General features: G+C 55.8%; 47 protein-coding genes, 1 tRNA gene, 4 pseudogenes and 1 other annotated feature (2 of these 53 cut by a window edge). Of the genes and pseudogenes, 14 read left to right on the top strand and 38 right to left on the bottom strand.

Annotation, left to right across the window (positions count from 1 at the left end; all coding sequences use genetic code 11):
• The 3 genes from R8G34_20300 to R8G34_20310 all read right to left on the bottom strand — a co-directional run.
• Positions 1-497, bottom strand: partial view of an SDR family NAD(P)-dependent oxidoreductase gene (locus tag R8G34_20300; GenBank protein ID MDW3225200.1) — the 5' portion only. It extends 244 nt beyond the left edge of the window; the window shows 497 of its 741 coding nt (coding positions 1-497); the start codon lies at positions 495-497; its stop codon lies beyond the left edge, outside the window.
• A 200-nt stretch (positions 498-697) separates the two neighbouring features.
• Complete coding sequence (locus R8G34_20305; GenBank protein MDW3225201.1) at positions 698-1,933, bottom strand: cation:proton antiporter; 1,236 nt, start codon at positions 1,931-1,933, stop codon at positions 698-700.
• 272 nt (positions 1,934-2,205) lie between these two features.
• Positions 2,206-3,138 (bottom strand): LysR family transcriptional regulator, encoded by a 933-nt coding sequence (locus R8G34_20310; protein ID MDW3225202.1) that lies wholly within the window; start codon positions 3,136-3,138, stop codon positions 2,206-2,208.
• 124 nt (positions 3,139-3,262) lie between these two features.
• Here R8G34_20310 and R8G34_20315 point away from each other — a divergent pair, with 124 nt between their 5' ends.
• Positions 3,263-4,942, top strand: a complete 1,680-nt coding sequence (locus tag R8G34_20315) for a BCCT family transporter (GenBank protein ID MDW3225203.1) — start codon at positions 3,263-3,265, stop codon at positions 4,940-4,942.
• A gap of 403 nt (positions 4,943-5,345) precedes the next feature.
• Complete coding sequence (locus tag R8G34_20320; GenBank protein MDW3225204.1) at positions 5,346-6,158, top strand: phytanoyl-CoA dioxygenase family protein; 813 nt, start codon at positions 5,346-5,348, stop codon at positions 6,156-6,158.
• A gap of 8 nt (positions 6,159-6,166) precedes the next feature.
• Here the strand turns inward: R8G34_20320 and R8G34_20325 are convergent, their stop codons facing one another.
• Entirely contained in the window at positions 6,167-7,060 is an 894-nt protein-coding gene (locus R8G34_20325; protein MDW3225205.1) for a LysR family transcriptional regulator, read from the bottom strand.
• Between the two features lie 123 nt (positions 7,061-7,183).
• Here R8G34_20325 and R8G34_20330 point away from each other — a divergent pair, with 123 nt between their 5' ends.
• The 3 genes from R8G34_20330 to R8G34_20340 all read left to right on the top strand — a co-directional run bounded on the left by R8G34_20330 (position 7,184) and on the right by R8G34_20340 (position 13,730).
• Complete coding sequence (locus R8G34_20330) at positions 7,184-7,804, top strand: glutathione S-transferase (GenBank protein ID MDW3225206.1); 621 nt, start codon at positions 7,184-7,186, stop codon at positions 7,802-7,804.
• A gap of 63 nt (positions 7,805-7,867) precedes the next feature.
• Positions 7,868-9,937 (top strand): pyridoxamine 5'-phosphate oxidase family protein, encoded by a 2,070-nt coding sequence (locus tag R8G34_20335; GenBank protein MDW3225207.1) that lies wholly within the window; start codon positions 7,868-7,870, stop codon positions 9,935-9,937.
• 571 nt (positions 9,938-10,508) lie between these two features.
• Positions 10,509-13,730, top strand: coding sequence for a reductive dehalogenase (locus R8G34_20340; protein ID MDW3225208.1), 3,222 nt, complete (start codon positions 10,509-10,511; stop codon positions 13,728-13,730).
• A gap of 11 nt (positions 13,731-13,741) precedes the next feature.
• Here R8G34_20340 and R8G34_20345 read toward each other — a convergent pair whose 3' ends face one another.
• From R8G34_20345 to R8G34_20360, 4 genes are all read right to left on the bottom strand, one after another.
• A complete protein-coding gene (locus tag R8G34_20345; GenBank protein ID MDW3225209.1) occupies positions 13,742-14,809 on the bottom strand; it encodes an FAD-dependent oxidoreductase in 1,068 nt (355 codons plus the stop codon).
• Positions 14,806-15,447 carry a cupin domain-containing protein gene (locus R8G34_20350; GenBank protein MDW3225210.1) on the bottom strand — a complete coding sequence of 214 codons (642 nt, stop codon included), beginning with the start codon at positions 15,445-15,447 and terminating at the stop codon, positions 14,806-14,808. Before R8G34_20350 ends, R8G34_20345 begins: the two co-directional genes overlap by 4 nt.
• Before the next feature lie 117 nt (positions 15,448-15,564).
• Positions 15,565-16,050 carry a copper chaperone PCu(A)C gene (locus R8G34_20355; GenBank protein MDW3225211.1) on the bottom strand — a complete coding sequence of 162 codons (486 nt, stop codon included), beginning with the start codon at positions 16,048-16,050 and terminating at the stop codon, positions 15,565-15,567.
• A 48-nt stretch (positions 16,051-16,098) separates the two neighbouring features.
• Positions 16,099-16,467, bottom strand: a complete 369-nt coding sequence (locus R8G34_20360) for a hypothetical protein (GenBank protein ID MDW3225212.1) — start codon at positions 16,465-16,467, stop codon at positions 16,099-16,101.
• Positions 16,468-16,623: 156 nt separating this feature from the next.
• Between R8G34_20360 and R8G34_20365 the strand changes: the two genes are divergently transcribed.
• A complete protein-coding gene (locus R8G34_20365; GenBank protein ID MDW3225213.1) occupies positions 16,624-18,078 on the top strand; it encodes an aldehyde dehydrogenase family protein in 1,455 nt (484 codons plus the stop codon).
• Here R8G34_20365 and R8G34_20370 read toward each other — a convergent pair whose 3' ends face one another.
• The 7 genes from R8G34_20370 to R8G34_20400 form a co-directional block, all read right to left on the bottom strand.
• Complete coding sequence (locus R8G34_20370; GenBank protein MDW3225214.1) at positions 18,079-19,014, bottom strand: AEC family transporter; 936 nt, start codon at positions 19,012-19,014, stop codon at positions 18,079-18,081.
• A 68-nt stretch (positions 19,015-19,082) separates the two neighbouring features.
• Complete coding sequence (locus tag R8G34_20375; protein MDW3225215.1) at positions 19,083-19,883, bottom strand: MBL fold metallo-hydrolase; 801 nt, start codon at positions 19,881-19,883, stop codon at positions 19,083-19,085.
• A complete protein-coding gene (locus tag R8G34_20380) occupies positions 19,883-20,689 on the bottom strand; it encodes a TatD family hydrolase (protein MDW3225216.1) in 807 nt (268 codons plus the stop codon). Before R8G34_20380 ends, R8G34_20375 begins: the two co-directional genes overlap by 1 nt.
• 32 nt (positions 20,690-20,721) lie before the next feature.
• Positions 20,722-21,828, bottom strand: coding sequence for a DNA polymerase III subunit delta' (locus tag R8G34_20385; GenBank protein MDW3225217.1), 1,107 nt, complete (start codon positions 21,826-21,828; stop codon positions 20,722-20,724).
• The gene (gene tmk / locus R8G34_20390) at positions 21,825-22,463 is read right to left on the bottom strand and encodes a dTMP kinase (GenBank protein ID MDW3225218.1); all 639 of its coding nucleotides are present in this window, start codon (positions 22,461-22,463) and stop codon (positions 21,825-21,827) included. Before tmk ends, R8G34_20385 begins: the two co-directional genes overlap by 4 nt.
• Positions 22,460-23,629 carry a D-alanyl-D-alanine carboxypeptidase family protein gene (locus tag R8G34_20395; GenBank protein ID MDW3225219.1) on the bottom strand — a complete coding sequence of 390 codons (1,170 nt, stop codon included), beginning with the start codon at positions 23,627-23,629 and terminating at the stop codon, positions 22,460-22,462. Before R8G34_20395 ends, tmk begins: the two co-directional genes overlap by 4 nt.
• Before the next feature lie 21 nt (positions 23,630-23,650).
• On the bottom strand, positions 23,651-24,544 hold the full coding sequence (locus R8G34_20400) for an SPOR domain-containing protein (protein MDW3225220.1): 894 nt from the start codon (positions 24,542-24,544) through the stop codon (positions 23,651-23,653).
• Between the two features lie 195 nt (positions 24,545-24,739).
• Here R8G34_20400 and R8G34_20405 point away from each other — a divergent pair.
• A tRNA-Ser gene (locus R8G34_20405) sits at positions 24,740-24,829 on the top strand.
• 371 nt (positions 24,830-25,200) lie between these two features.
• Here R8G34_20405 and R8G34_20410 read toward each other — a convergent pair.
• The 8 genes and pseudogenes from R8G34_20410 to R8G34_20445 form a co-directional block, all read right to left on the bottom strand.
• Entirely contained in the window at positions 25,201-25,422 is a 222-nt protein-coding gene (locus R8G34_20410; GenBank protein ID MDW3225221.1) for a hypothetical protein, read from the bottom strand.
• 41 nt (positions 25,423-25,463) lie between these two features.
• On the bottom strand, positions 25,464-25,976 hold the full coding sequence (locus tag R8G34_20415; protein MDW3225222.1) for a hypothetical protein: 513 nt from the start codon (positions 25,974-25,976) through the stop codon (positions 25,464-25,466).
• Between the two features lie 135 nt (positions 25,977-26,111).
• Positions 26,112-26,364 (bottom strand): annotated as a pseudogene (locus tag R8G34_20420) (IS3 family transposase).
• Positions 26,365-26,403: 39 nt separating this feature from the next.
• Positions 26,404-26,868, bottom strand: coding sequence for a HEAT repeat domain-containing protein (locus R8G34_20425; GenBank protein ID MDW3225223.1), 465 nt, complete (start codon positions 26,866-26,868; stop codon positions 26,404-26,406).
• 10 nt (positions 26,869-26,878) lie between these two features.
• Positions 26,879-27,550 (bottom strand): hypothetical protein, encoded by a 672-nt coding sequence (locus R8G34_20430; protein ID MDW3225224.1) that lies wholly within the window; start codon positions 27,548-27,550, stop codon positions 26,879-26,881.
• 11 nt (positions 27,551-27,561) lie between these two features.
• On the bottom strand, positions 27,562-28,635 hold the full coding sequence (locus R8G34_20435; GenBank protein ID MDW3225225.1) for a hypothetical protein: 1,074 nt from the start codon (positions 28,633-28,635) through the stop codon (positions 27,562-27,564).
• Positions 28,636-29,124: 489 nt separating this feature from the next.
• On the bottom strand, positions 29,125-30,414 hold the full coding sequence (locus R8G34_20440; GenBank protein MDW3225226.1) for a sorbosone dehydrogenase family protein: 1,290 nt from the start codon (positions 30,412-30,414) through the stop codon (positions 29,125-29,127).
• Positions 30,415-30,697: 283 nt separating this feature from the next.
• The gene (locus R8G34_20445; GenBank protein ID MDW3225227.1) at positions 30,698-31,600 is read right to left on the bottom strand and encodes a fatty acid desaturase; all 903 of its coding nucleotides are present in this window, start codon (positions 31,598-31,600) and stop codon (positions 30,698-30,700) included.
• Positions 31,601-31,994: 394 nt separating this feature from the next.
• Here R8G34_20445 and R8G34_20450 point away from each other — a divergent pair, with 394 nt between their 5' ends.
• Positions 31,995-32,630: a glutathione S-transferase gene (locus tag R8G34_20450; GenBank protein ID MDW3225228.1), complete on the top strand. Its 636-nt coding sequence runs from the start codon at positions 31,995-31,997 to the stop codon at positions 32,628-32,630.
• Positions 32,631-33,200: 570 nt separating this feature from the next.
• On the opposite strand, the pseudogene R8G34_20455 reads toward R8G34_20450, so the two are convergent.
• From R8G34_20455 to R8G34_20525, 15 genes and pseudogenes are all read right to left on the bottom strand, one after another.
• Positions 33,201-33,467, bottom strand: a pseudogene (locus tag R8G34_20455) (transposase).
• Between the two features lie 555 nt (positions 33,468-34,022).
• Complete coding sequence (locus tag R8G34_20460; GenBank protein ID MDW3225229.1) at positions 34,023-36,116, bottom strand: FAD-binding protein; 2,094 nt, start codon at positions 36,114-36,116, stop codon at positions 34,023-34,025.
• Positions 36,113-37,273, bottom strand: coding sequence for a Gfo/Idh/MocA family oxidoreductase (locus tag R8G34_20465; GenBank protein ID MDW3225230.1), 1,161 nt, complete (start codon positions 37,271-37,273; stop codon positions 36,113-36,115). Before R8G34_20465 ends, R8G34_20460 begins: the two co-directional genes overlap by 4 nt.
• An 81-nt stretch (positions 37,274-37,354) precedes the next feature.
• Positions 37,355-38,359, bottom strand: a complete 1,005-nt coding sequence (locus R8G34_20470) for a LacI family DNA-binding transcriptional regulator (GenBank protein ID MDW3225231.1) — start codon at positions 38,357-38,359, stop codon at positions 37,355-37,357.
• A gap of 50 nt (positions 38,360-38,409) precedes the next feature.
• Positions 38,410-38,718: a Dabb family protein gene (locus R8G34_20475; protein MDW3225232.1), complete on the bottom strand. Its 309-nt coding sequence runs from the start codon at positions 38,716-38,718 to the stop codon at positions 38,410-38,412.
• On the bottom strand, positions 38,718-40,310 hold the full coding sequence (locus tag R8G34_20480) for an FAD-dependent oxidoreductase (protein ID MDW3225233.1): 1,593 nt from the start codon (positions 40,308-40,310) through the stop codon (positions 38,718-38,720). Before R8G34_20480 ends, R8G34_20475 begins: the two co-directional genes overlap by 1 nt.
• Positions 40,307-41,797, bottom strand: coding sequence for a GMC family oxidoreductase (locus tag R8G34_20485; protein MDW3225234.1), 1,491 nt, complete (start codon positions 41,795-41,797; stop codon positions 40,307-40,309). The genes R8G34_20480 and R8G34_20485 overlap by 4 nt, the downstream gene beginning before the upstream one ends.
• Positions 41,797-42,909 carry an ABC transporter ATP-binding protein gene (locus tag R8G34_20490; GenBank protein ID MDW3225235.1) on the bottom strand — a complete coding sequence of 371 codons (1,113 nt, stop codon included), beginning with the start codon at positions 42,907-42,909 and terminating at the stop codon, positions 41,797-41,799. The genes R8G34_20485 and R8G34_20490 overlap by 1 nt, the downstream gene beginning before the upstream one ends.
• 55 nt (positions 42,910-42,964) lie before the next feature.
• Positions 42,965-44,215, bottom strand: coding sequence for an ABC transporter substrate-binding protein (locus R8G34_20495; protein MDW3225236.1), 1,251 nt, complete (start codon positions 44,213-44,215; stop codon positions 42,965-42,967).
• Between the two features lie 104 nt (positions 44,216-44,319).
• Positions 44,320-45,201: a carbohydrate ABC transporter permease gene (locus R8G34_20500; protein MDW3225237.1), complete on the bottom strand. Its 882-nt coding sequence runs from the start codon at positions 45,199-45,201 to the stop codon at positions 44,320-44,322.
• Positions 45,201-46,094: a sugar ABC transporter permease gene (locus R8G34_20505; protein MDW3225238.1), complete on the bottom strand. Its 894-nt coding sequence runs from the start codon at positions 46,092-46,094 to the stop codon at positions 45,201-45,203. The genes R8G34_20500 and R8G34_20505 overlap by 1 nt, the downstream gene beginning before the upstream one ends.
• 66 nt (positions 46,095-46,160) lie before the next feature.
• Positions 46,161-47,426, bottom strand: coding sequence for an ABC transporter substrate-binding protein (locus R8G34_20510; GenBank protein MDW3225239.1), 1,266 nt, complete (start codon positions 47,424-47,426; stop codon positions 46,161-46,163).
• A gap of 40 nt (positions 47,427-47,466) precedes the next feature.
• On the bottom strand, positions 47,467-48,987 hold the full coding sequence (locus R8G34_20515; protein ID MDW3225240.1) for an aldehyde dehydrogenase family protein: 1,521 nt from the start codon (positions 48,985-48,987) through the stop codon (positions 47,467-47,469).
• A 3-nt stretch (positions 48,988-48,990) separates the two neighbouring features.
• Positions 48,991-49,758, bottom strand: a complete 768-nt coding sequence (locus R8G34_20520) for an enoyl-CoA hydratase/isomerase family protein (protein ID MDW3225241.1) — start codon at positions 49,756-49,758, stop codon at positions 48,991-48,993.
• Positions 49,755-51,326, bottom strand: a complete 1,572-nt coding sequence (locus R8G34_20525; GenBank protein MDW3225242.1) for a CoA-transferase — start codon at positions 51,324-51,326, stop codon at positions 49,755-49,757. Before R8G34_20525 ends, R8G34_20520 begins: the two co-directional genes overlap by 4 nt.
• Positions 51,327-52,279: 953 nt before the next feature.
• Here R8G34_20525 and R8G34_20530 point away from each other — a divergent pair.
• From R8G34_20530 to R8G34_20555, 6 genes and pseudogenes are all read left to right on the top strand, one after another.
• A complete protein-coding gene (locus R8G34_20530; GenBank protein MDW3225243.1) occupies positions 52,280-52,645 on the top strand; it encodes a hypothetical protein in 366 nt (121 codons plus the stop codon).
• A gap of 1,025 nt (positions 52,646-53,670) precedes the next feature.
• A complete protein-coding gene (locus tag R8G34_20535) occupies positions 53,671-54,021 on the top strand; it encodes a hypothetical protein (protein MDW3225244.1) in 351 nt (116 codons plus the stop codon).
• Between the two features lie 814 nt (positions 54,022-54,835).
• Positions 54,836-56,767 (top strand): EAL domain-containing protein, encoded by a 1,932-nt coding sequence (locus tag R8G34_20540; GenBank protein MDW3225245.1) that lies wholly within the window; start codon positions 54,836-54,838, stop codon positions 56,765-56,767.
• 94 nt (positions 56,768-56,861) lie between these two features.
• Positions 56,862-57,008 (top strand): annotated as a pseudogene (locus R8G34_20545) (IS3 family transposase).
• 136 nt (positions 57,009-57,144) lie between these two features.
• A pseudogene (locus R8G34_20550) lies at positions 57,145-57,390 on the top strand (transposase).
• Positions 57,391-57,405: 15 nt separating this feature from the next.
• Positions 57,406-57,527: a sequence feature (AL1L pseudoknot), on the top strand.
• A protein-coding gene (locus R8G34_20555) for an IS3 family transposase (protein ID MDW3225246.1) crosses the window boundary here: on the top strand, positions 57,452-57,671 show its 5' end (the start). The gene runs 305 nt beyond the window's last position; 220 of the gene's 525 nt are visible here — the first part of the coding sequence; it begins with the start codon at positions 57,452-57,454; its stop codon lies off the right edge, out of view. Its footprint overlaps the feature before it by 76 nt.

Below are 57,671 nucleotides of genomic sequence, written 5' to 3' on the forward strand. Positions count from 1 at the left end.
GATTTCGTCAATCCAATAACGCCGGCTTTGGATGCAGAATAGGCGCTTGCGTTCGGATTACCTTCTTTTCCGGCAACCGAGGCGATGTTTACGATGCGTCCGTAGTTTTGTGCGATCATGGTCGGTGCAACGGCCCGGTTGACGTGAAACGTGCCGAGAAGATTTATCTCTGTAATCTGTCGAAATTCTTCAACCGGGTAGTCGACCAGTGGCGCATTCGACCCGGCAATCCCTGCAGAATTCACACAAATGTCTACGCGACCGGCACTGTCATTGGTCGCTTCCATGGCCGCCGCAACACTGTTCCAGTCGGCCACATCCACGCTGCATGCAAATGCGCCTCGCCCAATATTCTTAGCAGCTTCCTGTGCAAGATCTGCGTCAAGATCCCAGATCGCAAGACGGGCGCCACCATCGGCCAGGCGCTCTGCAACAGCGCGCCCAATGCCCTGCGCGCCCCCCGTGACAATCGCGACTTGATCAGCGAATTCAACCAATGTGTTCGTATCCTTTTTCTTGCGAAACCCATTTGGATTAATCGCAGTGATAGCTGGTCCCGACCCGCATCTTACTATGCCATGGCCGATGTTTTAATGAGAGACACTGTCGTTGGTTCCGGAGTGCGGTGCAATATCATGGCGTCGCTTTCTTGACCCTTGACCATCTCCCGGTTGCGGGTGTGGTCGCGCTCACACCATTAGTTGCCTGTCTGGAACGGGGGCGGGTCGTCCTCTTCCGCCTCGGCGGAACCGGCTGTTTTGGCACCATACCACTTGGCGGCAGGGGCGGCGCTGAGACCGTGCAACAAAGCGCTGATCCAGACCGCATTGATCGCCACATGCAGGATCTGTTCGCCAAATTGAAGCGGAATGTCTTCGGCGATCATCAGAGCGAACAGAGCGGTCGCAAGACCTCTGGGGCCAAACCACCCGAAGAAAATGCGCGTCAATGGGCGGGCGTCCGTGCGCATCAGGGAAATCCATACCGCGAGGGGGCGTATGACAAAAAGGCTGAGCAGAATGAACCCCAGCATGGGCCATGTCAGGTGGTTTATCGCTTCGGGCACCATGGCAGCACCCAGCAGTAAGAATGCCGACCATGCCAGTAATTGTCCTTCACTTTCAGTGAATTCATAGACAAATTTGCAAGCCCCCATGACAATGCCGCCGAAGGCAAGCCCCGCAACGAAAGCCGAGACAAACCCGTTCCCGCCGATTAAGATGGCCGCGAGGTAAGCCGCCCCAGCCAGTGCGATCGCGCCAACGCCTTCATAGATGTCGGAGGTGGTGGCAAAAGCCTTTGCGCGCAACAATGCCCATCCCCCCAAGGCACCGACAACGGCTCCGGTCAGAGTACCCAGAAGGACCTGCTTTGCACCAAACAGCAGCCAAACACCGCCACCGATGTCGGTGGTCTCAGCTGCTGTCACGCTGGCAAAAAACAGGATGATCGGAAGCGCCAGACCATCATTCAAGCCACTTTCGACGGTCAATGCGCGGCGTTGGCGCATCGGCACATTCGGGTTAGTGATTACCGCCTGACCAAGGGCGGCATCGGTTGGCGCCAGAATGGCCGCTAGCAAGGCAAGACCCGCCAAAGGCCATGTGGGGAAAAGGAAGAAACCGACAAGACCACCAAGTACAATAGACAAAGGCAAGCCGATCAACAGCATACGCAACGGCCAGACATGCCGTTTGCGTAAGGCAATCAGATCGGTTTGAGCCGCATCCAGAAAAAGAAGGATAACCAGGGCTATTTCGGCAACCGGGTGCAGAAGTGCGTGCGATGCTTCTGTCGACAACAATCCGGTCAGCGATAATACAAACCCCAGCGTCAGGAAAACCATTGGCGCTGTAATCATCGTGGAGGACAGGCGATGGGCAATCATCGTAAAACCTGCTGTTATCAGGCAAATGATCAGAAATCCCGTCACGTCTTGCTGTCCCTGCGATGGTTTTAGGTTTTGGGCCAGTTACTGAAAACTCAGATAGTGCTTTTATGCAAATGGTAAGATCACGCATCGACCCTTTGATAACAGTTCTGTTTGCCAGTCTAGCGCAAGATTGGCCAGTGATGGGACGGGTGTATTGGTTCACCACCCCAGCGCTTTCTGACGCCCGTTGGTTTTTGGTCTGCATGGTCCTACGTGTTACGGTGTTGTTGCGTACCCAAAGCGACGGGGCACATTGAACGCCGCGTTGTCGCTCATAACTCTTGTGTTTCGTGAAATGCGATCAAGCAGGAAATGAACTCCAGCGTCTTGCGATCCGCTTCCGGTTTTTTCCGCGTGATTGCTGCAAAAGTACTGGTGTAGCTGGTTTCGCCGGGTGCAATCGGACGTACAATTCCCTTGCGAATGAATGTTTCGGCGACGTGGTCGGCCAAAAATCCAATATAGCGCCCGGATTGAATGAGCAGCGATAAGGCCTCTTCCTCCTGTACGCGTGCGGCGCGGGTAATCCCAAGATTTTGGCCGGCCATCATATTGGGTGAGTTGAAGGCGTATCCGGCATATTTGTGATCGGCGAGGTTCAGATCTGCCAAGGGCAAATTGCTCGCCACATCAAAAAGGCTGTGCCCTTCACCGCAATAAAGAGTCATCCGTTCGCAATAAAGCGGGATGTAATTCAGCAGGGTGGAATGGCGATGAATCGGGACGATCGCTGCATGTAACGATCCATCAATGACACGGGCTTCCAACGTACTGGGAGGATCAAGTGCAACTTCCAGATCAACTTCAGGCGCAATTTGGTCATATTTTTGAATGGCTTTATGGATATTTGCATTTGGGTTGGTGCTGGATTGATCAAAGAGACCCAAGCGCAAGGTGCCTGTCAGTGTCGTGTGAATGTTATCGATCTCGGATTGAAAACCATCAATGGAAGAGAGTAACTTTCGCGCTGCCACGAGAACCTGTTCACCCTCCGGCGTCAGCGAAAACCCGGAAGGACCTCGATTGCAGAGTTTTAATCCGATCCGCAGTTCCAGATCCGAAATATGTTTGGAGATTGTGGAACGGCCAATGTTCAACTCGAACTCTGACGCGGCGAACCCGCGGCACTCCGTAACGATTATGAAGATCCGCACGAGGCGAATATCGACGTCACTGAGGCTTCGAATGAGTGCGCGTTTGGCCATCTAAAGTTTCCTGTACATGAAACTATACACAGTAATGTTGCAGCTTATCAAACACTGTGCGAGGCTTATGCTCATAAACACGAAGGTCGGGCGGTGCGCCCGGTCTCAAACAGGGAGACAGATAATGTCATTAAAGCCACCACTATCGGATCTACCGATAAAAACCGCCGACAGCGGTTTTTATCGTGGATTCAGTGTCAACGTGACCGTGATCAGTAAGATCATCATCAGCATGCTGGTGGTCTGGTGTATCGTCTGGCCGACGCAGGCGGGTACCGTTCTTGGCAATTGGAACACGGCAATTCTTGCGCAGTTTGCAGCTTGGTACATCTGGGTTGTGACCGCTTTTGTCATTGTTTGCATTGGCTTGGCGATTTGGCCGACGGCCGGGCGCCTGAACCTCGGCACGGATGGTGAAAAGCCCGAATTCTCCAATTTCTCATGGTTCTCCATGATGTTCGGCGCCGGAATTGGTGTCGGCATGTTGACCTGGGCTGTGGCGGAACCTGTTGCGCACTTCCAGAATAATCCGTCGGTCATTCAGGGTGTGACGACAGCCCTTGATGCGGACAATGTGCGCACAGCTTATGTCTGGTCCTACCTCCACTGGGGGCTTGGGGCCTGGGCCTGTTATGCGGTCGCCGGACTTGCATTGGCGTTTTTCAGCTACCGTCGCGGGCTTCCCTTAACCATTCGCTCCTCCCTCACGCCGCTTTTTGGCAAATCCCTGTCCGGTAATCTGGGCCACTTTATCGACATCGTGGCAGTCGTAGCGACCATTCTCGGCGTGGCGCAAACGCTGGGATTTGGCGTTGAGCAATTCGTTGCAGGCTTGACCCGCATTGGGATTGGCGGGCTCGCGCTGGAAGATGGATCAGCCACAACGCTCGGAATTATTATCGCGCTGGCCGTCATCATGGGAGCCTCCACGCTTTCTGCCCTTTCCGGTGTCGGCAAAGGCATCAAATGGCTGTCCAATATCAACATGGTCTTGTCGATCTTCCTGTTGGGTTTCTTCATCATCTTTGGGGCAACATGGTTCGGCGCTTTGGCGTTCTTTGTCGGCATCTGGGATTATCTGGTCGCGCTGCCCTGGCTGAGCTTCAACGTCTACAGCTCAGACGGTGTCGAAGGGTCGGAATCCTTCCTGCTGACGCAATGGCAGGGCTGGTGGCCAGTATTCTATTGGGCCTGGTGGATCGCATTCGCGCCTTTCGTGGGACTGTTCCTGGCGCGTATTTCGCGCGGCCGGACCATCCGTGAATTCGTTCTTGGCGCGATGATCGTGCCGTCGCTGATGTGCTTTGTCTGGTTCGCCTGGGCTGGCGGTACAGCGATTGATCTGGAACTCAACGGGGGTGCGGATGGTACCATTCTGGGAGCGGCCAATGGTGACAAGATCTTTGCCATGACCGAATTCATGCTCGCGCCGATTGCACAGGCTCTGGCCTGGGGCATGGCGGTCCTGATTGTTGTCTTGCTGATGACCTTTCTGGTCACGTCCGCTGACTCCGCGGTACTGATCGTGAACACCATCAATGCGGCAGGTGACGAAGGCCCCAAAGCCCGTCCCCACATCCTGTTCTGGGGGGCTGCCCTTGCCTGCGTGGTGGGGGGCTTGCTGATCTCGGGCGGGACCGGTGCCATCCAAACCGCAATGGTGATCGGCGCTTTGCCTTTCTCCATCGTGATGGCGCTGATGTGCATCGCTTTGATTAAGGCAATTTGGAACGATGGTCGCCGCGAAGCTGCCGGCGTTGCAACAACGATCGATCCGGACACCTCGGTCATGCCTGCTGAATAAGCACGGCAGGTCATCCTGCGACGGCCCCGGCAATAAGCCGGGGCCGTTTGTTTTTGTGGAATGGGCCGGCATTTTTTGTAGAGTTCTAGGTAGGCAGGACCGCCGTCGCAGGATCTTGTTGCAGCCTTTTAAGAGACCCAAACGGCGACTTGGTACCGCGCACAGACTTGGGGAAATGCGTCGTGGTCGTGAGCCGGTCGCCGTAACGCCTCACAACACCGCAAGTACCAGCCTAAATGGAAAGATGGCGCATGCTTTCGTTTAATTGTGTAATCGGGCTGACTCTTCTTTCGAAAACTCAATCAAAGCGATAGGATTTTGGCAAAATCCGTTTTGCATACCCGGCCTTGATCTTTTGAAACTGACTGGCTGGGCACCGAAGTCGAGTACTGGGATATCATAAATGACACACGCGCTCCTGACTGAAGATCACGTGGAAACCTTCCAGCGTGACGGTGTCGTGCTGATCAAAGGCCTGTTTCGTGACCATGTAGAGACGCTGCGTGCCGGTGTTGCGCGCAACATGGCGGAACCCGGACCTTTTGCTGCCGAGAACCTCAAGGCGGGGGAGGGTGGACGCTTTTTCGATGATTATTGTAACTGGACGCGCATTCCCGAATTTGAAGATGTGATCCGCAATTCGCCAGCCGCTGAAGTGGCAGCAGATCTGATGCGATCCCGCAAGGTTCAGGTTTTCCATGATCATGTCCTCGTCAAAGAACCCGGGACCTCCAAACCGACCCCGTGGCATCAGGATGGGCCGTATTACTTTGTTGAGGGCAAGCAGAATGTGAGTTTCTGGTCGCCGCTTGATCCGGTGCAGGATGCAAGCCTGCGGTGTGTGGCAGGCAGCCATCTGTGGGCAAAACCGGTCTTGCCGACGCGCTGGTTGTCTGAAACCAGTTTCTTTCCCGATGATGATGCCTATATGCCGGTGCCGGATCCCGACAGAGAAGGCATGGAAATCCGCGAATGGGACATGGCGCCGGGAGATGCAGTGGCTTTCAGTTTTGGCATTCTGCACGGGGCGCGTGGAAACGAAACCAAAAGCCGTCGCCGTGCCTTTTCGCTGCGTCTGGTCGGGGATGACGCGCGATTTGTGGCGCGTCCGGGCCCGACATCGCCGCCTTTTCCAGGGCATGACATGCAACCTGGTGACAGGCTGCGAGAAGACTGGTTCCCCGAGATCTATCAGAGCCATGCTGCGGCATCATAAGCGTCTTATCAATAGCTTTGGTGTGAAAAATAATCCGCCAGATGATCAATGACGGCACGAATGCGCGCGGTCAGGTGGCGCCCCGGCGGATAGACCGCATAAAGTCCCAACAGATCGGACTCATGCTTTTCAAGCAACAGCCTGAGCCGTCCCTCTTTGAGAAAAGGTGCCGCAGTGTAATGCGGAATGCGCCCTATCCCCAGACCATCTGCCGCCATATGTGCAACAGCCAGTGGCGAATTCGCACGAAAATTGCCGGCAACGGGAATGCTGCTGTCATCGCCATCTGTCCGTACTTGCCAGTGATCTACGCTCTGCCGTGTCGTCTGCAACAGGCAGTTATGCGTCATGAGCGCATCTGGATCTTTCGGGGTTCCATGTTCTGACAGGTACTGCGGGGCCGCGCAAAAGACGATCCGCATGTCCATCAGTTTTCTGGCCACCAGAGTGCTGTCCTTCAGAACACCGAACCGTATGGCCAGATCGAAACCCTGTTCAATGATTGAAACATGATGGTCAGATAAATGAAGGTCGACCTCAACCTTTGGATGGGCTTCTTGAAAGGGCTTTAATGCATGCACCAATTGCGCGCTGCCAAACCCGGTGGGGGCGGTGATCCGCACCGGGCCTGCCAACTCTGACTGCCGCGACTGTACCAACCCTTCTAACTCATCAAACTGATCCAGAAGGGGCTGGCAGCGTTTGTAGTAGGCCTCGCCTGTTTCCGTCAGCGTTACGGATCGCGTTGTGCGATGGAAAAACTGAGCGCCGAGTTTTTCCTCAAGCTGGCGTACGTATTTGCTCGCCAGTTTGGTACTGATCCCCAGACGCCGCGCCGCTTCGGTGAAGGACCCATGCGCGGCCACGGCGGCGAAGATGCGCATGCCTCGGATGGTATCCAACTTATTATCCCCATTTTGTACATAAATATTCCAGATTTTGGTATATTATCGCCGGAACCTGATCAAGCTATGTCTTCTCCTGTCCGGACCTACCGGAACCCAATTCAATAGAGGACGGCCTCAATGACAAACAACATCCGTATTCATAGTTTTCCGCTCTCCGGACATGCACATCGTGTCGTCCTTTTTGCCAATCTTGCGGGGATAGCCCATGACGTTGTCGATGTGGATTTGCCAAATGGCGCGCATAAGACCCCTGAGTTCCTCGCGATGAACCCTGCCGGGCAAGTGCCGGTTCTGGAGGACACAGACACATTCATAAGCGATAGCAACGCGATTTTAGTATATCTCGCGCGCAAATATGCCCCGGGTTTTCTGCCCAGTGATCCGGTGCTTGAAGCCGAAGTGCAAAAGTTTCTGACGCTTGCTGCAGGCGAGATCGCTTTTGGCCCAGCCGCGGCACGGTTGATCACAGTGTTCAATGCGCCGCTTAATGCAGAGGCTTGCCATGCGACCGCCGCGAAAGGCCTGGGAAAGCTTGAGGCACATCTGGAAGGACGTGATTTTCTCGTCGGCGATACGCCCAGCATCGCAGACGTCGCTATTTACAGTTACACCGCACATGCACCAGAGGGGGGCGTTTCACTCGACCCTTACCCGAATGTGCGCCGCTTTCTATCCAATGTCGAAGCCTTGCCCGGTTTCATTGGCATGCCAAAAACCAAGGCGGGCCTGCAAGCTTGACCTGTTATTGCGGCCGACGTGGGCGGAAGCGAACTCAACTTCGACATTCAAATGAGGTCTACCATGCCTGATCCTGATCCCACTACACCGTCGCCTTTCCACGAGGGCGAAAAAACCCTGCAAGTGCGTGCCGGCAAACGCGAGGCGATTGAGGCTTTTGGTCGTCGTGCAATTCGCCCGTTCATGCCAGACCAGCATCGTTCGTTTTTTGCCACGCTGCCGTTTCTGGTGGTCGGCAGTATGGATGATGGGGGACGGCCCTGGGCATCAATCCTGGCCAGACGTCCGGGCTTTGTGCAGAGCCCCAGCAACACGCGTCTGGATGTGAAAGCGATGCCCGTGAAAGATGATCCTTTGGCCAAGAACCTGAAAACGGGCGCTGCGATTGGGATCCTTGGCATCGATCTCGGGACTCGGCGTCGCAATCGGATGAATGCAAGGGTGGCCAGCGTGAAGAGTGGTTCTTTTTCACTGGAGGTGGATCAATCCTTTGGCAATTGCCCGCAGTATATTCAAACACGTGATATCGATTTTGTAAGAGACACCGCAATGGGCCATGACTCCGCGCCAACGGAGCGGTTCGACACGTTGGACAACACGAAACGCGCGTGGATTGGCCAAGCGGACATGTTCTTTGTCGCCAGCGGTGTACATCCCAGTGATGATCCGGCGCGCCAAGGCGTTGATGTCTCTCATCGCGGTGGGCGTGCGGGCTTTGTCAAGGTCGAGGGTAACACCCTGACCATACCCGATTATTCGGGCAATTATTTGTTCAATACATTGGGTAATTTTCTGATCAATCCCAAGGCGGGTCTGACCTTCATCGACTTCTCAACCGGTGATGTCTTGAGCTTGACCGGTACGGTCGAATTGCTGGGGGAAGATGACCCTGAGATAAGCGCTTTCAGGGGTGCTGAGCGGGGGTGGCGTTTCACGCTGGCTCATGGCGTGCAAATGTTTGATGCTCTGCCTTTGCGCGCGCGCTTCGGGGAATGGTCTCCCGGAAGCTTGTTGGCCGGTGATTGGGCCGAAACGGCAAAACAACTCAAAGCAGAGGCAGAACGCGACATATGGCGGCGTTTTGTGGTTAGCCGCATTGTGGATGAAAGCAGTGTCATTCGCTCGTTTTATCTGGAACCCGAAGATGCCACGCCTGTACCAAACTTTGAGCCGGGCCAGTTTTTGACGGTGCGCGCGACCCCGCGCGGGATGCATGAAGCGATTTTGCGAACATATACGGTTTCATCAGCGCCGAGCGACTCAGGTTACCGGATTTCGATCAAACATGAACTTGATGGTCAGATGTCAAATCACCTGCACACCGGACTCAAAGTAGGAGATACAATTGATGTAAAAGCGCCCAAGGGGAATTTCACGCTTGATCCGGCAGAAACCCGGCCGGCGGTTTTGATTGGCGGCGGCGTAGGCATTACGCCGATGATTTCGATGGCGCGGCAAGTGGTTCACCATGCGACGCGCACACGGCATTTGAGACCCATGACGATCTATCACAGTGCATCCAATACAATGCAACGCGCGTTTCGGGATGAGTTTCTAGTCTTGTCGGCCCAAAGCGACGGCGCGATCCAATACCACTCGCTGATCAGTAACCCGGCACGTGATGAGACCCGGGGTCAGGATTTTGATCATGTGGGACGGGTTAACGCAGACATGATTAGAAATACCTTGCTGTTAGAGGATTGTGATTATTACATTTGCGGCCCAGCAGAATTCATGCAGGCGACGTACTCTGCATTGCGATCCGTGGGTGTTTGTGATCAGCGCATCAAGGCTGAGGCTTTTGGACCTGCCGCTTTGCAGCGTAGACCGGATGACCCAGCCGTTTTGCGCCAGGTTGATGAAGCTGAAACCGCCGTGGTCAGATTTGCGAAGTCGCATGTTGAGCAGCCTTGGCACGCAGGTGATGCATCGCTGCTGGACACAGCGGAGGCCCATGGTTTGAAGCCTGACTTTTCATGCCGAAATGGCGTATGCGGCAGCTGCGCTACCCGAAAGAGCGCAGGAGAGGTCGTGTATCGTACGCCCCCCACTGCAGAGATCGGTGTCGATGAAATCCTGTTGTGCTGTGCCGTGCCGGCCAAGGGAACAGAAGTGTTGGAGTTGGACCTCTGAAACGCGCCCGTCGGCTCATTGGCTAGGCGCACCACACGCCTCGACGTTGGTGAGTTTTTGGGTATCGAAGGGCGCACGTCTGGTGCCTGCGACACCAACGCAGATCATTTACGCTCGTTAATGTCCTCTCAACACACCGCGATTTTGTGTGAATTTGACAACTGAAAGCGGCAGACGATCAAAGTGTGCCGCGCGCAAGTTGAAAAACTGATAGCGCGCTGCCGGTTCAGTTGTGAAAAAAATCATTACAAAGCCGCCCCGAACCCATGATTCCTGGCTTTGCCAGGGGGAGCTCCACTCCTATAGGTGCCCCAACATCGTGACGATGACTAGTTGATTTCAAACGTGACGAAGGTCGGTGCATCGCGATTTTCTTGCGTGCGTTACACCATACTGAACGCCGAAAAACGCGCGATGCGGCAAATCCCTGATCGAGTTTGCGTCGCCCCGTCAAGTTCGGAAAGGCGCCTGTTGATCGCACAATGGCATCTGTATAATTTTGACATCTGATGTTTTGCCGGGCATTGCAGTAACAAAACAATCGGCTGCACACGCGCCAAAGGAAGACAACTTGAACGCCCGAATATTTTCGACGCGAAAACGCCCGTTCCATCTTGGACCGTTTCCGCTGGAACGTCTGGCGCGCGCCGATGGTCAATCTGACTTGTCACATGTACCGGCGATGTCGCCCGTGCGGTTTGAGCATCGCGATACGCCGCGCTCTCTTGTAAGTGCCATGAGCGAATATCAAGCGATGCTCGACGCCATTCGTGACGGATTGATCAATTCCGAAATTTCTCAATGCCCGGATGATCCTGAGGAACGGGCGCGCCATATCAAGTCCTTTGGGTATTTTCAGGACGCACCGATGGTGGGCATCGGACGGCTTGAGGCGGACCATTTGCTCCGCACGCCAATACGAAATCCTGACATTGACCGTCTGGTGGAGGATTTGAAAACCAAGCAAACCAAAACACTATCTGCCGGAATTGATACCATCATGGCGGACCTCAAGGACAGTATGACCGCGCCGCCGCGCAGTCTGGATGCCCATACGCATACGATTGTTTTCCTATACAACTACAACCGCGATCCCGCACGGGAAGAATCCGGTTATGACTGGATTTCGGGTGCCAACCCTTACCGGGCGAGCCTTTTGGGGGCGGAAACCGCGATCATCATCGCAGGCTACCTGCGGGTCCTTGGCTATGACGCCAAAGCGCATACGTCCAGTGCGTCGGATGTCGATCTGAACAAATTGACGATCAGGGCCGGATTGGCGACGTTGGAAGACGGCCGACTGGTCAACCCTTATGTAGGGGATCGGTTTCAGGTGACGGCGATCACGACGAATTTTGCCATGACACCGGATGCGCCGTTGGTGCCATTGTCCCAACAGCCGAAATCGGTGACCCGCGGCTGGGCTTGGAAACTCGGGGCCGGGTCCCAGAAAAATGCAATGACGTTGGATCCTTATGCCAAGCGTCACTATGCGCAGGGTGCCTATCCGTTTGAAACGCTGAAGCGAGTGGAAAAGCCGACAACCTATATTGACGAGGCGCGGGTGGCGCGGGTGCCCAAACGCACCGACATGTTCGCGCGCGCGCAGTTTGGCGACATGGGCAAAGCCAACCAGGAAGCGACCACGGGGGGATACTTCGCGCAAAAAGCGCCGATCAGCAGAGCAATACGCCGCCCATCCGGAGCGTTTCTGTTGTTGCAAAACGGGACCGTGGCGGATGACATTGCGCCGGATACCGAAGATGCGGCGCGCAACGCGGCCGGGATCAAGGCCGCGAGCTATTTCCTTGGTGCGGATGCGGTCGGGATTTCGCGCTGCCCTGATTGGGTGTGGTATAGCCACGATGCTGTGGGCGAGCCGATTGTGCCAACGCATACCAGTGCGATCAGCATGATTATTGATCAGGGTTTCGAGACAACGGAAGGGTCCTCTGGGGACGACTGGATCGCGGTCACCCAATCCATGCGCGCCTATCTGCGGTTTGCCCTGCTGGGTGGGGTGATTGGCAAACACATCCGCAACCTTGGCTATGAAGCCCGCGTTCACACCAATCTGGACGGGGAGGTGCTGCAACCGCCGCTGTTGCTATTGGCCGGGCTCGGAGAGGTCAGCCGCATCGGCGAGGTGATCGTGAACCCTTTTCTGGGCCCGCGTCTGAAGTCCGGTTGCATCACCACAAACATGCCGCTGTCCCATGACAAGCCAATTGATTTTGGCATGCAGGCCTTTTGCGAATCCTGCAACAAATGCGCGCGTGAATGCCCGTCCGGGGCGATTACGGCAGGTCCGAAACTGATGTTCAATGGCTATGAAATCTGGAAATCGGACAGCCAGAAATGTACAACCTATCGACTGACGCAAATGGGCGGGGCCATGTGTGGGCGGTGTATGAAAACCTGCCCCTGGAACGTCGAAGGGTTGCAGCACGAAAAACCTCTACGCTGGATCGCAATGAATGTCCCGGCCATGGCAGGCGTGTTGGCACGTGCAGATGATTTGGTGGGTAACGGCAGGATCAACCCACAAAAGCGGTGGTGGTGGGATCTGAAGGTGAATGAGCGGGGTGGGTTTGATCCTGTTGAGGGGCCTTCCAATCAACGCGAACTGCAAACCGATCTGAAGTTGAAGTACGAAGATCAGACCTTGGCTGTTTACCCCGCAAATCTGGCACCACCGCCCTGGCCTTTCCCTTTTCCGATGGACCGCGAGAAGGGGATCGAAGCCTATCAGGCTCTGATCACCGCCAAGGAATACCAAACCCGGCTGGAACGTGGTGACACGGAAGGGTTGGCGCATACTTTTCTGGGCGGCGGCGATGCGCCCGTCACCCGCGTGCAGGTGCGCAAAGTGACGCATTTGTCGCCAAAGGTCACGCAATACGAGCTTGCCTCCATCGATGGTTCGCCACTGCCAGAATGGCGGGCGGGGGCGCATCTGGATATTGTGGTCGCGCCGGAATTCGTCAGACCGTATTCTCTTTCGGGCGATCCGGCTGATCGCTCTTGCTACAAGGTTTCGGTTCTGCGCGAAGACGACGGGCGCGGCGGCTCAAAATTACTGCACAAGATATTTTCAGAGGGGCGAAAGATATTTGTATCCAACCCGATCAACCACTTCCCGTTAAGGGATGAAGCGAGCAAACATATTTTAATGGGAGGGGGCATCGGGATCACGCCAATGATTGCCTTTGCTCATGAATGCCATGCCAGGGGCCTGGCTTTCGAAGTGCATTACTCAGCGTCTCGCCGTACTGAGGCGGCGTTTGCCGACGCATTGATGGCGCAACCCTGGGCTCGAAACGTGGCGTTGCATATATCGGATGAAAACAACCGCGCAGTGCTTGACGAGGTTTTGTCTGGCTATCAGCCAGGTTGGCATGTCTATACCTGCGGTCCGGACCTCTACATGAACAGTGTAGTGCAAGCCGCGCAAAGGCAGGGTTTTCCAACGGAGGCCTGCCATATCGAATACTTTTCCGTGCCTGAATTGCCGGAGTATAAAAATCATCCCTTCACCCTGAAAATTGCCAGTTCCGGACGAGAATTACAGGTGCCGGAGGATAAGGCAGCGACGGATGTTTTGCTGGAAAATGGGTTCAGCGTGGATGTGAAATGCTCCGACGGTATCTGCGGCGTTTGCAAATGTGATCTTGTGTCCGGGGAGGTTGAACATCGCGATTTTGTTTTGTCCAACAAACAACGTGAAAGCGCGCTTATTCTATGTCAAAGCCGAGCTGCGAAACCGGGGGGAGTGGTCGAGATCGATTTATGAGCGCCTTGGCATCAGGGCGCTTGATCTTGAGACAGGCGCGCCAAAACGGTTTCGGCAGCCTCCAATGCGCCTTCCAAAAACCCACCGTCCCCAGGCGCGGTTTCTGTTCCGGCCACCAGGATGTCTGTTCCCGCCCAATCGCCCAACTCGCTGGGAAGGAGATAGATTGGATGCTCACGCGGCAGGTTTTGATCCTGCGGCACGGCGGTCATCGGATCACTGGCCCAATCCTTGACGAACACATCACCAGGCGTCCCAGCCTGCACACCAAAAAGGCGAACCAATTGCTCAATTGCGCGCGTGCGAATGTCGTGACGGTCCGATACGCCGACGAATCCGAACAGCGCAGCGGCACCGTTCATCTCATCGGTGGCATCGTGGATTTCCGTCAGGGGTCCAATGTGGCTGATTGCATCACCTGAAAACCCGGCGTCCCGCCAAAACGCATGCTCATAGGTGGCGACAACCTTTGTATGACCCGCCATCCAGGTCGGAATGGCAGCCAGCGCATGTTTGAGATTGCTCGGCAGATCCGGTGTAAATCGAATACGGTCTGACCAAAGGCGAGGGGGCAGTGCGAGAACAACCCGTCGCGCTGAAATTTCCATGCCGGAAGCTGTTTGCACCTGCAGCCCACCTTGTATTCGGTCGATTTGAGTGACCTCTTGTTTTAAATGGATATGTTGTGAGCACAGACTCGACGATAGCCCATGTATCAGTTGATCACTGCCCCCTTTGATGCGAAGCGCGTCGCCCATGGTGGCAAATTCGAGGTCGCGGCGCAGGTGACCATTGGCGTCCTCAAACACCAGACGCCCTTCGCCATACTGGTTGTACAGGCGCAGGTCGAAATCCTGGATCAGTGCCAAGAGCCTTTGATTGTGGGGCCAGATCCATGCCGGGCCCATGTCAAAGCGCCCCTCCGACTTCAGGCAAGTCTCGCCGAGAATACGCCCGCCCAGACGGTCACGTGCTTCCAGAAGCGTGAAGCCAATGCCCCGCTCCGACAGCCCTCGTGCCACGGCAAGCCCGCTTAGGCCGCCGCCGACAATCACCACATCGCTATGGGCAGAATTCATGCTAAGGGCACTGGGCTCAGATGCCCTGATTTTATCCAGACCTGCGCACCGTCTTTGCCAGCCATCGCTTCTGAAGCGGTTCCCGCTGGTAATCGAAGCCAGTCCCAGACGCCAAACGCATCCGCGCTCTCTTCAAAACCACCCTTGATTACAAAGAGTTCCATACCGCCTGACGCATCCAGCGCATGGGTGCTGTCAGCCGCCCAGTTTTCAACCCGCACATCTTCATGTGCGTCTGTGTGAAGAGTGTGCACAGCTTGTGCGTCAGAAATTTCGACCCGGATCTGTGTGCGGTCCGCAGGATCAAACTGATGTAGTTTGACCAAGATAACCGCCCCATCCGGGGCTGAGGGTGTATGGCTCGAAGTCGGCGGGTTGCGGACATAGGTTCCGGTCGGAAAAGCACCGTGTTCGTCGCAAAACGTACCCTCCAGCACCAGATATTCCTCGCCACCATCATGTGTGTGCGCGGAAAAGGCACTGCCGGGTGCGTAGCGCACAATGGTAGTCGCGCGTGCCACTTCATCCCCGATCCTGTCCAGCATTTTGCGCTCGACACCGGGCATTGGTGAGGCGACCCATGTGCTTTCGTCGAATCGCACCATGGCGCGCTGGGAGAAATCCGCGTTGAGTTTCATTGTCTGTGTCCTTCTTGTCGCCTGCAGCCCGTAGCCAGGCGGCGGTCTTGAGCCGTATCAAATCCTAACATGACGGATTTGGAAGGAAGGGGCCAAGGTTATGACCCCATCCTCGCGTTAGTTTGACATTGTGTGACCGGAATGATCAGTTTTGTCGCTGTTTCCACGTTCTTCAACGTTAAACATCACTTCGACTTCCCCGGCGTTTTCGAAAATCAGTGTTGCAGGGATTTTTTCGCCCACCTCAAATCCATCTCCGCCGAGGCCCATGAACATGACATGGTATCCGCCTGGTTCCAAGGCGACCGTTTCGCCTGCCGGGATGTCGATTCCATCAACGTGCATCATGCGCGCGATGCCATCTTTTTCCTCGGTTGTATGCAATTCGACGCGCGGGAAGTCGGCCTTGGCACCTATCAGGCGGTCAGGGGTGTCGCCCGTGTTAGTCACTTCCAGATAGCCACCACCGGATTTTGCTGTGGCCGCGGTGTTGAATGTCATCGGATGGTTGATTACCAGCGCGCCAACCTTGAATTCGTGGGCAAAAGCGGCGCTCGACATAGTCAGAAGTGCAGCGGTGGCTGCTGCGAAAACGTTTTTCATAATTGTGTTCCGTGATAGGCGCCTGCGCGCATTACATATGAGAGTTGATCAGAATATCACGGGGGTTGGGGGCGCACGGGGACGGTATTTGTGATCTGCATGAGTTGCGGTCCACTGATGCTGAGTATCGGGCAGATACGTTCGCTTATTACAAGACAACGAAACCGGTGTGGCCGCATGGGCGGCCGGCAAGAAGGCACTATTGGCAACCAGACAGGCATCACATGCGCTGTTGAGATGGTGTGCGGGGTCGATATCACCGCAGATCTCATCCAGCGTGCCGCCCATGTTCAGGTAGTTCACCAGTTCAGGCGATGACGGTTCGGCGGAAAACCGATGGGCAAAGCTTGTTGCGGACAGTGCGAGAGCCGCAATGACCAATATCAGTTTCGCAAAAAACGTAATCCCTCGTCCCATGTTTCCATAATAAAAGCAAAGGTGAAGAGCGTCCAGATCAGAACGTAACGCAGGATGTGTTTGCCGCATGATCCAGCTCACTTCTGGCTTAGGGCGCTTGACCTTGTGCCGTCGAACTGCCCTCTTTGCAGAGCCGCAGAGTCAAGGATATTGAAAATGAGCTTCCGACCCCTGGGAATAGATCCAACCAACTGCTTTATTGCCGGGAAGTGGCAGGCGGGGGAAAAGGGGCGGACCCTGGAATTACATGATCCCTCGACGGGGGATCTGATCTGCCAGATCGCCAGAGGAGACGCAGCGGACATTGACAGGGCGGTTCGATCTGCGCGGGATGCGCTCTCGGGTGATTGGGGCCGCTCCACAGCTGTGGAGCGTGGTCGCATGCTCTATAAGACAGGGCAGTTGGTTTTGGACCATATCGACCTGCTTGCCGAACTGGAGGCCCGCGACGTTGGCAAACCATTGTCTCAGGCGCGCGCGGATGTTGTGGCTCTTGCACGCTACATGGAGTTTTATGCAGGGGCCGTGGACAAAATCCACGGCAACACCATTCCCTATCTGGATGGATACACTGTTTACACGCTGCGCGAACCGCACGGGGTGACGGGGCACATCGTGCCATGGAACTACCCGATGCAAATCATTGGCCGCTCGGTGGGGGCGGCTTTGGCGATGGGCAACGCCGCCGTGTTGAAACCGGCTGAAGAGGCATGCCTGACAGCACTGGCCTTTGCCGAATTAATGCAGCAGGCGGGGTTGCCTGACGGCGCGTTGAATGTGGTGCCGGGTCTGGGTGCGGAGGCGGGCGCCGCGCTCGCGGCCCATCCGGGAGTGAACCATATCTCTTTCACCGGCTCTGTGCATGTGGGCAAGCAAGTGCAACAATCGGCGGCGCAAAACGTAGTGCCGGTGACGCTGGAACTTGGCGGGAAGTCCCCTCAACTGGTATTTGATGATGCGGATCTGGACGCCGCACTGCCATTTCTGGTCAATGCGGGCATTCAGAACGCCGGTCAAACCTGTTCGGCGTCTTCCCGTATTCTGGTGCAGCGCGGCGTTTACGACCAGGTGGTTGAGAGAATGTCCGAACGGTACAGGGTGTTGACAGTAGGACCTGCCATGGCCAACCCGGATGTTGGTCCGCTGATTTCCATGCGACAAAAGCGATTGGTGGAAGGGTTTCTGATGGACGGCGCGGATCTGGAGATTGCGGCTAAATCTGAGATCCCCGCCGATCTGCCAAGCTCTGGGGCCTATGTGACGCCGACCCTTTTTGCGGGCGTAGACACGGCTCACAAACTCGCGCAAGACGAGGTATTTGGCCCGGTGCAGGTGATCATCCCGTTTGAAGATGAGGCTGAAGCCTTGGAGATTGCGAACAGCACTGCGTATGGTCTCGTCGCCTCAGTCTGGACCGCGCAAGGGGCACGCCAGATGCGTCTGGCCAAATCACTGCGGGCGGGGCAGGTGTTTATCAACAATTACGGGGCAGGGGGCGGTGTTGAGCTGCCCTTTGGGGGCACCGGGTTATCCGGTCATGGACGCGAAAAAGGGTTTGAGGCGCTCTACGGTTTTTCTGTATTGAAAACGGTGGCCGCGCGGCACGGGTGATCAAACACTTCCCAGCAGGATCAGCCAGACCCAAACTGTCAGCACCGATGCACCCGTGGCGATCAGGACGGAGGACGCCGCAACGCGTTTGGCGCGCCCGTACATATTGGCAAAGATATAGGTGTTGAACCCAGGCGCCATTGCGGCAGTCAAGACACCGGAACGGAAAAAATCCACCGGGACGTTCTGTGCCGCGCCAAACAACCAGAAAAGCGCAGGGTGCAACAGCAGTGTGACGCAACACACCATGGCGATCACACGACTGTCGCCTTCTGGTTTATATTGCACCAACACGCCGCCCAACGCGAACAATGCGGCGGGCAGGGCGGCCCGTGAAATCAGCGTGAGCGCATCATCGACGACCGCCGGGACCCACATGCCGGACAGATTGACGATGAAACCCAGACCAATGGCCAATACGAGGGCATTGCGAAACATGGCGCGGATCACGGCGCGCAGCATCACCAGCGGGGATTGGCCCCGGTTGCGGGTGATTTCCATGACGGTAATGCCCAACCCGTAGCAAAAGGGCGAATGAATTGCGGTGATGGCAAAGTTCCCTGTGAGTGCTTCTGCGCCGTAAGCGCGTTCGGTGATGGGCAAGCCGAGCAGGACCGAGTTCGAAAACAGGCAACAAAATCCGATGGCGACACAGTCTTCCCAGTCGCGGTTAAACAGAAAACGCGCGCCGAACATGCCGAGGGCAAAACAGATCGTAGCTCCGGCATAATAACTGCTGAGAAGACCTGGATCAAAAGAGCTGTTGAGGTCCAGATTTGCGATCGCCTGAAACAGCAGGCAGGGTATGGCAAAATTCTGCGTAAAACGCATCACGCCGTCGATGCCGGTCACCGGAAACAATTTGCGCCAGACGGCGACATAGCCAAACCCGATGACCAGAAAGACGGGGAGGATGACATCGAGCAGGGTTTGCATGCGGCTGCCTTTGCGCCAGGTAACGGGGGCGGGAGCCTCCGGCGGGAGTATTTAGAGCCAAAAGAAGATCAGGTCACCGCAAAGGTGAGGGTCATGCCATCATAGGCCGGTTCGATATGAGGTTGCGTTTCCGCGCGCAGCGTTTCGTAGTCAAGATCAATGTGCATGTTGGTCAGGACGGCTTGTTTTGGCTGTACCGCGTCGATCCACGCCAACGTGCGGGCCAAATGGGCATGGGTCGGATGCGGGTCCCGGCGCAGAGCATCAACGATCCAACAATCCAGATTTTCGAGCTTTGACCAGACCCCATCGGGGATCTGAGCGACATCGGGCAGGTAAGCCAGATCGGCAATGCGGAAACCCAATGCGTTCATTCCCCCATGCGCGACCTCAAAGGGCTGAAAGCAAAGCGGCCCCCCAGCGCCCTCGATGGTCACGTCACCCTCTATCAGGTGCATGTCCAGAATGGGCGGATAGGTGGAGCCGGGCGCCTGGACGAACGCGTAATCGAACCGCTGTATAAGAGCGGCACGCGTTGGTGCATCGGCCCAGACGGGCAGGCGAGCGCGCATATTGAACACAATCATACGCAGATCATCAATGCCGTGCACATGATCGGCATGACTGTGAGTATAGATCACCGCATCAAGCCGTCCGATGTCGGCATTCAGCAATTGATTGCGGACATCTGGCGACGTGTCGATCAGAACTGTGGTGGTCCCATTGCCGTCATCGCGTTCCACCAGCAATGAGCAGCGCTGGCGCCGGTTTTTGGGGTTGTTGGGATCACAGTCTCCCCAATGCCCACCGAGACGCGGGACTCCCCCCGAAGAGCCACAGCCCAGTATAGTTGCGCGCAGTTCAGCCATCAGGCGGCGGCCTCAAAAAGCATGACTTTGGAGAAAAGGCGCTCGAAATTAGCCTGCGTTTGTTCGGCAAACACTTCATAAGCCACCCCGAAGGTTTCGGCGGCGCGGCGTGCAGTGTGAGCCGTATAGGCAGGTTCATTGCGTTTCCCGCGATAGGGCGGTGGGGCAAGATAGGGCGCATCTGTTTCCACCAGAATGCGCTCCAGCGGCGCGGCGGCAAAGATACCGCGCAAGTCGGATGATTTCGGGAAGGCCGTGATCCCGGACATCGACAGGTAAAATCCAAGGTCCAATGCCGCGTGAGCCAGTTCGGGCGAGGATGAGAAACAATGCATGACACAGGAGAACGCGCCATTTGCATGTTCTTCCCGCAGGATCTGCGTCATATCCGCATCGGCGGCGCGCGCGTGGATGATCAACGGCAACCCCGTTTTGCGCGCAGCTTCAATATGAATGCGCAGCGATTGTTTTTGAATGTCGGCGGACTCGCTCGTGTAGTGGTAATCCAGACCTGTTTCGCCGATGCCGACAAGTTTTGGATGCTGCGCCAATGCGACCAGTTGATCGACAGTGGCCAAGGGTTCGCTTGCCGCACTCATTGGGTGCGTTCCCGCCGCGTAGAACACCGGCGCGTGGGCTTCGGCGATCCCCCGCACGGTAGGTTCGTTTTTGAGCTTGGTACAGATCGTGACCATGCGCGCGACCCCGGCCTCGGCTGCGCGCGCGATGATTTCCGCGTGTTGACCGTCGAAATCGGGGAAATCGAGGTGACAGTGGCTGTCGGTAATCTGAGGTATGTCGGTCATGCCGGTCCGGTCGTTCAGCGCCAGAGCGAATTTTATCCGCTGGCAGTTTGACTTATCTTGATCAGGGTATCTAGGACCAGAGCCGCAGGGTCAAGGTTCACCGCGCGTCCATGACGTGCGCGCGCGCCGGTTTCTTGTGCCACCTGTGCCCAGGCCCGCGCTGCCGTCTGATTTGGCGCCAGGCGTATCAGGGTCGCAGCCTCGTTTTGCGCAGCTTCGACGGTCGGAGCTTTGCCTGTCGCTCCGGAGCGCGCCAAGCGCGACAACAAAAGTTCAATCAAGTCGAACAACAGATCCCGTTTGGCTTCGCCACCGCGTGCCGCAGCGCCTTCTGCCAGTTTCAAAGCACGTGCACGATCAAACTGTGGCAGTTGCTCGATCAAGGCCACAAGCTCGGCGTATGTTTTCAAACCTTCCAGCAATGACAGCCGAATTGCGGCCCCCACGGATCCGCCGGAAAGTTCCGAAAGCGCTGCGGTTTGCGCTCCCGTTGCGATCCCGGCTTGCTCAAAGGCCTGTGTCATAGCCTCGGGTGACAAGGTATTGAGCCGTAAAGTCCGACAGCGCGACCGAATGGTTGGCAACAAGCCGGACGGGTGATGGCTTACCAGCAGCAGCGTGGCGTTTTCAGGGGGCTCTTCCAGCATTTTCAAAAGGGCGTTTGCGGCAGAGGGATTCATATCATCGGCGGCGTCAATAATGACCACCCGGCGTCCCCCATCAGCTGCAGAAAGTTGAAAAAATCCTGCTAGCGCGCGGATGTCATCCACGACAATCTGATCGCGCATTCTGTCCGTTTTCGGGTTTGGTGTGCGGGTTATGGATTTCAACCCCGGTTCCGCCCCGGCTGCAATGCGATATGAGACCGGATGTTCGGGGTCGATTGCAAGTGTATCGGGCGGTGGCGGAGCTTCAAAAAACCCACCTTGGTCGACTGGCGGGGTGGCGAGTAAAAACCGCGCAATGGTCCACGCCAATGTGGCCTTGCCGATGCCGCGCGGACCTGTCAGCAACCACGCGTGGTGCAGGCGCCCTGTTGCGTAGGCGTCCAGAAAGGCCTGTTCTGCGTTGTGCTGACCAAAGATCTGTGCCGTTTCGCGGGGATGCGGTGCGCCGTCGATCTGATCTGGTGCACTCATACCAGTTCGCTTTCCACCAAGGCAGCGATTTCGTCCGCAACAACCTCCACGTCGCGCGCGCCGTCTACAATGCGAAAGCGCGCCTGAAATTCCTGTGCCAGATCCAGAAAGCCTTGCCGCATTGCGCGTTGTAAATCTTCGCCAAAGGCTTCAAATCTTTCGTCTGCCGTCTTGCGCGAGAGCGCACGCGACAAACCCACAGCCGGGTCCATGTCAATCAGGATTGTCAGGTCCGGTTCCTGCGCGATCATAAGCGTGTGCAACTGATCGACCACATCGCGCAGGTCACCGCGCGACAGTCCCTGGTACATTCGTGTGCTATCCGCAAATCGGTCGCACAAGACAATTTTGCCAGCGCGCAAGGCGGGCTGGATCGTGCGTTCCAGATGATCTCGGCGTGCCGCGGTAAACAGCAGGATTTCAGTCTCGGCGGACCAGCGGTCGGGGTCTCCCTGCAACACCAAAGCGCGGATTTCTTCTGCTCCGGCAGATCCGCCGGGTTCACGCGTCAGGACAACTTCATGCCCAGCCGTTGTGAGATGCTGTGCCAGGCGCTGGATTTGTGTGGATTTACCTGAGCCATCGATTCCTTCGAACGTGATAAACCTGCCAGTGCAGCGGGGGGGTGCGTTCACGTGGCCCCCTCAGGGCCCTGAATGAAGTTCGTGAACAGAACCAGAGCGGCGGTGCTCACACGGCTCAGAAAGCCGCCGCGCTCAACCGCGCGATCTGCCACCAACGGCACGCGCGTCTCAGGCAGCCCCTCAAGCGTAAATACAAACTCGGCGAGCTGATCGCCCGCAGCAATGGGGGCGTTCACAGGACCGGTGTAAACCACCTCGCCAGCTATCTCATTTCCCGCCAGAGCGGGCATCAGAATACTGATATCCTCGGCAGCAACCAAACCCACTGTGGGTTCGCTGCCCATCCACACATCTGCTTGCGCGAATTGCTGACCTTCTTTGGCTAGGGGCCGCATTGCGAATTGTCTGAATGCCCAGTTTACGATGGCTTGGGATTCCTGCGCGCGTTCCGCAACCGTATTCAAGCCCGAGATTACAAAGATCACACGCCTGTCCCCCTGTTTGGCAGAGCCGGTAAGCCCATAACCTGCTTCCTGGGTGTGACCGGTTTTCAACCCGTCCGCGCCTATTCCCATGGTCAACAAGGGGTTGCGATTGAGACGGTTGCTGGGCACGCGGTTGTCAAATTCAAACTCGGTTTCTGCAAACAAAGGGTAAAATTCTGGAAAGTCGCCAATCAGTCGAGCAGACAGGGTCGCCAGATCGCGCATGGACATCAGATGCCCGGGCTGTGGCCAGCCGTTGGAGTTGGTGAAGGTCGAATTGGTCATGCCCAACTGCTGAGCGCGCTGTGTCATCAGCCGTGCAAACCCGTATTCCGTGCCATCTGGTGACAGGGCTTCGGCAATGACAACGCAGGCATCATTGCCCGAGAGTACGATAATACCACGGATCAAGTCTTCGACAGTAACGGTTTCGCCCGATCGCAGAAACATGCTGGATCCGCCGTAAGACTGTGCGTGTTCGGAAACGCGTAACTCTTCGTTAAGGTCCAGCCCGCCATCCGACTTGCCCCGCCGGATGGCTTCGAAAGCCATATAGAGGGTCATTAGTTTTGACATTGACGCGGGCGGCAAGGGGGTGTCCGCCTCCTTGTTCAGCAAAACGGTTCCAGTGGTCTGATCCAACACGAAAGCAGAACCTGCTTTGGTATCGAAGGCCGGAGCCATCGTGGAGGATACGACAAGGGCAAAAAGGGCTGCGACAAGGCGGATCATGAGGGCAAGCTCCTGAGCAAGTTAATTTGTGACGGCATAGGCATCAGTAAATCCTTCGCCTTTGGTGGTGTTGAGCAGTTCGCCCTGCTCGGCGGTCGTCGTGGCCGGCCCGACAACGACGCGCCAGAAAGGTCTACCATCTGTTTCCCGTTTTTCAACTTTTGGGATCAGGCCGGCACTGCGCATTTGCTTGGCTGCACGCTCGGCATTGGCTTCCTCGCTGAAGATACCGATCTGAACATACGGTTTACCCGGTGTGGATTGAGGCAGGTTCGATTGGTTTTCCGACGGGGCAGGGCGTGTTGCCGTCTGGCCGTTATCGGCTTGACTGGAGCCCGGCGCGTCCGGTGCAGCTGTTGCAACGGCGACCGGGTCGAGTGGCGTTTCGGTGATCTCGCTGGTGCCGCCTGAAGCACCTTGATCTGATGGATTGGGTGGTTGAGCAATGACTTCTTTGCGCAATGCGACGACGTTAAGTTCGGCGGGCGCACCTGCAAGGACACCCAAGGCTTCGGCGGCATCCGACGACATTTGCAATCTCGGGCCCGGAACATCGCGGGCGCGCCGGAACAGCGCGCCGACGACGGACTGACCGTTGGCTTGGTTTCGGATGATGACGCGTTCGGGTTCTGTAACGTCGGGGTGGGCAACCCAAACGCCGCCCAATGACGGCCTCCCGTCCCACAAACCCGCCTCACTGACGGAAAAAACATCGGGCGCTTCAATATCGCGCTCGCTGACCTGATCCTCTTGCGTTCGGGAGGTGGAGCCTGCTTCCGCGTCCGGTTCAGCATTAAAAACGTCGTTCAGACTAAAGGATCCTGCATCATCGCAACCCGCGAGCGCGCTCAGGAAAAAACTGGCAATAACAAGTTGTAAAACAGTAATTCGATGATGAATTGCGTTTCCGCGCATTGCCTATGTCCTTGCCTGCATCCCGGTTCCCCGGCACTCATTTGTCCCTCTTGAAGCGGGTCTTAGTCATTATCCTAACTTGGTGCATGAGAACAGGGAAGATGTTGAAGTTGAAATAGGCACAAATCCCCTGACTAAAGAGTAAATTTTTTTGAGGTTTCAGAATCAATTCCAGATCACTAGGAGGGTGACACCGGAGGAGTGGCAGAGTGGTCGAATGCACCGGTCTTGAAAACCGGCGTGCGTGAGAGCGTACCGTGGGTTCGAATCCCACCTCCTCCGCCAATAACCTTTTAAATGAAATTGTTTTTAAACGAAAAATCTCATTTTAGCAATGCGCGTTCCCACACCTGTTCCCACGTCTTGCAATTCTTCACTTGCCCTAATCTGCATCCCTCAATCATCAAAGTCGTCTTCTGACTCGCCAGTGACAAGCGCACGTTGGCGTTCACGGCTGATTTGGCCGTAGCTGCGCAGCGTCGTGAGAACGTCTTTATGTCCGAGATTTTGCGACGTAGCGACCAGTTCTGCGACCGACGTGCAGGTTTTGGTGGCGTGGCGGGCAGCATGTGACGGAAAGCGTGCGGGCCAAAGGTTTGCTAGTTTGCAACAGCAAAGGCATGATTGACGATCTTGCGGCCAGGTTCGGTGGTTTTCTAATGGCGGCGCTCAAAACCATTTGCCTTGAAGCCAGCTTCGGCATCGGAGGTCAAAGCTGTTACCGGGAAAAGCGGATCGTCTGGGCTGTAAAGTGAAGTCTCGTCGAGATAGTCGATCCACGTGGCCAGAACGGCTTCGGCCTCTTCAAACCCCTTTGCGAAGAACGTGTCGATGTCGTTGCCCAATTTCGTTGCAACTTCGCGGGGGGTCTGATCCACTGATTTCTCTTCGAGATCAACGTTCTAGATGCGCAAAGAGATCAGCGCGGCAACGCGGATACCAGTAAGGCAGAGAAGGGCGAAGATTGCTTTGTCGCGCAGTTCGCGAGGGTTACTTGGGGCATCAATGAAAGGGCGTGCTTGGCCTGTTTGGTACTAGGGGCGGGAAGCGAAGGGGCCGCGCGCGCTTCGGCCTCGTCGCGGCGGGACAAGTTAGAATCGTCGGCATTCGCCGTTTTGATGCGGCTGCGGAATCCGTCTTGCTGAGAAAGCCAGAGTGTAAACTCGCGCAGGGTCGCCATAATGGCGCGGGTTGTCGATTTGCTCAGAGACCTGCCTGCTTTGGATTTTGCCTGCTCAAGATGCGTAAGGACTCCCATCGCCCATTCGATATGAAAGCGCGCGAAACCCTTCCGTCCGTTCCAAGCGTCGAAGCGTTCCAGCGCCGCAAGTTCACGATCAAGAGTCTGTTCAGAAAGCTGTCTTGCAAACTTCCGGTATTCGATGAAGCGCCGTTTGGTGCGTTCGTTTTTTTCGTTGGGTCGTCTGCTCATCGTAACCTCCTGTTGAGGAATAGAAAGAGGGTGCCAATAGTCTATTCATTCGACGTGGGCGCAAAGTGGAAGAACAAGGGAATGCGTGGCTACCGCTATAACGTGAAGAGCTCAGTCGTTTCCCCGTTCGGCCTACGACAGGACCAGCTTGTCCAGCGTCAGGTCCGATACCGCTCGCCGCAGCCGATCATTCTCCTTCTGAAGCCGCTTTAGCTCTTTCAGTTGGTCGGTTCCCATCCCACCATACTGCTTAGGCTAGCGATAGAAGGTCTGTTCTGTGATCTGCACGTCGGATGGCGTCTACGCGCGCCATCCCTTGGCCGCACAGCACCTCAACCTGCCGCAACTTACTGACAATCTCTTCCGGCTTGTGTCGCTCGATTCCCATCTTTGACCCTCCGATTCCTAACCATAGGGGCCGAACACTTCAGTGGGGCAGCACCAGCTTCTTGCGGGCGGCTCGACGCACGAAGGCTTCGGCATCGCTCTCAGCGATTTCCTTCAAACGGTCCATTGCGGTCTTGTCACCGATCCGCGCCAGCGCCTGCGTGGCGACCTTGCGGATCTGGGCATTGTCCGTGGCCGTCATCTTGACCAGTTCGCTCCGCGCCTTGGCCCCGCCCAGCCGGCCAAGCGCGTCGAGCGCGGCAAACCGGCCGCCCTGGTCCAGCTTGGGCAACACTTTTAGGATCGGTTGCACGGCCTCCTTCTTGTTCATCCGCCCGAGCACGAACATCGCACGGGTCTTTCGGGCATTGGGTGTGCCGGCGTCCTCGATGAGCCGAACCAGCACGGCCAGGTCTTCAGCCGTTGCCTTGCCGGCCAGTTCCTCCAGCGAGTGGCCACAATCGGTGGCCAGCATGCGCTCGGAAATGTTGTCTAACTCTGCCATTGTCGCCTCCTCAGCATTCCTCGACATCGTCGTCGTCGTTGATATTGTCGCATTGTGATGCATTCAGGTTGGGCAGTGCGACGTTGATGTTGTTGGTCCCGCAGCCGGTCATCAGGTTCGTCAGGTCGCAACTGTCATCGCTGTCAATATGCGGGTTGTCCCCGACCACGTGGGTCAGCTCATGCACCCATGTCCATGGCGACGCCCCCGGCCCAACCCAAAACCCCCGCCGGTCCGGCGGGTGCGCGGCACAGCCGAACGGGCTGGGGTTATTGACGTAATACCCAACGACGTTCGCCCCCAAGTTCCGGCCCAGATCGAATAGTTCGTCTTCGTCGTCGCTCACGCTATGACCGCTGCCCCGACAATCGTCCTGCTCGAAGACCAGCAGCCCGGGGTTGTTCACGGTGATGCTGTCCGTGGGATAGATCCAGACATCGCACTCGTTCTGGTAAACGTCGTTGCCGTTGTCCAGGTCGCGCTGGATCTGGGGCGTGGCCCCCTGGATCGTGACCAGCGCCACCTTGACGAAGGGCATGTTCTGGACGCGGTTCATCTGCGCGAGAACCGATCGGTTCCGGGGATTGTCGTTGGCGTAGACGCCAAGGATATCCTCGCGCAGCGACAGGCGCCCGGTCTTGTCCAGGCACGAGTCCGCTACGTTTCTGATGCTTGCACTCATGGCCCGTCCTCCTATTGCAGGTTGACTAGGACGGGGATCAGGCCGGTGCCGTGCTCCAGCGGTGCCAGAGCCTTGCCCAGCACCGCGCCGAATGCGCGCTCGCGATCGACTGCCTTCATCGCGTGGCCCGGCGTGTTCGCCGAGGTCAGAAGGTCGCCGACCGCGATCGGCGCCATGCGCGCATCGACCTTGCAATAGACCTTGCCGACCAGCGCGATCGGCATCCGGTCCTCGACGTCGTGGCGTTTGTCCATGACAATGCCCGGTTTGAAATCGCCGGCGCCCGAGATCACGCCCACGACCCTCGGATCGTAACCGCACTCGCACGGCACCAGCGACCCGTCATCGGTCAGCGACATCACAGTGCCAGGGCTCGCCTCGGCCACGGCACAGGCGGCCACGTCGAAATCCTCGGCAAAATCCGCGTTCTGCATGATGATATCGCCGGCGTCGCCATTGATATGGATCGTGGCCTGGCTCAGCGTCGTGTTGTCTCCGCCTGAGGCGAAGACCACGATGTCGCCGTCGGCGCCGTTGCCACCGAGCCACATATTACCGCCGCCCGCATCCAGCCGGATGCGGTCATCGCCGTTGTCGGCCTGCAGCGTAATATCGCCATCTGCGCCGTTACCACCGGCGCGGTAGTTCCCGGAATCGCCGCTCATGTGGATCGTCGCCGCGGTAGTCGACTGTGTGCTTGCGCCGCTGGGCAGCAGTACCAGGTCGCCGTCGGCGCCATTCGCCCCCAGCCACAGGTTGCCGCCGCCGGCATCAAGGTGGATACGCCGTTCACCACTGTTGGAATTCAGAGTGATATCCCCGTCCGCGCCATTGCCCCCCGCCCGATAGTTGCCCGAGTCGCCGCTCATGTGGATCGTACCCGCCGAGGACGATTGGCTGCTCGCCCCGGCGGGCATCAGCACAAGGTCCCCATCGGCGCCGTTGCCGCCAAGATACGCATTGCCACTACCCGCATCCAGATGGATGCGCCGCGTGCCGTCATTGGCATTCAAAAGCAGGTCACCATCGGTGTTATCACCGCCTGCCGAGATGTTTCCGTTGTTCGAATTGATCGAGATAGCCATGAAAATGTCTCCGTAATATCAGAGGTTTGGCGCCAGTCTGGGTGGCTTTGAAATAGGTAATTAAAGCTTTGTATAGAGGACCATTGGCCCGTTGATGCAACAACGCCCAGGCCGAAACTCCCGTAATAATTGTACCATAAAAAGCAACTTTGCGCAACTATCGTCAATCTTCGGGTCTTCACCGGCGCGCGTGCTATCCAAGTCCTTGGCCTAAAAGCACTCTCCGTTCAACAGAACCTTCGCCAGTTCCGGCGCAGCCTTCAGCAGCATGTCGTCCAGCGGTTCGGTCCCGACCGGCGCATAGAACTACTCCGTGTCGTCCCAGGCCACCAGCCTCCACGCACACTTACCCGCAACCGGTCTATTGCAGCCATTCAATGTGGTAAGTTGAAGTCACAATACAGTCCGTCAAAGGAGACATTCGTCACCATCGCAACGCGGGACTCTTTTTGAAGCAAGAATTATTGGATCTTTGTGGCTATATATTGTTCACCCGGCGCTTACGCGGAAAACCACATCCCCCACATCGTCGACCATCAACAGGCTTTTGCGATCTGCGCCAAGTGTTACGCCCACGGGACGACCGTAAGCTTGTTTCTCGTCTTCAGACAAAAACCCTGTCAATATGTCGCGTGGCTCACCGCTGGGCTTACCGTCCTCGAACGGTACGAAGATGAGTTTGTACCCACTGAGAATGGAGCGGTTCCATGAACCGTGCTGGCCAATGACCATGCCCTCACCAAACCCCGGTAACGTGCCCGAGGGCATCCAGCATAGACCCAAAGATGCCGTGTGGCCGCCAAGTGCGTAGTCCGGCACGATCGACGCGGCAACTTTCGCCGGATCCTGTTCTACCCGATCATCAACAATTCTGTCCCAGTAACTGTAGGGCCATCCGTAGAACCCTCCCTCGACGACGGAGGTCAAATAGTCAGGTGGTGTCTCATCCCCAAGCCCATCACGTTCATTCACGACCGTCCACAATTTTTGGGTTGTGGGCTCCCATGCCATGCCAACGGCGTTTCGCAAACCCGTGGCAAAGATGCGTGCTTTTCGTGTGGCTACATCAAGCTCCCAAATTGCGGCGCGGCCTTCCTCAACCTCCATCCCTTGGTCAGCAATGTTGGTGAGTGATCCAACGCCAGCATAGATCTTGCTCTGATCAGGCGAGACAATAAGGCTCCGTGTCCAGTGACCATGCGGTTTCAAGGTAATCAAGGTCTGGCCGTCACCTTCGAGCCTGGTTGCTCCGGGAACGTAGTCAAAGACTTTGATCCCGTCGGTATTGCCCAGATAGAATTTGTTACCGACCATAGCCATGCCGAAGGGCTGGTTCTGGTTTTCCACAAACACATGGCGCGTTTCGGCAATCCCATCGCCGTCTTCGTCCCGAAACAGGGTGACGCGATTGGCGCTTTTCCCAATGGCCTTAACACGGCGCATGGTCGCCTGTGCAGCATGGTCCATGAGCGTCTTTGGCGGACCAGCTTGTTCCTTTGATTCAGCGACCAGAACATCCCCGTTTGGAAGAACTTCGACCCAACGGGGGTGGTCTAAATCTGCCGCAAATACATTGACTTTCAAACCATCTGCGCAGATCGGTAACCGGCCGTCTTTCCACCCCTCCGCCACCGGCATCTTAAGTGTCATGATGCCTTGATTCTGGGCCTGAGGGATCTTCGGTTTTGCGCCCATCGCTTGTTCCCGAGGGGACGTTCTGCGACGCATAGCTGCCAACGTTCCACCAACAATCGACGTCGCCTTTGCAATCATACTCATATGGACCTCGCTCTATTTCTGAATGGGAAACAAACATCTGCCTCCATTCTACGCCCCGGAGCCAGAGACTTGAAGCAGGTGTTACTGACAAGTCTCTAATCTAGTGGCGGACCTTTAGGATGAAGGAGCTGGTTTTAGGATAGTTGGCGGCACGAAACGGATCTTTGCCCTACCGCTACAATGTCGCGCCGCAGTCCTTCCAAAGAGACGTTCGCCGCAGGCGCGAAGTCTGGAGTTGTACGCACACACTGTCAGCGGGACTTAGCGCTTTTGTCTACCCCACTCAGGTAGACTCATGGTTGAACGAGACAATTAAATCCCGTGTAAAACGGCCATACCCCAGGCTGGTGACCCCGAGATGCTCGCAGATTTTTGCATTGAAAGCTGGTAGCATATGAAACGGCACCTGTGGATAGGTGTGGTGCTCGATGTGGTAAGGCATGTTCCACGCGACAAACCGGACGATCCGGTTTGTGTAAGTCGTACGCGTGTTATTGAACATGTTAGCAACTGTCGGGCAACGTCCGTGTTCAGCAAGTAAATAGAGCCGAAGCACTGGAAAACCCAAGGCCAGAGGCAGAATCCAAACCCAGAACAGAACCGGCTTCACGAACAACGTAAAAACCAAGGCCAGCGCATAAATCACCAGCATCCCGCTTGCCTCCCGGCGCAAACGTGGATGCACACGCTTTGGCAGATAGGGCGCATCGATGGTACCAAAGCACAAAGACCAAAACAGATGCACCTTGTCGCGCCAATAACCGATGCTTGAGAGATGCCATAGGAAGTCGGGCCAATTTTCGGGTTTGGGCAGCCCAGCCAATTCCGGATCGTTCGCCGGGTCATTGGTGTAGCGGTGGTGCATGAGATGGAAATAGCGAAACCACAAGAACGGCTGAAAGATGAGCAGACCGCTGGTCCAGCCGACCCATTCATTCAGATGTTCATTTGCAAAAGGCGTCTTGTGCGTGGCCTCGTGTTGCAACGTGAAGAGGAAGGCGATCAGGATGCCTTGCGGCACAATAAGCATCCACCAGAACGGCACCTTCAGCGCAATCAAGAAACCGCAAAAGACGATCAGACCGGCGTGCAGCATCAAATGACGTAGGCCCGCAGCGTTGCTTCGCTCGGTCAGCGCAGCCTTGTCCGCGCTCGACAGTGATTTCAGGAAGTCTTTGTGGGTCATTGTCACTACTTCGTTTTGTTTAAAGCGCGAGCGATCAAGTTGCTCGACACAATTTGTAGAATATCCGCTTAGATGGGCCAGGCAATCCCCTCAGTTTGGCGAAATTCCACATCATCGAAGACCCCGTTTTCGCTCTACCACAAAGCAGACAGCTATACCTGCCGCACCTGAGGTCGCATTGCGTTCAACCCTGATGTCAGACGCTGTCCAACATCTGAGCTATCTTGTTTTCGATCAGCGACTTGAGCGGCCCTTGGAAGTCATTCAAACTGGTGGCCGAAGCAGAGGAGTTTCCAGCTTGCGGACTTTGATGCCGAGCGTGACAAGTCCGGGTAAAATCCGCAAATAGGATGTCTTTGATTGATCGGGTCCGAGGTTCCAGGTACCTTTCGATATGTCTGACCATCCGATCTTTTGGACCTTTCGGCGCTGCCCCTACGCAATGCGGGCACGTCTGGCGTTGCTAAGCTCGGGGGTAAGAGTGGAAGTGCGCGAAATACTGCTGAAAGATAAGCCACAAGCGTTTCTGGAAACGTCTGCATCGGCCACCGTACCTGCACTTCGCCTGGGTGATCGCGTGTTGGATGAAAGTTCTGAGATTATGATCTGGGCGCTTGAACAAAACGATCCGCAGAGGCTTTTGGATATGCCCAAAGATGGCTGGAACCTGATTGCGGCAAATGACGGACCGTTCAAAGCCGCGCTGGATCATACAAAATACGCGTCCCGTTACCCTGAATTAGATATCGAGGCTGAGCGACAAAAGGCTGCTGATTTTCTGAAGGACCTAGATGAGCGCCTCAAAGGGAAAACCTGGCTGTTTGGAGAGCGGCCGACACTTGCTGACCAAGCCATTTTGCCGTTTGTCCGTCAGTTCGCCAACATAGACCGTGCTTGGTTTGACGCGCAGGATTGGGTCAGTCTGAGAGACTGGTTGAACAGATTTACGAAAGGTGAAGCCTTTGCGAAGATTATGATAAAATACAACACTTGGTCGAAGAGCGGTCCACCCATATGGATTGGCGGGTGATCGTCGTTGTGCAGCACGCCGTGGATCCAACACAAACGGCCCGAACCGGACACTGTTGACGTCGAAAGGCGCGGCAATGCAGCTTCCTTAGACCGGACATTCAGTTATCGCGCGGCGTTCACAAGTTCAGGTTGCTGTGTGGCATAAATTGGTTTCGCTACAGCTGCGACAATGCCTCACGAATGGCATACCTAATACTATGTTTTAACTTTTTTATCTTTCGTCCGAATTTATGTATACCATTACTCATACCGCGCACTCATCATTTTAACCTTCTGGGTTATCCGCCCGTCGTGTTGCAAAGCCATGTCAGCTTTGGCCGACTTCAGAATTTTGCAATGGCAGCTCTGTCCGGAGGGTGTGTGGAAACCCGGTTGATCTCGGAGCCTCTAATCGCTTTCGACTTTTGTTTCCTTTTTGGCTTGGTGTCATCAACTTGATGGACTGGATGGATTGTGAGGTCGGCGGAAGCCATCTGAGACGGATGGGGCTATTTGGGCGCAAGTTGCAGGGCAAACGAGGGCTCTTGCGCCCTCGTAGCTGCGATCCTCGTCGGTACGTCCATGATCTCAGCACGCGGGTCATGTTGTAGGCGAGTACGTGCAGCGTCATCTTGCTGGCGACATTTTTCAACCTGCGCATCGTGAAGTGCGTCGCGCCCATCCATGATTTAATCGTGCCGTAGGGATGCTCAACCGTCATGCTGCGCACAGCGCGTTGAGTGGACTCCTTGTCCAGCCGCTGCTGCACCCGTTCCAGAACGTCTTCGTGCTCCCAGCGTCGAACGCGGCGTTCCGTGCTGTTTGTGCATTTGTCCCTAATCGCGCAGCCCGCGCATTGCCTGTGTTCTTGTAGATATGGGTTACCTTGGTTCGTAGCATTGAATGTGTCCCATATGCGGTTGCTCCCAATCCTATCCATGTCACCCAATCCCGGATGATCCGTGCATATCGGCGCGTAGAGATGTGGAGACGCTCGAGAAATCGGTCTGGTCACAAGTATTCAGACCCGACCATGAGTGGGTCCTCCATCTATTTCGCAACCGAAACTCGAGTGTCTCCCGATATCTCGAACCGGACGGGTTTGTTGGTTTTGCTCTGCAAAACTGATGCCCGCTCCTTTATCTGACCAGATGCCATCACATCGACGACTTGCTTGCGGCGGAGGTTAGACCCCCGAAGCTTACTGTCAATTGCCATATTAAAGAGGGCAAGGTCACCATAGTTTTCGGCAACTCCAGGCGAACTCTAGTTACAAAACCAATAGAATGTGACATATGCTAGGCGGTGTTGAAGGTGTCATCCGCGAAACTGCGCCGACAGGTATTCTGGCCTGTCACTGCCCTCTCGTTCCTGGCTTCACCGATTGTGACAATTCTGTCGGACTTAAATGTCAGAAAGTGTCTTCCTCTTTCTTCAGATCATAGATCCCGCCAGTCAACCATGCAGGCCAGTCACGCTCAAAAAAAGACGTGGCTTGCGCATCAAAAGCGCGGTTAGGTCGAGTGGAAATGGTCCATTTCTCGCCAGCGAGACGCACGAGGATTTGTGCATTCTTATCCTCGTCGCGCTCAGGCCGAAAACGTACCTGCGGCAAAGGCCCTGTCCGCGACTGCGGCAGAGATGCGCCATGCCGGTCGCAGATCGCCCGCGCGCCGCGGCTGCCGCCGCCCTGCGCGATGTAGAAATCAAGCGCCATCAGCACTGCCTCGGACGCAAGCGCCATTTGTTGCCATTGGAGGACGCGGCCGACCTCACTATTGCGGGAGTAGGAGATGCCCCCTTTACGGATGACATCGTTGAGCCGACCAGCTGCATCGCGTGCCTGAGCCACATCATGCGGCGTGCACAGGATACCAGCATAATCACTCATCCGGGCCTGAATACTTGCACGCAGGTCTTGGGCATTTTGCTCGCTGGTCGTGTTCAACAGCGCTTTTATCTCATCCACAGCAATCTCAGTTTGCTGCAAAACGTCCCCTTGCGGCGGCGCATTTGCCCGCCCACTCGCGGCGACATGTTCAGCCACGCGCGTGCCAAAGACTTGCCCGGCATTCAGAGCAGACCCACCGGGGCGCGTAGCACCATGTGTGCCCGCAGCCTCACCCACCGCGTAAATGCCCGCGATATTGCTGCGCCCCCATATATCGACCGCAATGCCGCCGTTCATGTGCTGATTGTTCACAGCAAACTCCAACGGGTCTGCGGTGATATCGACCTTATAGCGCCTGTAAAGCTCGATCGCGAGCGGGTTCATATGGCGCAACCGGTCGATTGGCAAATCGTGTGTCGCGCCGGCAGTCACCAGATAGGTGCGGACATCGTCGTCCAGCCGATCAAAGCAAAAGGGTTCATCACCGGGAACGGGCAACAGATTGCGGTTGAAGTCCATGTAAACCCGCCGCCTTTTCTGGCCTTCCTCAAAGACTGCGAGATCCACAAGGCTGGATTGAAAGTCCAACATCCGGCTCGCATGGAATGGCCATTGATAGCCTTTGCGAAAGATGTTCGAAGCCATCTCTTGGGTGGTGCGGTAGTAATCGGCAAGGAAGTGGTGTTCGATCCCGTCAGCATCAATGGAATAGATGTGCGGGATCACCTGCACATAAGTACCCGACAGGTTCCACGGGAACCCTTCGCGCCGCGTGCCAATCCCGAACTGGCTTTCTGTAATGTTGACCAGCTCCAACCCAGTCTCCAGCGCAAGACCAAGCGTGCCAAAGCAGCCGTTCGGGAATACGCTATCGCGATAAAGCTCGCCCGGACCACCTGCCGCAAAGACAACCGAAGAGCACTGAAAAAGCGCCAATCCAAAGGGATTCTGATCCGAACCGGTTTTTGGCCGGATTGTGAGCACGCCAACGACGCAGGTGTGATCTCCATCAACTTCGGTCAGAATCTTCACGGCAGTCGTGTGGTTGAAAAAGGGGATGTTCAGGCGCATGGTCTCTTCTGCCAAAACCTTGACCATCAGGCGCGACGTACGCGGCCCAACAGAGGTGGCACGCCCGACCTCATCATGATCGGTCTGGTAACGCAGGGTTCCGCCCAATGCGTCTTGCGGCAGCGGCAGGCCCAGATATTGCAGTGACGCCATAGAACGAATTGAACCAACTGCTTCGATATAGGCAGTGTCCTCATCCATTGCGCCGCCTGCACGGATGGACGCGGCCATATCCTGAAAGTTGTCGCCCTGATCCTTGGTATTGGCGGTGTGCAGCGTCTGCTTGTCAGACCCAGAACAGGCCGAAGTGCCGCCCCACGCGCTTTGACTAATGATGGCTATGTCAACATCGCGGCGCTTCATCTCAACCGCGGCCCGCAGTCCAGCGGCACCGCTGCCTATGACGATACTGCCGGACCGAAACACAGGTATTTGATAGCCGGCGACCTTCAACTGCTCGGGCGCATCGGGTTCGGCTGGCAGACGCGGCATGGTCACGTCGGTCAGCGCATCAAGGATATGTTGAGGAACTGAAAGGCTCATTTAATATCGATCCAACGCTTCAGACGCGAGGACTCCATACAGGCATCGACGATCTGGCAAATGTGATGACCCGTCTCGAAGGTCGGCCACATCGGCTGGCCTGACGTGATGGATCGCACCATTTCAGCGGCTTCGATGATTTTGGTTTCGTTATAGCCAAGTGCAAAGTTCGGCAGGGGCAGGAAAGCGCGGTAAGTTTCATGCTCTGGTCCGACATCGATTGCGCGATAGCCGCGCCGCCCGACCGGATCGTCATAGGAATAGAAACGAAGGCGGTTTACCTCGTCATACGTGTAGGAGAGGCTGCCCTTGGTCCCGTAAATCTCATAGGTTTGCATGAACTTGCGGCCCGTGGCGATGCGGCTGAAATCGACCAGACCACGCGCGCCATTGGCAAAAGTGCACAGAATGTTAGACCCATCGGGGTTGGTAATATCTGCCCAATCTTCGTTGCCTGTCAGACCTTCGCTCTGACCCAATTCGCTGCCCTCGATCACGGGGCGTTTTGGCGTTGCGATGTAATTGTCAGCGACCAGAGAGCTGACCTTGCCGACCAGAAATTCCATGAAACTGAACACATGACTGCCGGTGTCGCCTATGATGCCCGTAGGGGCCAGATCGCCGTTGGCACGCCACATATAGGGGGCCATTGGATCACCGAACAAATCGACGTGCTGGCAGCCTTTGAACAGTTTGATCTCACCGATCTCACCCGCGTCGATGATCTCTTTGGCACGGTCATGCACCGGGTTGCGGGGAAAAGCATGTCCAACGCGAGCGATCACGCCTTTTTCGCGGGCGATGTCCGCAAGCTCACGGGCTTGGGTGGCGGTATCGGCAAGGGGTTTTTCACACAGCACATGTTTGCCCGCTAGCAAGGCGGCCTTGGCCACGTCATAGTGCATGTTGTCTGGCAGGCAGATGTCAATCAGGTCGATGTTCGGATCTGCGACTGCCTCTTGCCAGGTGCGCATGATCTTTGCGCCCGGCGCGCGAAAAGTCAGGTCTGCTGGGTCTGCTGTGGTTGATACGAGCGCAATAACGCGCGCAGTTCCTCCGCCATCGCCAAAGAAATGCGGGAATGTTTGATAGGCCATCGTGTGCACCTTGCCCATCCATCCAGACGCGCCCAAAACGGCAACCCTTACCTGCTTCATCTGTCTTTCCTTTCCTTCATCTCCATTTTGGAAGGTTCCATTTTTTATTCTTGAGCAATCAAATACATGGGGAATTTACAATCAAACCCCGCTTGAGGCGCGTTTGATCAACTGGACCGGGCTGCGCGCGGTCATCTGCGGCGCTTTCCCGTTTTTGATCCAGTCCAGTATCTGTGCTGCCGTCGCCTTTGCTAGATCGGGAATATTGCAGCTGACCGAGGTCAAAGGCGGATAGCTGTCCTGACAGTCCTCGATGTCGTCAAAGCCCACAACACGCAAGTCAGTGCCGGCCGTGATCTCAAGTTCCGAACAGGCTGAAAGCACACCGAGGGCCACAAGATCATTAAAGCAAATCACCCCATCCACCTCCGGGTGGTCCGCCCTGAGGCGTGCCGCCATTATTTTGCCGAATGAACGTGTGGCCTGACCCGTCAACACCACAGGCTCCGCCCCTGCTTCAGCAAGAACAGACAGGTATCCATGCATCCGTTCCTCGGTCACAGGGCGCCCGTCCAGACCACCCAGAAACGCGATGTTTTTGCATCCCATCTCGATCAGATGCTCGGCTGCCAGCCGCCCGCCGCGTTCATAATCGGGCGCGATGAAGGGAAACCTTTGATCTCCCGATTTCAAAGACCGGAAGACCTGCAAAGTCGGCGTGTTTGCGGCGTTCAATACAGACAGCGTTTCTTCTTCATTGCCGTAACTTGGCGAAATGATGAAACCCGAGACACCATGCTCAACAAGCGACGAAATCATACTGGTCTGGAGTTCGGGGTCCTCATCCGAATTGGCCAGAACCGTGGCAAATCCGTTTTTTGCCAACTCCATCTGAAAAAGTGCGGCAAATTCAGTAAAGAAAGGGTTGCGCAAGTCATTGATGACCAACCCAATCAGCCCCGATGAAGACGAGCGTAGCGTCGCAGCCGACCGATTATATACGTAACCAATATCCGCCATGGATTGGCGCACAGCGAGGCGCGTGGCCTCTTTAACTGCGTCACTGCCCTGCAAGACAAGGCTGACCGTGGATTTGGACACGCCAGCCTTTTTCGCAACATCCAAAATTGTGGGTCGCGCTTTCATTGTGCCATCCTGTCCCGGCTCTTGTTCAGCATTGGTACGCGCGACCTTCCTCAGACGTCTAGATCAACCACCAAAATACCGTCGATCCCACCGACGGCATTGGCGACAAGCCTCCCCCCCAAGGCTTTATGCGCTTCGTTGTTCGCATATCTCTGGAGCGCATCCCAATCATCAAAATCAATGACGAAACCATGCATATAGCCCCGCTCGATCTGCTCGGGGCTATCAGACCGCCCACCGGTGAAATTCTGCGCCCCAGGCAGGTTTTCGGACAAGGCGGAGAGTCCGGCGTAAATCTCTGCTATCGCATCTTCAGGCGTTTCCGGCTTGAACTTGGTTAGAACGATGTGGCGGATCATTATGATATTCCTTGGTCTTGTTTGATCATGTCGGCTGCCTTCTCGCCAATCATAATGGAAGGGGCATTGGTGTTGGATGAAGTTACGGTTGGCATTACAGAAGCGTCAGCAACCCTCAGGCCGTCGATGCCATTGAACCGCAAACGCGGATCAAGCACGGCGTCCGGGTCACTGCCCATGCGACAGGTGCCTGCGCAGTGGTGCGATGTCTTGGAGTGGACGCAGATGAAGTTGAAGTAGTCCTCATCCGTCTGCACATCCGGCCCCGGCAGGCGCTCTGCCATGATGTAGGGCTTGAGCGCATCCTGCGCGAGGATGTTCTGCACCAGCTTCAATCCGCGTATCGACATCTTTCGGTCGTACGAGTCTGACAGGTAATTTGGGTCAATCAGGGGCATGTCAGTGGGGTTATCGCTCTGCAAGCGCACGCTGCCGCGGGATCTCGGGCGCAGGTGACAGGCGTTGAGCGTGACACCACCATTGCGCATTGTCGCGACACCCGCTTCGATCCCTGTACCGAGCCCCAGATGCATTTGAATGTCTGGTGAGCGGGCGTTTTCGTCTGCATACCAGAAACCGCCCGTCTCAAAGAGGCTGGATGCAACGGGCCCCTTGCGCGTGAGCAAATATTGCAGGCCAGCAACTGCAGAAAGATGCAGCTTGGCAAAGCGGTCATAGGTGTGCGGGCCGGTCACTTCGCAAATCGCATAGAGGTCAAGGTGGTCCTGTAGGTTCGATCCCACGCCAGGTTGATCAAAGACAGTATTGATCCCGAGGCCTTTGAGATGATCCGCTGGTCCGATGCCCGACAATTGTAGCAGGCGGGGCGATCCAATCGAACCAGATGACAAGATCACTTCGCGATCTGCCGTGACCTTGGTTCCGTTGGCCATTTCAACGCCGGTGGCGCGGCCGTTTTCAAGTGTGATCCGACGCACCTGCGCCTGCGTTTGGATCGTCAGGTTCGGACGCGATTTTGCAGGTGCCAGAAACGCCATGGCCGCAGAGGATCGGCGCGCATTGCGCTGGGTCAGCTGATAGTAGCCTGCACCATCTTGCGATGCGCCCGTCATATCCGTGGTCTTGGGGATGCCCAATTGCCCTGCGGCTTCGATAAATGCATCGCAGATCGGCAAGGGTGCCGCAGGCATCGACACACCTAACGGGCCGCCCTTTCCGTGATACTTACCGGCGTAGGTATCGTTGTCCTCGGATTTCTTGAAATAGGGCAGGACGCCTTCATAACTCCAGCCTTCACATCCCATTTGCCGCCATTCGTCATAGTCTTGGGCGGCACCGCGCGTGTAGATCTGTGCATTAATGGCAGAGCCCCCGCCGATAACTTTGGCTTGGGTGTAGTTGAAGACTTTCCCCTGCATCGACGCCTGCGGCACCGTGGACCAACCCCATGATCCGATCCCTTTGGTCATCTTGGCAAAACCTGCGGGCAGGTGGAAAAAGGGGTGGCGGTCGCTGCCCCCCGCTTCAAGTAGCAGTACGCGTGCTTGGGGTACTTCCGACAGGCGCGCAGCAATAACAGACCCTGCGGAACCGCCCCCGATGACTATGAAGTCGTACCCCCGCGCGGTCATTCTGCAAACTCCGTTTCCATGATGTGGCGTCCGGTACGCATTGCGAGGGCCGCGATGGTGAGTGCCGGGTTCACCGCAGCTGACGTGGGCAAAACGGAGGCGTCTACGATAAAAAGATTTTTGTGATCGTGACTGCGGCAGAATGTGTCCACCACGCTCGCCTTCGGGTCCGCACCCATGCGCGCCGTCCCACATTGGTGTGAAGGCGTACGCCGATCAAATGGCCGCGAAAGAACGATAGGAAAGCCAACTTTGCGCAAGGTCTGTTTGAGCTTGGCAATAAGCAGCAAATGCGCGTCCCAGTTAGAGCGCTGCCAATCCAGTTTGATCTGCCCGTTTGTTAAGGTGACGCGGCTTTCGGGGTTGGGCAGGTCTTCGGACATCGCGTAGAAATCAAAACTTCGCGCGGCAATTAAACTTGCCAACCATTGCGGCAAGTTTGAATTGGCAGCAAGGATCGGACCGGTGATCTTACCCAACATCTGGACGTTGCCCAAAGGTGGTTGCACCTTTGAGCCAAGATAAAAATCGTTTAACATCAACGTCTTTTGGTAAATTGCCCGGTTGCGGCGCATTGGATGCAAAGCCAGCACCGCAGAGCAATTGTGATTCATGAAATTGCGCCCAACCTGATCAGATTTGTTCGCCATACCTGTCGGACAATCGTCATTTGCCGAAGCCAGCAAGAGTGCTGCTGTCTGCACTGCTCCTGCCGCGGAAACGATGATCGGGGCTGTCAAAGTTTCATCCCTGTCGCTACATCTGAAAACGACGCCAGTGATAAGGCCATCCGCTACTTCCAGCTTCATGACACGCGTCCCCGTTCGCAATTCTACATTGGGATGTGCCAGCGCAGCGGCGAGTCCGCATGTTTCCGCGTCCATCTTGCCGCCACAGGTATTCGGATAGGCATCCCAAGTGGTTTGTCCCGCGGCCAGCCAGCGGTCGATATCCAAGCCCAGCGGGATTGACGAGGGATTGAAGCCTGCCGCATTCAGGCGTATGCGAAGGTTTGCAATGTCCAGCTCGTCGGGGACAGGCGCAAAGGCGTAGTCACCGGAATGGGCAGGTTCCGTCGGGTCCTCACCCAACGTCCCACGCACAGCATAAAACTGTTCCGCGGCCTGATAGTCAGGCTCCAGGTCATCATAGGATATGGGCCAACCACGTGTCGCCCCTCCTTTGTGGCCCACCACGTTGAAATCTTCTGTGCGATAACGGATCAGCGCGGCACCATAGAACTTTGAATTGCCGCCCACATTGTAATAGTTGCCCGGATTGAACGGCACACCAGCACTATCCAACCAAGTCTCGTCCGGGCGAAAAACGCCGTGTTTGAAAATCGCGTTGCTGTCCCGGTCTTGCGAAGATGGCCTCAGATGTTCACCCCGCTCAAGGATCAGAATGTTACGGCCCGACGGGGCTAACGCTGCTGCCAACGTCGCACCCCCCATCCCTGAGCCGATGATAATCACGTCCGGTTGCATCAGGGTGCAATCCGGTTTTCGGTTTCGGGATCAAAGGCCACGGCCTTTTCCATGTTCACGACAAAGTTGAAATCGGCACCGGGGCGGACCTCCGCGTCAGAGCGCATGCGCGCAATCACATCTTTGCCACCCAAAGTCATCGTCACGAAGGTATCAGAACCCGCTGGTTCAGTCACCACGATCCGGTTGGTCATCGGGGCGATGTTGGATGATTTCCGGTCAGCTGCGTCTTCATCGGTTATCGTCTCAGGCCGGATGCCAAGCAAAACCTCTTTGCCGTTCCAATCGACTAAATTGTCCTGACTGAATGGAAGTGTGGCTATCCTCCCGTCATGCAAAGGGACCTGCGCCACAGGACGCCCGTTTTCCACAGCGACCTTTGCTGAGACGACGTTCATCGCTGGCGATCCCATGAAAGTCGCCACAAAAATGTTGCTGGGCGTGTCGTAAATTTCTTGCGGTGTACCGAGTTGCTGGACAAAGCCACCATTCATCACAGCAATACGCGTCGACAAAGTCATTGCTTCGATCTGGTCGTGGGTGACATAGACGATGGTCGTACCCAGTTTTTGATGCAGCTTCTTGATCTCCGTGCGCATGTCCACACGCAGCTTCGCATCAAGGTTAGACAGAGGCTCATCAAACAAGAACACATCCGGGTTACGCACCAGGGCACGCCCCATCGCCACCCGCTGGCGCTGTCCGCCTGACAATGCGCCGGGTTTGCGATCCAGCAATGGCGTGATTTGCAACAGTTCGGCTACGTCGTTCATGGCTTTGTCGCGGTCGGGCTTGGGCGTGCCGTGCATCTCAAGACCGAAGGTGATGTTCTTGGCCACCGTCATGTTAGGGTAAAGCGCGTAGGATTGGAACACCATCGCGATGTTGCGTTTGGATGGATGCACCCCGTTCATGCGTTGGCCTTTGATGGCGATCTCGCCAGTCGTGATCTCCTCAAGCCCCGCGATCATATTGAGCAGGGTGGACTTGCCGCAGCCAGACGGACCGACCAGCACCAGAAACTCGCCTTCCTCGACCGAAACATCAACGCCGTGCAGCACCTCGACCGATCCGTAGGACTTGGTCGCCTCTTTAATATCCAGAAATCCCATCCGCTTTTACTCCTTCGTCGCGGGGCGGGGCGTTGTGCCCGCGCCCCGACAATTTCTATTCTGCCAGTTCGACCGCTTCGGCCAAAAGTACCACGGCTTCCTGAGGAGCCATATCCGAGTTGAAGAATTCAGTTATTACGTCCGTGGCAGCAGCAGCGACACCTGCATTGGCGGCATGTGTCCCCGCAAAAGTTGGCAAGGCAGTACCTGCATTGTCGGTGGCAACAAACTCGGCAGCTGTTGCTTGAGCGCAGCTGTCCATCATCGATAGGTCAACATCTGTGCGAGCCGGTATCGCGCCCTTCGCTTGGTTGAACGCCACTTGGACAGTCGGATCCATGATCGCGCGGGCAAGCACCGCTTGGGCGTCAGCCTGATCGGGATCGGGCTGTGCAAAGAAACTCAGCGAGTTCACCAAGTAGACAAATCCGCCAGCATCGGTTTTGGGCACAGGAATACAGGCGAAATCATCACCCGCAACTTTACCTGCATTGGTGAATTCACCTTTTGCCCAATCACCCATAATCTGCATCGCGGCCTCGCCATTGATCACCATGGATGTGGCAAGGTTCCAGTCGCGACCAGAAAAGTTCTCATCCACCATCCCGCGGATCTCGCCCATTTGAGCAAAGACCGCTTGCATCATTTCAGAAGTGAGCGCGTCCGGGTTCCGATCAACTAAGGCGTTGCGGTAGAAATCGGGGCCACCTACACCAACGACCAGCGCTTCGAACATATAGGCCTCTTGCCAGGCCTGACCGCCATGGGCGACCGGAATGATCCCGGCCTCCACAAAGCGCGGGGCGAGTGCGTTGAATTCTTCCCACGTGGCCGGATACTCCGCGTCAATAGCATCAAATGCGGCCCTAGACGCCCAGATCATGTCCGTGCGGTGCACGTTGGTCGGGGCGGCCACATAGGCGCCATTTATCTTGTTGAAGTCCTGAACCGCTTGCGGAAGGACACTATCCCATCCTTCCGCATTTGCTACTGCATTAACGTCGCCAAGAATGCCTTCATTGGCCCAATCTATGATATTCTGACCCAGCATCAGCATCGCTGCTGGAGGATCACCTGCCGCGATGCGGGCCTGAAGTACGGTTTTAGCTTGCTCGCCGCCACCGCCTGCGACGGGTGCATCTTGCCAATTTACGCCTTGTGCTTCGACTTGATCGCGAATTGTGCCCAGAGCGGCGGCTTCGCCGCCAGAGGTCCAAAAGTGCATGACTTCTACAGATTGCTCGGCACTTAGTGCCGTCGTCGAAAGTAAAAGAAACCCGGCTGTGCTATTGGCTATTCTATTCATTTGTGATGTTCCTCATTGTGTTGAGGTCGGCTTGCGAACCGACGATTGACGATCTTGACAAGGCCGGGGGTTGGTTGCACCCAATCCTCGGCCACATTTAAAATTTACCCCTTTACTGATCCGGCCATTAGTCCGCGCACGAAGTACCGGCCTGCGACGATGTAGACGAGAAGCGTTGGCAAAGCGGCCATGATCGCGCCGGCGAAATGGACGTTGTATTCGCGAACGCCAGTGGATGAATTCACCAGATTGTTCAGCGCAACGGTCATTGGCGCCGCCCCGCCGCTGGCAAAGGACGCGCCAAATAAGAAGTCGTTCCAGATGTTCGTGAACAGCCAGATGACGCACACCACCGCAATCGGCCCTGAAGAGGGCAACAAGATGCGATAAAAGATTTGAAAGAACCCTGCGCCGTCGATTTGAGCGGCGCGCACCAGTTCCGTCGGGAACGCAGCATAATAGTTGCGAAAATACAGCGTCGAAAACCCGATCCCATAAACCACATGCACCAGCACAAGGCCCGACGTGGTGCCCGAAATATCCAGAATCCCCAAAATTCGCGCCATCGGGATCAACACGATCTGGAACGGGATGAAGCAAGAAAACAGCATCAGGCCGAAGATAAAAGTGTCCCCACGAAACCGCCATTTGGTCAGGATATAACCATTGAGCGCCCCGATGATCGTGCAGATGACCACAGCCGGTACGACCATCTTGATGGAGTTCCAGAAGTAAGGTCGCAGGCCTGTCGGCTCGACTCCGATCTGGGCGGTACTCCACGCGCTAAGCCATGGTTCAATTGTCCAGACTTCGGGGAGCGCGATCATGTTGCCACCGGTAATCTCACCCAGCGGTTTGACCGAATTCACGACCATGATGAAAAATGGCAACAAGTAGAAAAGCGCGAACACAAGCAGGAACACGTAGATAAACACACGCGTGGCGCGCCCTGTGCGCATTGCGTTGTCTTGGGATGAAATGGCCATCACTTCTTCTCCCGCAGTTCGGCGTACAGATAAGGCACCATGATTGCCGCGATGGTCATCAACATGATCACAGCCGACGACGCACCAATCCCCATCTGGTTTCGCGTGAACGTGTAAGAATACATAAACGTTGCAGGCACAGCCGTGGCATTGCCGGGCCCGCCACCTGTCAGGGCAATCACAAGGTCATAGGATTTAATCGCAAGGTGACACAGGATCACGAATGCAGACAGGAAAGCAGGCCGCAGTTGTGGAATAATAATCCGACGGTACATCTGCCAGTTGCTGGCCCCGTCCATCTGCGCTGCTTTAAGGATTTCGGTATCAATCCCGCGCAAGCCTGCCAGAAACATCGCCATCACAAACCCGCTGGTTTGCCACACAGCGGCGATGACAATCGTGTAGATCGCCATGTTGCGGTCTTTGATCCAGTTGAACTCGAAACTCTCCCAGCCCCACAGATGCATCGTGTTTTCAATCCCGATGCCGGGGTCAAGAAACCACTTCCATGCGGTGCCGGTCACGATGAAAGACAGCGCCATCGGATAAAGAAATATTGGCCGCAGCACGCCTTCGCCGCGAATTTTCTGGTCGAGGAAAATCGCTAGGAGCAGGCCGATCACGGTGCAGATCACGATATAGAGCGATGCAAAAATCGCGAGGTTCGTGATCGCCACATCCCATTCACGGATGCGGAACAATTTTGAATAGTTCTCCCACCCCACCAGACCGTAGCTCGGCAACATCCGGCTGTCAGTGAAACTGAGATAGATTGTAAAGACAATAAAGCCGTAGACGAAAATCAGCACGAGCGCGAAAGATGGTGCAAGCACCAGTTTCGGTAGCCAGTTTTGCAGCCGCGTGCGCAGGTCGACAGATGTATCAGTCGCCATGGTTGCCTCCTACCGCTTGGAAATGAGCAAAGCGGCTGGTCCGGGTGCCGGACCAGCCAGAGTCGTTTACTTTGCCAGCTCTACGGCTGTGACCAGCTCGGCAGCCGCCGTTTCAGCGTCATACTCACCGTTGAAGTGCGCTGTGATCACGTCATACATCGCATTCTGAACAGAAGGGTTGTTGGCGTGACCGTGGGCCATGGAGCCGAACAGACCACCGCCTGCCGCAGCTTCGGCCAATTGCGCCATGCCCAGCTGACCACAGGCGTCGAACTCGGCGTCAGAAATGTCTGTACGCGCGGGCACCGACCCTTTGACAGTGTTGAACGCGACCTGGAACTCCGGACTCATGACGGAGGATGCCATCGTCATCTGAGCGTCCATTGCGACCGCATCCGATACTTCGAACATGGCAAACTGGTCAGAGTTGAAGGTTACAGTGCCTTCCGTGCCTGGCACGCGGAAACACTGGAATTCTTCGCCAGCGGTCTGGCCTGCGTTGATGAATTCACCCTTCGCCCAGTCACCCATGATCTGGAACAGGGCCTCGTCGTTGGCGACCATTGCAGACGCAAGGTTCCAGTCACGACCAGAGAAGTTGTCATCGACGAAACCGCGCAGCGTTTCCATACGCTGGAAAGCTTCGATCATTTGCGCGCCGCCAAGTGCGTCGGGGTCCAGATCGATGAAGGCTGCCTGATAGAACTGAGGGCCACCAACGCCCATCGCCATAGAGTCAAACACTGTCGCGTCCTGCCACGCCTGACCACCATGGGCCAAACCAACATAACCCGCATCCTGTGCGGCCTGCATCGCAGCCACAAAACCATCCCAGTCAGACGGTGCTTCGGTCAAACCAAGTTCAGCCATGATCGCAGAGTTGGCCCAAACCCAATTGGTCGAGTGAACGTTGACAGGGGCTGCTACCCAGTTTCCTTCGAACTTGGAAAAGCCCTGCAGTGCTGCCGGAACAACCTCATCCCAGTTTTGCTCGGCGGCCAGCGTGTTTAGGTCCGCCAAAGCGCCCTCACCAGCCCAGTCCTGAATGGCAAAGCCCAGCATCTGCACGGCTGTTGGTGGGTCGCCAGCCGTCACGCGTGCGCGCAGCACTGTCATCGCGTCAGAACCACCGCCACCTGCAACAGGCATGTCCGTCCAGCCGACACCCTGACCGCTCAGGTCTTCTTTCAATACGTTCAGTGCTGCAGCCTCACCGCCGGAGGTCCACCAATGCAGAACCTCCACACCGCTGTGACCGTCAGCAGATGCCGTGCCCACTGTCGCGGACAGTGCAAGTACAATCGCTGTTTTTGTTTTAAAAAATGAACGCATGGTATCCTCCCATTGTTGCGTTTCGTGTTTGACGCCCTTTTCAGGCGTCTTTTTCAACCCAAGGTGCGCGGGTGCGCCCAACGCGCATGACCAGCGATTTCACCTCGAGAAATTCTTCAAATCCATAGCGCCCGATCTCGCGGCCCTGACCTGATTGTTTGACGCCGCCAAAGGCAAGCTCCGGGTAGCCATCCATCCAGGTATTTGTCCAAACCGTACCGGCCTCAGCGCGGCGGGCGAATTCCATGCAAGTGTGGATATTTTCGCTCCAGATGCCCGCCGACAGTCCATAGTCACTGTCATTTGTCAATGTTATGGCCTCGTCGAGCGTGCGATAGGTCAGCACGGTCAGAACCGGGCCGAATACCTCTTCGCGGGCGATTGCCATGGCGGGTGAGACGCCGCTGATAACCGTGGGCTGGTAAAACTGTTCGCTGAGACCGCCCACGGGAAGCGTTCCGCCGCCTATCTCAAGCTTTGCCCCATCTGCAACAGCCGCCTGTACATAGGTATCAATCTTGGCATTATGTTCGGGCGTGACGATGGCCCCGACTTGCGTTTCGGGATTCATCGGATCGCCAAATCTCACTTGACGAGACAGAGCAACGATACGGGCCACAAATTCTTCAGCGATGTCCTCATGCACGATGATGCGACTTGATGAATTACAGCACTGGCCGACGTTAAAATAGACACCGAACGTCACGGCATCGGCGGCACTGTCTAGATCCGCATCGGGGCAGATCACCTGAGGGTTCTTGCCACCCAACTCCAGCGCGACTTTTTTGAGCGTGCCGGAAGCAGCCTGTGTAATAAGTATACCGACGGCGGTTGACCCTGTGAACGTGACCATGTCGACGTCTTTGTGGGTCGACATCAAGCTACCCACGGGATCGCCGTGACCCAAAACGATGTTGCACACCCCGGCGGGCAGACCTGCTTCCAGCAACAACTCTCCCATCATCACGGTTGAGGACGGTGTCATCTCAGAGGGTTTCACAACAACAGTGCACCCCGCAGCCAGCGCAAATGGCAGTTTTTGCGACAATATCCAGAATGGGAAATTCCAAGGTGTGATGATCGAGACAACGCCAATCGGTTCTTTCAGCACGACACCCAGCATGTCCTCGCCCAGCGTGTTGTGACTGTCTCCATGGGTTGTGCGGGCCAATGATGCTGCATAGCGCCAAAGGTCGGCCGCGCCGCCAACTTCGCCGCGCGACTGCGAAATCGGCTTGCCGCTTTCGAGGGTTTCCTGGACCGCGATACGATCAACATTCGCTTCAATTAGGTCAGCCACTTTCAGCAGAACTGCTGCACGTTCCTTGCCGGAAATCCTGCTCCAGATACCGGCATCAAACGCAGCGCGTGTGGCATGGATCGCCCGCTCTGTCAGGGCCTTGTCTGCTTTTGCGCAGACGCTGACCACCGCGCTGTGGGAGGGCGACCGCCGCTCAAACGTTTCCGCGCCTTCGACCCATTCCCCAGCAATCAGATGACGGCCCAGAAAGGTAGCCGGAAGGTCGAAATCAATCGCATCGTTTATCGTGAGATCGTTCATCGTTCAATTTCCGCCGAATGCAGGAGAGCGTTTTTCAAGGAAGGCCTGCACGCCCTCGTCTCGGTCCGTGCTGGAGGCGGCGGCGGCACTGCCAAGGGTCTCTATGGCAGCGGCGGTGTCTTCGCCCACAGCGCCGTGGATCATGGCCTTGGCCAGTTCATTGGCACGCGGTGAGATGTCATCGAGCGTGGTCGCAATCTCACGCGCTACGGTCAGCGCGTCATCAGCGACCTCTGCTGCAAAGCCAAGCTCTACTGCGCGGTCCGCAGTGATACGGCGACCAAACAGCGCCATTTCCTTGACGACAGGTTCAGGAAGCAGGCGCGTCAGGCGCTGGGTGCCCGACCAACCGGGAACAATGCCGACCTTTGCTTCCGGCAGGGCAAGCGTGGCGTGGGGTGCTATCACCCGAATGTCGCAACAGGCCGCAAGTTCCAGCCCACCGCCAAAGGCGTGTCCGTTGATTGCCGCGATCGTTGGCTTGCAAAATCGCGCCAACCGATCAAAAATGCGGTGGCCGTTGCGAACCCAGTGACGGGCAAATTCCGCAGGGCCAAGGGGTCCCCACTCAACGATATCAGCGCCACAACAGAACGCTTTGGAACCCGCTCCAGTGACTATGACGGCACGGACAGTGTCGTTGAATTCAATCTCGCTTAGGTGCCCATCCAACGCGCGCAGCATGTCGGTGGTCAACGCATTCAGCTTGTCTACGTTGTGCAGCGCCAGGACCGCTGTGCTTTCCGCATATGTGCATGTGATGTCGCTCACAGGTTTAGCCCCATGGGTGCATCAACCAAAAGCGACGTCGGCATGACAGTGGCATTCTCCGCTATTTGAACACGGCCCTGAGATGGACCGACAATGTGTTCTTGGGGGTCGATGCCCGGCATGATTTCGGTGGCCAGCAGGCCCGTGTCGGTCAGGCGTATGACACAACGCTCGGTAACATAGATGATATTCTGCCCTTGCTCGCGCGCGCGGCGGCCAGAGAATGTGACGTGTTCTACCTTATCCACCATCTTGGTGAATTTTCCAGGGGCTGCGATGTCGATACCGTTATCGGTCAAATTGATCTTGGCTCCGGCTTCGAACCAACCAGAGAACACGATATTCTTGGCCCGTGATGTAATATCAACAAAGCCCCCGCAGCCGGCCGTCAGATAGGGTTTTTTGCCCAGCTTTGAGACATTGACGTTGCCCTCACGGTCCACCTCAAGGAATGACAGAAAGGACACATCAAAGCCGCCGCCCTGAAAGTAGATAAACTGTTGTGGAGCAGGCACAAATGCGTCCGCGTTCGAGGCACACCCAAAGGCAAAGCCGGTCAGTGGAACGCCGCCAACGGCCCCTTGCTCAATGGCCCAAGTGACGGCATCATGGCGCCCTTCTTCCAGAAGAATACGAGGCACCATTGCACTGATTCCAAATCCCAGATTAGCGGTCATGCCACGCCGCAGCTCTTGCGCTGCCCGCCGCGCGATGACCTTCTCGACACCGTGCTCGGCAATGGAAAAGCTGTCCCAAGGCCGCATGATCTCGCCAGAGATCCCTGGATCGTAGGCCGTTTCGGTCGTCTGTTTCTGCTCTGCATCAACAACGATACAATCAACCAAATGGCCCGGCACGCGAACGTCATGAGGTCGCAAGCTTCCCTTTGCCGTAACCCGTTTGACCTGCGCAATCACAAGTCCGCCGTGATTGCGCACGCAAATCGCCTGTTCAAGACCGCCCAGATAGGCGCCCTCATGTTCGTAGGTAAGGTTACCGCTCTCGTCTGCAGTTGTGGCGCGAATAATGGCAACATTCGGCGTGATATTGGGGAAGTGCAGCCAGGTTTCCCCGGCAAATTCTGCACGGGCGACGATCGGTGCGCCAGCACCGCGGTCATTCATCGCACAGCCCTGACGCATGGGATCCACGAAAGTATCCAGACCAACCTTAGTCAGAACGCCAGGACGATGAGCCGCAGCTTCTCTATGCATATCAAACATGATGCCAGACGGAACATTATAGGCGGCAACTCGGTCTTCCACGATCATTTTCCAGATCTGAGGCATCTCAACACTCGATGGGCCGGAGGGGTAGGAGCCGGCAAGAACCCGGGCCAAAAGCCCGTCCCTTGCGAGATGGTCCATGCCTTTGACGCCATAGACGTCCCCGGCTGCGATCGGATGCAAGGATGTGATGTTGCGGGGGTGACCCTCTTGATCAAATCGATCACCGATTGCCTTAAGTACGGCATCCGGACATCCCAGCGTTGAGGATGATGAAACAGACAAAATGGCACCGTCTGGAATTCGGCTAACCGCCTCACTGACAGCGATGTTCTTGCTCATTCAATCCTCCCCATGTTCCGAACTCCAACAAAAATTTGGAACGTTCCACAAGATAGATATGGAACGTTCCAAAAGTCCAGAAGAAAAATTTCTGCACGACAAACTGCTGAAACCTCAGTTATCCGATTTGTGGACCCGAGGGGTAATTTAGCAATCGCGAAAGGCCGACACCGGCCACTGGAACAACTCCGCGGAGAGTCCGCTTTGTCCCGCATCTTACCAGTTTAAGCTCGATGCAGCGCATCGGCTGGTTTCCCAAATCGGCCAATGGTGAGATGCGCAGCAAATACCGCCGAAGAATCCAACCCCGCCATGGGGCTTTGCGCTGCATGCGCACGCAGCGTCGAAACTACCGCAATTGCCAGAAAATTCGTGCTTTTCAGAGATGAAGCAACCAGCCCTTCGTGCAAGGCATTGTGTGTATCAAAGGTTGAATTTTCAGATTGCTGATCCAAGCCGCTACCGACGTTGGTTTCGCGCGGATATTTGTTATTCGGAGGCTGAGGACATGTTTTTTGACGGAACCGTGAAGGGCGCCGACTGTCTGCAGGCCATCAGGGCGTATCTGGAGTTCGTGTACGACAACCACTGTCGAAACCATTTAAGTAACTTTGACGCGGCGGATTGCCGCGAATTTTGAATTTGTTAACGATTTCTTTCCGATGGCCAGTGCGCCTGACACGTTCTGCAGATTAGAATTCTGCACATTTATAAAGGCGACATAGTATGGCGACGCCTACAGAATGGCCGAGCGAATTTCAGGTAAACACCGGTACGGCTGCAACTGGCAGCCAGTCAAACCCCCAGATCATCGGCTTGAACAACAGATACTTCGTTGTGAGCTGACAGGAAAACACCGCGGGGTAGCCCACCCCTGCTGGGTACGTGGCGCCATCTTCAGGCACGGATATCGTTGCCAAGATCTTCGATGCCACAGGCTTTTTGAAAAAAATTTGTTCCGGCTGAGATCGGACCGAGTCGCCCATGACGAGCTGGATTTCGACTTGACAACCACCCATGATGGTTTCGCGGAAACATACATCGACAATTCGATCAGCAATGTGAACCAGGCCACGGTTTACTATGAACGATTTGATTTCGACGACACACCGCAGTTCGGCATGGGGAAAGCGTTTACGATTGACACCGAAAACGTGGCAGCAGACGTCCTGAGCAATCCGCAAATCGCTGCAAACCTGATTGCCTCGGACGACGACGTGTTCCTGGCTTACAAGGAAGACGTGGGCACCGACGACGACATCGGTGGCCGGGCGATAGATCAGGTAGGGGTGATTGGGGCGGAATTCGCCATTGGTTAGAACAGTTCCACTCCGGATTTGATCGGCGATTTCGCGGTCCTCCGTAAGGGCGATTTCGTTACCGTTTTTCATGAGACGGATACCTTCGTCGGTAGCGAATTTACGATCGTGATCGCTGACAGCACAGGTATCAGCGGTTTCAATGTCTGGGATGCTACCAGTACCGCCCGGCTGCGTCTGAATCGGAGGTCGCGGCCCTCGCAGACGGCGGTTTCGTCGTCACTTGGACGGAAAGCAGCGACATCAAGGCGTGCGTCTATTTCAATACCGACATGTCCCTTTCATTCGAGTTTAGCATTGCCAGTGACACAAACGTGCAGAAAGAGCCTAAAGGCGGGCGCAGAGCACGGCGTGCCTTTGTCCGATGAAATATTTTCGTTCATCGAACTCTTACGGGCAATGCAGTTAGATTACATGTTTGAGGGTCGGAAAGGCCATAAGCCGCTGTCTAATAGGTCGATACTGGTGCTCTTGCACCGGATGCAGGTCGAGGCTGTGACGGTCCACGGCTTCCACTCTACGTTCCGCGATTGGGCGTCAGAAGTCGCAAACGCGCCGCGTGAGGTTGCTGAGCTGAGCTTGGCACATCAAGTCGGGCCGTATGTGGAGCGCGCTAACCCCTATTACATTCTTGGCACTGAATTGAGCCACCATTTTGTCGAAAAGCCGGCCAAGAGATTAGTAAAAAAGGGTTTTGATCAGATTTATGCTGTCAAATGTAAAGCGCCGTTCAGGCCGCTGGTCGACTACTTACCCATGAACGCGAGAAGGGGGTGGCTTTCAGGCTTTTGTGAAGCGTATGAGGGGGCTTGCAGCGGTTTGCGGGCAAGTGTGAATTGGGCAAATTTGACGAGATTTGCGACATTGCAATCAGGCGCATGTCTTGAGCCTATTCGAACCCCTTAAGCTCAGTTCAACACCACACTTTGAGCAGCAGCCCAGCCGGGCAGCTTGAAGTTTAGGCCCAACATCGCCCGCAAGAAAAGGATCACAGGAAGAGAATAGTTGTTGAGTAAAACGAGCGGATGAAACGCAAATTTGTGTTCTATTTTGAGGAAGCGGATGCGCTGGACGTCAAGTCTACAGAAAAGGTGCTGGCCGCTATACTAAAGTTTGAGCAATCAACAGGTTTCAAGCTATTCCAGCAGTTTCATATCGAGCAAGCGGCCAAATTCACGACCACTCTGTCCCAAGCTAGAAACCAACGCCGGCAACCCTTGAGCCATTCAACAATTGAAGCCACGCTGACATTGGTTCGCAAGTTCTTTCACTGGCTGGTGGGGCAGATCAGACACAAAAGGGTGCAGAGTTATAGCAATACGCGATTCTTCAACAATAACCGTAAATCTGCCAAGATTGCACAGAATGCAAATTAAATAGAATGCCCGTCACCTGAAGCTGCGTTTCACGCTTTCCAAGCCATGCCCAGCGCCACTGAATTTGACAAGCGCGACAAGGGGCTCTTTGCCTTCTTCATGCGCACAGGAGCATGTGTGGGGGCGGTGGCGTCACTGAAGCAGTTTTTTTGACCTATTAACCACAAAGTGTTCCAAAACCGGGGCGAGGTGAACACCAATGTCGCCAAATCTATCGACATCTTGTTCAACGCCCAAGAGTGTCAGGATTTGCGAAACATGTGACATACGTTTAGGGACTACGCTTTCAAAAGAACAATTCGAGAAGTTCAAAACTGAACTGCAGATTTTGCTACATGATCTGAGCACGAGAGAGCCCTGGAAAGAAGCGGTCTTAATCTGCTTAGCCGTCGTTCGTTTGGCCCGCTCACCCCGCGGCCAGAGAGCGCTTCGAGCCCAATTTGGCTATAGTGATGGTGATTTCGTACTGTGCGCGCTCGCAGCACGAAAAACGCGAAAGGCGCGACAAATTCAGTGCTCCTGCGCAGCGGAGGACACAGCCAATTAAGCTGCAGGTCATATGGAACGGCCTCACACGTGACCTGAGCTGCGCGCATTACCATTGTCGCCGGTATATAAACATGAATCGGCTAGGCCCCGAAAAACGCCTTTGGGACTGAACTGTGAAACACATTCTGATTAATGCCATTGCCACCAAATCGACTCAATTTCTAAGTAAATTGGACGTAAGAATACGTTGGATCGGCATTAAATCCTCATGTGTTAGTTCTAAATATATTCGAGTTTTGACCAGTTCTGCAATTCGAGGATAATGATGATCCGTTCATCTTTTCGGGATTACCTACGCCCCTTCGCAATAGCATTTCTTGTGATCGGAGCTTCGGCGCTTGCGATCTCCCAGTGGAAAGACGATTTGGTGGACCGTACTCTGTTAGGGCACGCGGAAAGCTCAGCGGTGACCTGGCGCGCTGAATTCATTCGTTCCGTGCCCGAGATTGAAGGGCTTTTCACGAGAGAGGATGTGGCTGAGCAGCAGCGCAGTGCAGTTGAGGCCTCCATGGCCGGGTCAGATATTTTCCGTTTCGAAGCATTTAATCCCGCCGGGGCCCTGACGTTCGTGTCTGATCGAGCGTTCTTCGAGGTCGAGGATGCTTCTCAATTCAACGCAACGGCCGCACAGGTGGCGGTGAGCGGCGAGACGATCGTCGTGGTGAAGGATGGGTCCGAAAACCGGTACCGCCCGGACCATTATGTCGCAGCCTACATGCCTGTGAACAGTGATGCGGGAGACAATGTAGGTGTATTTGAAGTTTACGTGGATGCCACTGGTCTTGCAAATGCACTGCGCCAAAAATTCTCTATTCTCAGTCTGTTGCTGGTCTCCGCAACCGCTGCCATCTATCTCGTGCCCAGTCTGATGCTCATCCGGCGGAACAAAGAACTCCGGGAACGGGATCGCGAACTCCTCAAGTTGTCTGAACGTGACTCCCTGACCGGGTTGTTGAACCGCGGTGCATTTAACGAGCAGCTGAATTCCCTATTCAAGTCAATCAAAGACACGCGCGCGGATATCGGCCTGCTGTTTGTTGATATCGACCAATTCAAAGAGACGAATGATACCTATGGTCACGCCATCGGCGACAAACTCCTGCAGGGCATTGCCAAGATTTTAGTCGAGGCCACACGCGATAAAGACATCGTCGCTAGGTTGGGCGGTGACGAATTTGTAATTGTCTGTCCCGATATCGACCTCGATGATCTGAGTGCAATCGGCGCGCGTCTGATAGACATGACGGATCGGCCATTACGCTGCGGGGATCAAGAGATTGGCACCGGCCTGAGCATTGGCGCACATTTGTCTGCCGAAGGAGAGAGTGAACGCTGGGCAATGCATCGGGCGGACCTTGCGCTTTATTGGGCGAAGGTGAACGGTCGCGGCCAAGTTGCGCTTTACTCCGACAAGATTGAGAAAAGGGAAATCCGGCGTCGCAGCGTTGAAGCCGATGTGAGGGCCGGGCTGGACAAAGGTCGGTTCTTTCTCGAATTCCAGCCGATCTATGATAACGCGACGCGCGTTGTCGGATTTGAAGCACTTTTGCGGTTGCGCACGCGGGATGGCGATCTGATTTCGCCAGAGGAGTTTATTCCGATTGCAGAGAACATCGGTCTGATCGGCGATCTTGGTCGTTGGGTGTTGATGGCTGCCACGCAGGCGGCCACAGCGTGGCCGGCGCCGCTCTTCGTTGCCGTTAATATATCTGCCAACCAGTTCCAAACTGAGACGCTGAACAAAGATCTTGCCGCAGCCCTCGACGCGAGCGGACTTGACGGGACGCGTGTCTGCCTGGAGTTGACCGAGCAGGTCCTGCTCGACGAACAGAATAGCGTTACCGACCAGCTTGCAGCGCTCAGGGGTTTGGGCGTGCAAATCGCAATCGATGATTTCGGCACAGGCTATTCCAGCCTCAGCTATCTTTGGCGCTACGATTTTCAGCATCTCAAGATCGATAAGTCATTTTTCGAGGCCTATTCGTTCGACAAAGCTCGGTATGGCCGCGTTATCGAGATGATCATTTCTCTCGGACATCAGCTTGACATGTCGGTTACGGTCGAAGGTATCGAAACGCAGGAACAATTTGATTTCATCCGATCCACCCCCTGCGACTGCCTGCAGGGCTTCCTGTTGAGCAGGCCGGTTTCGGAAATGCATGCCAGGGTGTTGTCGGGCAAAGCCACTGCAGCCTAACCCGACAACTTTGGAGGCGCAGTCGCACCATTCACTGTGCTTGCTCTACGGCTCGTTTCTTGTGCCGCTTGCATTTAGGCTTTCCGATCCGGTTTCCTTGGCTGGCATCGATCCGCCTATCTATCGGCGCCGGTCGAAGCGGCCAACGGATATTGATCTGCTAGCTTGGTTGAAAGAGCGGTCATCCGAACGACGGAGGTTTGACTGTCGCCGCCTGCGCATCCTACTGAAGCGTGAAGGTTAGCAGGTAAACAGTTTGGCAGCCGGCACCTGAACCGCCTGTTGTTTGCCGCAGACCCATCAGTAAGGATACTGGGTCATGGGAAAGACGAAGAACGGAAGACGTTATCCAGAGGAACTGCGCGCGCGCGGTGGGGATGGTTTTGGATCACGAGAGCGAAAATGCGAGCAGATCGGTAGCCATATTGTCGATCTCTCAGAGGGTTGGATGCAGTCGTGACAGTTTGCGCATCTGGGTCAAAGAACACGAGACGGATACCGGCAAACGCGACGGCGTGACGACTGCTGAACTGGACCGCCTCAAGGAGCTTGAGCGTGAGAACCGGCAACTGCGTCAGGCGAATGAGATCCTGAAAAAGGCATCCGCTTATTTTGCCCCCGCTCTCATCGCTGCGAGCGGCGACTGCCGCGCAGTGGGACGGAGCTCGCCCCCCCCTTTCGCAAATGATTGCCTTCATCAAAGACTTTCGCGGGGAGCATGGGGTCGAGCCGATCTGCCGGGTTTGGGCAAATCGCCCGATCCACTGCCCGGCAGGGCATTGCGCAGCAATGTCCCGAGAGGGGACGTTCTATGAACGCCTTGCCGTCGAGCGTGATCCTGACCGGGCTTCGGATCGTGCCAAGCGAGATGCGTCTCTGCGCAAGGAGATAGCCGACATCTGGG

The sequence above is a fragment of the Paracoccaceae bacterium genome (assembly GCA_033344815.1).
Lineage (GTDB): Bacteria > Pseudomonadota > Alphaproteobacteria > Rhodobacterales > Rhodobacteraceae > Roseobacter.

What these genes read in the sequence shown, in the direction of transcription:
- R8G34_20310 (MDW3225202.1), bottom strand. Translation starts at nt 3,138, where the DNA reads ATGGCCAAACGCGCACTCATTCGAAGCCTCAGTGACGTCGATATTCGC.
- R8G34_20315 (MDW3225203.1), top strand. Translation starts at nt 3,263, where the DNA reads ATGTCATTAAAGCCACCACTATCGGATCTACCGATAAAAACCGCCGAC.
- R8G34_20320 (MDW3225204.1), top strand. Translation starts at nt 5,346, where the DNA reads ATGACACACGCGCTCCTGACTGAAGATCACGTGGAAACCTTCCAGCGT.
- R8G34_20330 (MDW3225206.1), top strand. Translation starts at nt 7,184, where the DNA reads ATGACAAACAACATCCGTATTCATAGTTTTCCGCTCTCCGGACATGCA.
- R8G34_20335 (MDW3225207.1), top strand. Translation starts at nt 7,868, where the DNA reads ATGCCTGATCCTGATCCCACTACACCGTCGCCTTTCCACGAGGGCGAA.
- R8G34_20345 (MDW3225209.1), bottom strand. Translation starts at nt 14,809, where the DNA reads ATGAATTCTGCCCATAGCGATGTGGTGATTGTCGGCGGCGGCCTAAGC.
- R8G34_20350 (MDW3225210.1), bottom strand. Translation starts at nt 15,447, where the DNA reads ATGAAACTCAACGCGGATTTCTCCCAGCGCGCCATGGTGCGATTCGAC.
- R8G34_20355 (MDW3225211.1), bottom strand. Translation starts at nt 16,050, where the DNA reads ATGAAAAACGTTTTCGCAGCAGCCACCGCTGCACTTCTGACTATGTCG.
- R8G34_20360 (MDW3225212.1), bottom strand. Translation starts at nt 16,467, where the DNA reads ATGGGACGAGGGATTACGTTTTTTGCGAAACTGATATTGGTCATTGCG.
- R8G34_20365 (MDW3225213.1), top strand. Translation starts at nt 16,624, where the DNA reads ATGAGCTTCCGACCCCTGGGAATAGATCCAACCAACTGCTTTATTGCC.
- R8G34_20370 (MDW3225214.1), bottom strand. Translation starts at nt 19,014, where the DNA reads ATGCAAACCCTGCTCGATGTCATCCTCCCCGTCTTTCTGGTCATCGGG.
- R8G34_20375 (MDW3225215.1), bottom strand. Translation starts at nt 19,883, where the DNA reads ATGGCTGAACTGCGCGCAACTATACTGGGCTGTGGCTCTTCGGGGGGA.
- R8G34_20380 (MDW3225216.1), bottom strand. Translation starts at nt 20,689, where the DNA reads ATGACCGACATACCTCAGATTACCGACAGCCACTGTCACCTCGATTTC.
- R8G34_20385 (MDW3225217.1), bottom strand. Translation starts at nt 21,828, where the DNA reads ATGAGTGCACCAGATCAGATCGACGGCGCACCGCATCCCCGCGAAACG.
- R8G34_20395 (MDW3225219.1), bottom strand. Translation starts at nt 23,629, where the DNA reads ATGATCCGCCTTGTCGCAGCCCTTTTTGCCCTTGTCGTATCCTCCACG.
- R8G34_20400 (MDW3225220.1), bottom strand. Translation starts at nt 24,544, where the DNA reads ATGCGCGGAAACGCAATTCATCATCGAATTACTGTTTTACAACTTGTT.
- R8G34_20415 (MDW3225222.1), bottom strand. Translation starts at nt 25,976, where the DNA reads ATGAGCAGACGACCCAACGAAAAAAACGAACGCACCAAACGGCGCTTC.
- R8G34_20425 (MDW3225223.1), bottom strand. Translation starts at nt 26,868, where the DNA reads ATGGCAGAGTTAGACAACATTTCCGAGCGCATGCTGGCCACCGATTGT.
- R8G34_20430 (MDW3225224.1), bottom strand. Translation starts at nt 27,550, where the DNA reads ATGAGTGCAAGCATCAGAAACGTAGCGGACTCGTGCCTGGACAAGACC.
- R8G34_20435 (MDW3225225.1), bottom strand. Translation starts at nt 28,635, where the DNA reads ATGGCTATCTCGATCAATTCGAACAACGGAAACATCTCGGCAGGCGGT.
- R8G34_20440 (MDW3225226.1), bottom strand. Translation starts at nt 30,414, where the DNA reads ATGAGTATGATTGCAAAGGCGACGTCGATTGTTGGTGGAACGTTGGCA.
- R8G34_20445 (MDW3225227.1), bottom strand. Translation starts at nt 31,600, where the DNA reads ATGACCCACAAAGACTTCCTGAAATCACTGTCGAGCGCGGACAAGGCT.
- R8G34_20450 (MDW3225228.1), top strand. Translation starts at nt 31,995, where the DNA reads ATGTCTGACCATCCGATCTTTTGGACCTTTCGGCGCTGCCCCTACGCA.
- R8G34_20460 (MDW3225229.1), bottom strand. Translation starts at nt 36,116, where the DNA reads ATGAGCCTTTCAGTTCCTCAACATATCCTTGATGCGCTGACCGACGTG.
- R8G34_20465 (MDW3225230.1), bottom strand. Translation starts at nt 37,273, where the DNA reads ATGAAGCAGGTAAGGGTTGCCGTTTTGGGCGCGTCTGGATGGATGGGC.
- R8G34_20470 (MDW3225231.1), bottom strand. Translation starts at nt 38,359, where the DNA reads ATGAAAGCGCGACCCACAATTTTGGATGTTGCGAAAAAGGCTGGCGTG.
- R8G34_20475 (MDW3225232.1), bottom strand. Translation starts at nt 38,718, where the DNA reads ATGATCCGCCACATCGTTCTAACCAAGTTCAAGCCGGAAACGCCTGAA.
- R8G34_20480 (MDW3225233.1), bottom strand. Translation starts at nt 40,310, where the DNA reads ATGACCGCGCGGGGGTACGACTTCATAGTCATCGGGGGCGGTTCCGCA.
- R8G34_20485 (MDW3225234.1), bottom strand. Translation starts at nt 41,797, where the DNA reads ATGCAACCGGACGTGATTATCATCGGCTCAGGGATGGGGGGTGCGACG.
- R8G34_20490 (MDW3225235.1), bottom strand. Translation starts at nt 42,909, where the DNA reads ATGGGATTTCTGGATATTAAAGAGGCGACCAAGTCCTACGGATCGGTC.
- R8G34_20495 (MDW3225236.1), bottom strand. Translation starts at nt 44,215, where the DNA reads ATGAATAGAATAGCCAATAGCACAGCCGGGTTTCTTTTACTTTCGACG.
- R8G34_20500 (MDW3225237.1), bottom strand. Translation starts at nt 45,201, where the DNA reads ATGGCCATTTCATCCCAAGACAACGCAATGCGCACAGGGCGCGCCACG.
- R8G34_20505 (MDW3225238.1), bottom strand. Translation starts at nt 46,094, where the DNA reads ATGGCGACTGATACATCTGTCGACCTGCGCACGCGGCTGCAAAACTGG.
- R8G34_20510 (MDW3225239.1), bottom strand. Translation starts at nt 47,426, where the DNA reads ATGCGTTCATTTTTTAAAACAAAAACAGCGATTGTACTTGCACTGTCC.
- R8G34_20515 (MDW3225240.1), bottom strand. Translation starts at nt 48,987, where the DNA reads ATGAACGATCTCACGATAAACGATGCGATTGATTTCGACCTTCCGGCT.
- R8G34_20525 (MDW3225242.1), bottom strand. Translation starts at nt 51,326, where the DNA reads ATGAGCAAGAACATCGCTGTCAGTGAGGCGGTTAGCCGAATTCCAGAC.
- R8G34_20535 (MDW3225244.1), top strand. Translation starts at nt 53,671, where the DNA reads ATGAAACGCAAATTTGTGTTCTATTTTGAGGAAGCGGATGCGCTGGAC.
- R8G34_20540 (MDW3225245.1), top strand. Translation starts at nt 54,836, where the DNA reads ATGATCCGTTCATCTTTTCGGGATTACCTACGCCCCTTCGCAATAGCA.